Annotated in this window: 44 protein-coding genes and 3 tRNA genes (1 of these 47 running past the window's edge); 26 read left to right on the top strand and 21 right to left on the bottom strand. The window is 44.6% G+C overall.

The window, feature by feature from the left end; genetic code table 11:
• Nucleotides 1-86, top strand: a tRNA-Leu gene (locus BUR09_RS10235).
• 131 nt (nt 87-217) lie between these two features.
• Here the strand turns inward: BUR09_RS10235 and BUR09_RS10230 are convergent.
• The gene (locus BUR09_RS10230; protein WP_074216836.1) at nt 218-967 is read right to left on the bottom strand and encodes a sulfite exporter TauE/SafE family protein; all 750 of its coding nucleotides are present in this window, start codon (nt 965-967) and stop codon (nt 218-220) included.
• A gap of 546 nt (nt 968-1,513) precedes the next feature.
• Between BUR09_RS10230 and BUR09_RS10225 the strand changes: the two genes are divergently transcribed.
• The 3 genes from BUR09_RS10225 (at nt 1,514) to BUR09_RS10215 (ending at nt 7,827) form a co-directional block, all read left to right on the top strand.
• Nucleotides 1,514-3,643, top strand: coding sequence for a SulP family inorganic anion transporter (locus BUR09_RS10225; protein WP_074216835.1), 2,130 nt, complete (start codon nt 1,514-1,516; stop codon nt 3,641-3,643).
• A gap of 390 nt (nt 3,644-4,033) precedes the next feature.
• Complete coding sequence (locus BUR09_RS10220) at nt 4,034-5,638, top strand: SulP family inorganic anion transporter (protein WP_074216834.1); 1,605 nt, start codon at nt 4,034-4,036, stop codon at nt 5,636-5,638.
• A 239-nt stretch (nt 5,639-5,877) separates the two neighbouring features.
• Nucleotides 5,878-7,827 (top strand): LTA synthase family protein, encoded by a 1,950-nt coding sequence (locus tag BUR09_RS10215; RefSeq protein ID WP_074216833.1) that lies wholly within the window; start codon nt 5,878-5,880, stop codon nt 7,825-7,827.
• 120 nt (nt 7,828-7,947) lie between these two features.
• Here the strand turns inward: BUR09_RS10215 and BUR09_RS10210 are convergent, their stop codons facing one another.
• Nucleotides 7,948-9,537: a glycerol-3-phosphate dehydrogenase/oxidase gene (locus BUR09_RS10210; protein WP_245796726.1), complete on the bottom strand. Its 1,590-nt coding sequence runs from the start codon at nt 9,535-9,537 to the stop codon at nt 7,948-7,950.
• Nucleotides 9,538-9,913: 376 nt separating this feature from the next.
• Nucleotides 9,914-10,417 carry a hypothetical protein gene (locus tag BUR09_RS10205; protein ID WP_074216831.1) on the bottom strand — a complete coding sequence of 168 codons (504 nt, stop codon included), beginning with the start codon at nt 10,415-10,417 and terminating at the stop codon, nt 9,914-9,916.
• A 247-nt stretch (nt 10,418-10,664) separates the two neighbouring features.
• Here BUR09_RS10205 and BUR09_RS10200 point away from each other — a divergent pair.
• The 10 genes from BUR09_RS10200 to BUR09_RS10155 all read left to right on the top strand — a co-directional run bounded on the left by BUR09_RS10200 (nt 10,665) and on the right by BUR09_RS10155 (nt 21,953).
• Nucleotides 10,665-10,750: transfer RNA gene (locus BUR09_RS10200), tRNA-Leu, on the top strand.
• A gap of 589 nt (nt 10,751-11,339) precedes the next feature.
• On the top strand, nt 11,340-11,738 hold the full coding sequence (locus tag BUR09_RS10195) for a methyl-accepting chemotaxis protein (RefSeq protein ID WP_074216830.1): 399 nt from the start codon (nt 11,340-11,342) through the stop codon (nt 11,736-11,738).
• 1,844 nt (nt 11,739-13,582) lie between these two features.
• Complete coding sequence (locus BUR09_RS10190; protein WP_074216829.1) at nt 13,583-17,368, top strand: proton-conducting transporter transmembrane domain-containing protein; 3,786 nt, start codon at nt 13,583-13,585, stop codon at nt 17,366-17,368.
• A 2-nt stretch (nt 17,369-17,370) separates the two neighbouring features.
• On the top strand, nt 17,371-18,330 hold the full coding sequence (locus tag BUR09_RS10185) for a respiratory chain complex I subunit 1 family protein (RefSeq protein ID WP_074216828.1): 960 nt from the start codon (nt 17,371-17,373) through the stop codon (nt 18,328-18,330).
• Nucleotides 18,331-18,341: 11 nt separating this feature from the next.
• A complete protein-coding gene (locus BUR09_RS10180) occupies nt 18,342-18,779 on the top strand; it encodes an NADH-quinone oxidoreductase subunit B family protein (RefSeq protein ID WP_074216827.1) in 438 nt (145 codons plus the stop codon).
• A gap of 7 nt (nt 18,780-18,786) precedes the next feature.
• Nucleotides 18,787-19,311: a 4Fe-4S dicluster domain-containing protein gene (locus BUR09_RS10175; RefSeq protein WP_074216826.1), complete on the top strand. Its 525-nt coding sequence runs from the start codon at nt 18,787-18,789 to the stop codon at nt 19,309-19,311.
• Nucleotides 19,304-19,822, top strand: a complete 519-nt coding sequence (locus BUR09_RS10170) for an NADH-quinone oxidoreductase subunit C (RefSeq protein WP_074216825.1) — start codon at nt 19,304-19,306, stop codon at nt 19,820-19,822. Before BUR09_RS10175 ends, BUR09_RS10170 begins: the two co-directional genes overlap by 8 nt.
• Nucleotides 19,823-19,832: 10 nt before the next feature.
• Complete coding sequence (locus BUR09_RS10165; protein ID WP_074216824.1) at nt 19,833-20,918, top strand: hydrogenase large subunit; 1,086 nt, start codon at nt 19,833-19,835, stop codon at nt 20,916-20,918.
• A gap of 110 nt (nt 20,919-21,028) precedes the next feature.
• Nucleotides 21,029-21,394: a hydrogenase maturation nickel metallochaperone HypA gene (gene hypA, locus BUR09_RS10160; protein ID WP_074216823.1), complete on the top strand. Its 366-nt coding sequence runs from the start codon at nt 21,029-21,031 to the stop codon at nt 21,392-21,394.
• The gene (locus BUR09_RS10155) at nt 21,384-21,953 is read left to right on the top strand and encodes a 4Fe-4S dicluster domain-containing protein (RefSeq protein ID WP_074216822.1); all 570 of its coding nucleotides are present in this window, start codon (nt 21,384-21,386) and stop codon (nt 21,951-21,953) included. The genes hypA and BUR09_RS10155 overlap by 11 nt, the downstream gene beginning before the upstream one ends.
• A 236-nt stretch (nt 21,954-22,189) precedes the next feature.
• On the opposite strand, the gene BUR09_RS10150 is transcribed toward BUR09_RS10155, so the two are convergent.
• Nucleotides 22,190-22,954, bottom strand: a complete 765-nt coding sequence (locus tag BUR09_RS10150; RefSeq protein WP_074216821.1) for a C-GCAxxG-C-C family (seleno)protein — start codon at nt 22,952-22,954, stop codon at nt 22,190-22,192.
• A gap of 2,416 nt (nt 22,955-25,370) precedes the next feature.
• The gene (locus BUR09_RS10145; RefSeq protein ID WP_074216820.1) at nt 25,371-25,973 is read right to left on the bottom strand and encodes a GDSL-type esterase/lipase family protein; all 603 of its coding nucleotides are present in this window, start codon (nt 25,971-25,973) and stop codon (nt 25,371-25,373) included.
• A gap of 606 nt (nt 25,974-26,579) precedes the next feature.
• Between BUR09_RS10145 and BUR09_RS10140 the strand changes: the two genes are divergently transcribed.
• A complete protein-coding gene (locus BUR09_RS10140; protein WP_074216819.1) occupies nt 26,580-26,957 on the top strand; it encodes a ferredoxin-thioredoxin reductase catalytic domain-containing protein in 378 nt (125 codons plus the stop codon).
• A gap of 304 nt (nt 26,958-27,261) precedes the next feature.
• On the opposite strand, the gene BUR09_RS10135 is transcribed toward BUR09_RS10140, so the two are convergent.
• The 4 genes from BUR09_RS10135 to BUR09_RS10120 all read right to left on the bottom strand — a co-directional run bounded on the left by BUR09_RS10135 (nt 27,262) and on the right by BUR09_RS10120 (nt 33,443).
• On the bottom strand, nt 27,262-28,677 hold the full coding sequence (locus tag BUR09_RS10135; protein ID WP_074216818.1) for a sigma-54-dependent transcriptional regulator: 1,416 nt from the start codon (nt 28,675-28,677) through the stop codon (nt 27,262-27,264).
• Between the two features lie 2 nt (nt 28,678-28,679).
• Nucleotides 28,680-31,103 (bottom strand): ATP-binding protein, encoded by a 2,424-nt coding sequence (locus tag BUR09_RS10130; RefSeq protein ID WP_074216817.1) that lies wholly within the window; start codon nt 31,101-31,103, stop codon nt 28,680-28,682.
• Between the two features lie 235 nt (nt 31,104-31,338).
• Nucleotides 31,339-31,605 carry a hypothetical protein gene (locus BUR09_RS10125; protein WP_074216816.1) on the bottom strand — a complete coding sequence of 89 codons (267 nt, stop codon included), beginning with the start codon at nt 31,603-31,605 and terminating at the stop codon, nt 31,339-31,341.
• A gap of 101 nt (nt 31,606-31,706) precedes the next feature.
• Nucleotides 31,707-33,443, bottom strand: a complete 1,737-nt coding sequence (locus BUR09_RS10120; protein ID WP_074216815.1) for a YeiH family protein — start codon at nt 33,441-33,443, stop codon at nt 31,707-31,709.
• 466 nt (nt 33,444-33,909) lie between these two features.
• Here BUR09_RS10120 and BUR09_RS10115 point away from each other — a divergent pair, with 466 nt between their 5' ends.
• Entirely contained in the window at nt 33,910-34,755 is an 846-nt protein-coding gene (locus BUR09_RS10115) for a hypothetical protein (RefSeq protein ID WP_074216814.1), read from the top strand.
• A 37-nt stretch (nt 34,756-34,792) separates the two neighbouring features.
• Here BUR09_RS10115 and BUR09_RS10110 read toward each other — a convergent pair whose 3' ends face one another.
• Nucleotides 34,793-35,710, bottom strand: a complete 918-nt coding sequence (locus BUR09_RS10110; protein WP_074216813.1) for a mechanosensitive ion channel family protein — start codon at nt 35,708-35,710, stop codon at nt 34,793-34,795.
• A gap of 105 nt (nt 35,711-35,815) precedes the next feature.
• Here BUR09_RS10110 and BUR09_RS10105 point away from each other — a divergent pair, with 105 nt between their 5' ends.
• The 3 genes from BUR09_RS10105 (at nt 35,816) to BUR09_RS10095 (ending at nt 39,783) form a co-directional block, all read left to right on the top strand.
• On the top strand, nt 35,816-37,165 hold the full coding sequence (locus BUR09_RS10105) for a sigma-54-dependent transcriptional regulator (protein WP_074216812.1): 1,350 nt from the start codon (nt 35,816-35,818) through the stop codon (nt 37,163-37,165).
• Nucleotides 37,166-37,717: 552 nt separating this feature from the next.
• Nucleotides 37,718-39,145 carry an aminopeptidase P family protein gene (locus tag BUR09_RS10100; protein WP_074216811.1) on the top strand — a complete coding sequence of 476 codons (1,428 nt, stop codon included), beginning with the start codon at nt 37,718-37,720 and terminating at the stop codon, nt 39,143-39,145.
• Nucleotides 39,146-39,243: 98 nt separating this feature from the next.
• Nucleotides 39,244-39,783: a ferritin-like domain-containing protein gene (locus BUR09_RS10095; protein WP_074216810.1), complete on the top strand. Its 540-nt coding sequence runs from the start codon at nt 39,244-39,246 to the stop codon at nt 39,781-39,783.
• 223 nt (nt 39,784-40,006) lie between these two features.
• On the opposite strand, the gene folE2 is transcribed toward BUR09_RS10095, so the two are convergent.
• Genes folE2 through BUR09_RS10080 form a run of 3 tightly spaced genes read right to left on the bottom strand, consistent with a single transcriptional unit; the run spans nt 40,007 to nt 41,888 of the window.
• Nucleotides 40,007-40,774 (bottom strand): GTP cyclohydrolase FolE2, encoded by a 768-nt coding sequence (gene folE2, locus BUR09_RS10090; RefSeq protein WP_074217049.1) that lies wholly within the window; start codon nt 40,772-40,774, stop codon nt 40,007-40,009.
• Between the two features lie 4 nt (nt 40,775-40,778).
• Nucleotides 40,779-41,198: a nickel-responsive transcriptional regulator NikR gene (gene nikR, locus BUR09_RS10085; protein WP_074216809.1), complete on the bottom strand. Its 420-nt coding sequence runs from the start codon at nt 41,196-41,198 to the stop codon at nt 40,779-40,781.
• A 24-nt stretch (nt 41,199-41,222) separates the two neighbouring features.
• Nucleotides 41,223-41,888 (bottom strand): class I SAM-dependent methyltransferase, encoded by a 666-nt coding sequence (locus tag BUR09_RS10080; protein ID WP_074216808.1) that lies wholly within the window; start codon nt 41,886-41,888, stop codon nt 41,223-41,225.
• A 244-nt stretch (nt 41,889-42,132) separates the two neighbouring features.
• Here BUR09_RS10080 and BUR09_RS10075 point away from each other — a divergent pair, with 244 nt between their 5' ends.
• Together BUR09_RS10075 and BUR09_RS10070 are read left to right on the top strand one after the other, a co-directional pair.
• A complete protein-coding gene (locus BUR09_RS10075) occupies nt 42,133-42,669 on the top strand; it encodes a biotin transporter BioY (RefSeq protein ID WP_074216807.1) in 537 nt (178 codons plus the stop codon).
• Nucleotides 42,666-43,400, top strand: a complete 735-nt coding sequence (locus BUR09_RS10070; protein WP_074216806.1) for an energy-coupling factor ABC transporter ATP-binding protein — start codon at nt 42,666-42,668, stop codon at nt 43,398-43,400. The genes BUR09_RS10075 and BUR09_RS10070 overlap by 4 nt, the downstream gene beginning before the upstream one ends.
• Before the next feature lie 143 nt (nt 43,401-43,543).
• Here the strand turns inward: BUR09_RS10070 and BUR09_RS10065 are convergent, their stop codons facing one another.
• From BUR09_RS10065 to BUR09_RS10050, 4 genes are all read right to left on the bottom strand, one after another.
• Nucleotides 43,544-44,725, bottom strand: a complete 1,182-nt coding sequence (locus BUR09_RS10065) for an iron-containing alcohol dehydrogenase (protein ID WP_074216805.1) — start codon at nt 44,723-44,725, stop codon at nt 43,544-43,546.
• A 292-nt stretch (nt 44,726-45,017) separates the two neighbouring features.
• Nucleotides 45,018-46,406 carry an aminopeptidase gene (locus tag BUR09_RS10060; protein WP_074216804.1) on the bottom strand — a complete coding sequence of 463 codons (1,389 nt, stop codon included), beginning with the start codon at nt 46,404-46,406 and terminating at the stop codon, nt 45,018-45,020.
• A 32-nt stretch (nt 46,407-46,438) separates the two neighbouring features.
• On the bottom strand, nt 46,439-47,845 hold the full coding sequence (selA, locus tag BUR09_RS10055) for an L-seryl-tRNA(Sec) selenium transferase (RefSeq protein ID WP_139296806.1): 1,407 nt from the start codon (nt 47,843-47,845) through the stop codon (nt 46,439-46,441).
• Nucleotides 47,846-47,855: 10 nt separating this feature from the next.
• Complete coding sequence (locus BUR09_RS10050; protein WP_074216802.1) at nt 47,856-49,121, bottom strand: bifunctional folylpolyglutamate synthase/dihydrofolate synthase; 1,266 nt, start codon at nt 49,119-49,121, stop codon at nt 47,856-47,858.
• A gap of 298 nt (nt 49,122-49,419) precedes the next feature.
• Between BUR09_RS10050 and BUR09_RS10045 the strand changes: the two genes are divergently transcribed.
• Both BUR09_RS10045 and BUR09_RS10040 read left to right on the top strand, forming a co-directional pair.
• Nucleotides 49,420-49,496: transfer RNA gene (locus BUR09_RS10045), tRNA-Arg, on the top strand.
• A gap of 620 nt (nt 49,497-50,116) precedes the next feature.
• On the top strand, nt 50,117-51,754 hold the full coding sequence (locus tag BUR09_RS10040; RefSeq protein WP_175566018.1) for a putative bifunctional diguanylate cyclase/phosphodiesterase: 1,638 nt from the start codon (nt 50,117-50,119) through the stop codon (nt 51,752-51,754).
• Between the two features lie 466 nt (nt 51,755-52,220).
• Here the strand turns inward: BUR09_RS10040 and BUR09_RS16860 are convergent, their stop codons facing one another.
• Complete coding sequence (locus BUR09_RS16860; protein WP_175566017.1) at nt 52,221-52,367, bottom strand: hypothetical protein; 147 nt, start codon at nt 52,365-52,367, stop codon at nt 52,221-52,223.
• Between the two features lie 348 nt (nt 52,368-52,715).
• Here BUR09_RS16860 and BUR09_RS10035 point away from each other — a divergent pair, with 348 nt between their 5' ends.
• Nucleotides 52,716-53,525, top strand: coding sequence for an alpha/beta fold hydrolase (locus BUR09_RS10035; RefSeq protein ID WP_074216800.1), 810 nt, complete (start codon nt 52,716-52,718; stop codon nt 53,523-53,525).
• Between the two features lie 166 nt (nt 53,526-53,691).
• Complete coding sequence (locus BUR09_RS10030) at nt 53,692-54,396, top strand: hypothetical protein (protein ID WP_074216799.1); 705 nt, start codon at nt 53,692-53,694, stop codon at nt 54,394-54,396.
• A gap of 228 nt (nt 54,397-54,624) precedes the next feature.
• Here the strand turns inward: BUR09_RS10030 and BUR09_RS10025 are convergent, their stop codons facing one another.
• Nucleotides 54,625-55,425 carry an EFR1 family ferrodoxin gene (locus BUR09_RS10025; protein WP_074216798.1) on the bottom strand — a complete coding sequence of 267 codons (801 nt, stop codon included), beginning with the start codon at nt 55,423-55,425 and terminating at the stop codon, nt 54,625-54,627.
• Nucleotides 55,426-55,611: 186 nt separating this feature from the next.
• On the opposite strand from BUR09_RS10025, the gene BUR09_RS10020 reads away from it, so the two are divergent.
• The gene (locus tag BUR09_RS10020) at nt 55,612-56,202 is read left to right on the top strand and encodes a TetR/AcrR family transcriptional regulator (RefSeq protein WP_074216797.1); all 591 of its coding nucleotides are present in this window, start codon (nt 55,612-55,614) and stop codon (nt 56,200-56,202) included.
• 64 nt (nt 56,203-56,266) lie between these two features.
• On the opposite strand, the gene BUR09_RS10015 is transcribed toward BUR09_RS10020, so the two are convergent.
• Both BUR09_RS10015 and BUR09_RS10010 read right to left on the bottom strand, forming a co-directional pair.
• Nucleotides 56,267-56,866: an Hsp20/alpha crystallin family protein gene (locus BUR09_RS10015; protein WP_245796725.1), complete on the bottom strand. Its 600-nt coding sequence runs from the start codon at nt 56,864-56,866 to the stop codon at nt 56,267-56,269.
• Nucleotides 56,867-57,116: 250 nt separating this feature from the next.
• Nucleotides 57,117-57,671, bottom strand: the final stretch of a protein-coding gene (locus BUR09_RS10010) for a sigma-54 dependent transcriptional regulator (protein WP_175566016.1). It continues 1,230 nt past the right edge of the window; 555 of the gene's 1,785 nt are visible here — the last part of the coding sequence; its start codon lies off the right edge, out of view — the gene reads right to left on this strand; it ends in the stop codon at nt 57,117-57,119.

The following is a 57,671-nucleotide window of genomic DNA, read 5'->3' as shown; positions in this document are numbered from 1 at the left end:
GCCCAGGTGGTGGAATTGGTAGACACGCTATCTTGAGGGGGTAGTGGGCCACGCCCGTGGGAGTTCGAGTCTCCCCCTGGGCACCATGCACTTATAAAAGATCATACTACAGTATGATCTTTTTTTTTGCCTTTTCCCCATCTTTCACAACACAAAAAAGCCCGCAACAAATTACGAGCTTATATAACAAACTACCTCAAAAAAATATCCAACCAAATCAGACAAAAAAGACCATGAGGGATTTGATAATCCCCACAATCGAAAGCCCCATCAATAACAATACGGCTATCTTTTTAAATGCTGCCGGTGAGGCAACAGAAAACAGCCTCTCTCCAACCGCAACACCAATCAACAACACCGGTACAGAATACGCTACGTTTATTAATGTTTGCGAAGAAATAATACCGTGTCCACCAGCAACAACAAGCGTATACACATCTGTACAGAAAAATGCCGCAATCAATGTTGCCCGCGTTGCAACAACCGCAGTTTCTGTTGAAAGCATGTAGGTAACAACAGGCAGTCCACCCAACGCAGCAGCACCATTGCAGACTCCGGAAATAACACCTACCACACCGTCAATACGAACAGTTCGTGTTCCACGATACTTTACTCCGCGCCATATCAGAACAGCAAAGAACAAAACGATACAAGAAATAGCAAGACGGATGATATCTGGAGACAATAGTAAAAGCGAACGTACCCCTAACGGAGTTCCAATAGCAGTTCCCACGCATAGAACCGTAAGCAATTTGCAATCAACACTCTTCCATGCGGATGGCAACATACGCACACTTGCAACAACCTCAAGAAACAATGCAAGCATTACTGTTTGAGCCGGCGCAACAACAAGACTTAGTCCAGTTACAATTATCGCCGAAAAGCCAAAACCGGTTAATCCACGGACAACCGAGGCCAACAACAACACTCCGAAAGCGTAGCTCCATTGAGCGACTGATAAATCCATAAAGCCCTCCAAGCCGCCAGTAGCAGCGTAGACCCTCACCGTCAACCAGAGCGCTCGAAGAACAATTAAAAAAACAATCATTCAAGATGGTAACAACACCCTTCATCACAAAACTTACTAACTTTTAAAGCAACTTTAATGTCAAAACCTCAACCACAGACATCTGCCAAACTAACCCACTATAAACACTTGATTAACCACACAACCCATCTCTTCGTTATTTTCTTCACAAAATATTTTTATGTAAAATATAACAAAAATTCATATCACATTGTTTTAAAAGAGTTTTTCCAAAAAACACCTTTAAATAAGCGTTAGCGACTGATAACTAAGCACTTTTCATCACTGTTTGATGGTGCTATTCCTTAGTTGCGCGCTTGAGTAATTATTCACAATCGAATCCAAAAACATGTGATCATCATGCTTTCTCGACCCTTGATTGCCTGCTGCACTATTCTAGCATGGTACCTGTATTGTGAACCTCAGCGCCCTCTTTGTTCGTCAAGAAAAATGAATAATGCAGTTTGCTGAAGGAAAGTTTTTGGAATGCTAGCCAATCTTTTCCCATTTATGAACTGGATTAAGGACTATGATTCGGAGGCACTCCGATCTGATACTATCGCGGGGCTAACGGTAGCTCTGGTTCTTATTCCGCAGTCTATGGCATACGCACAGCTTGCGGGGCTCCCTGCGTACTACGGGCTTTATGCATCGTTTCTTACTCCTTTAATCGCTGCTCTTTTCGGCTCCAGCCGCCAGCTGGCTACTGGCCCTGTTGCCGTTGTGTCACTAATGACAGCAGCATCTCTTGAACCACTTGCCACTATGGGTAGTGAAGGCTATATCGCCTATGCTATTCTTCTTGCTTTTATGGTAGGTGCGTTCCAATTTTTACTCGGCATACTCAGACTCGGTCTTGTTGTTAACTTCCTCTCTCATCCGGTTATTAGCGGCTTCACTAACGCTGCTGCTATCATCATCGCCACCTCTCAGGTGTCCAAATTAGCAGGCGTTTCTGTTGACAAAGCAAGCCATCATTACGAAACCCTTATCAGAGTAGCGGAAAGTGCATTCAACTACACACACCTCCCTACACTAGGTATGGGACTGCTCGCGTTTGCTATCATGATCGGATGTAAGCGGTATCTACCCAAGATTCCAAATGTGCTGGCGGCAGTACTCATTACTACCTGCCTGTCATGGGCAATTGGATTCAACCACGACGTAAATATACCTGTGGCCTCCATTGCTTCACCGCGAGTGCAAAACACCATCACCGAGTTCAACAGCACTCTGCTTGCTGCTGATGAACTAGCTATGCAGCGTACAAAACTCAGTAAAGAACTTTCAGAAGCCAACGCGATTGGGGAGTCGCTACGCGCCCTGAACATTCAACATGGGTTAAACACTATTGAATTACAACTTTCAGGTGTTAAAGCTTATAGTCACGACCTTCGTAGCTCACTTCGAGAAATGCTTTTCAACGGTGTTGAATTATCAGATGGAACAATGGCGTTTTATCTGCAAAACGAGACACCAGCCGCCATGCATACCGACGGCAGGACATGGCGCTTGCGTGTTGGCAACACGCGGATTAATCCAACGGCTATTACCATGATGGGTGGTGGTGCAGTTGTAGGAACAATTCCATCTGGTCTTCCTACCCTTAAAGCACCATCCTTTGACTTATCTGTCGTACTTCACCTTATCCCGTTCGCCGTCATCATTTCACTGCTTGGCTTTATGGAGGCTATCTCCATCGCAAAAGCCATGGCAGCAAAAACAGGGCAGCGAATTAATCCGGATCAGGAACTTATCGGGCAGGGACTTGCCAATATGATCGGAGCATTCGGCAAAAGCTATCCGGTCTCCGGCTCGTTCTCCCGTTCGGCAGTCAATCTTCAAGCAGGTGCCGTAACCGGCATGTCGAGTGTGTTTACCTCCATTATGGTTATACTCACACTCCAGTTCTGTACGCCACTGCTCTATCATTTGCCGCAGGCAGTTTTAGCGGCAATCATCATGATGGCAGTATTCGGGCTTATTGACGTCTCCAGCTTTGTGCATGCATGGAAAATCAAGTGGTACGATGGAGCAATCTCCGTCATTTCCTTCATCACAACGCTCGCCTACGCTCCACATCTGGACAAAGGCATCATGCTCGGCGTTGCGCTTTCGTTAGCTATGTTCCTATACAAAAGCATGCGCCCGAATGTTTCTTTTCTTTCCCGTCCCCAGGATCAGCCACAACGGGATGCAACCATCACGGAGCTCGAAAACTGTAAGGACACATCCGTAATACAGTTTGAAGGCCCGCTCTTTTTCGCCAACGCAAGTTTCTTAGAGGATATCGTTACGGAAAAGATCGCGAAGTATGATTCACTGAAACACATCATTCTCGCTGCTGGCGGCATCAACGATGTAGACTGTTCTGGAGCGGAAGCATTGGAGCTTGTTATTGAAAAAGTTCATGCAAACAACATTGAATTTTCAATATGCTCTGCAAACCAAACGGTTCTTACCGTACTGCAGAAAGCTCATCTGTTAGAAAAGATCGGTACAGACAACATCTACGCCACAGCCGAAGAAGCCCTGCGCACAGAGCGTAGTGTTTTAGGTGCAGAGAATGCGGGTACAGACAGCCCGCTCCATGCTGCATGTCTTCGTGCTAGCTAGGCGTTCCCGGAGACAGGCTCAACCGTTTGAACTAAAGCGCTTTTTATGTTCAAGCTGTTGAGCCTGTTCACGAGTTAAAAATTACCTACACACTTCTTCAAAATTATTGATTGTAATTTCAACACATTCAATTGACTTCTCGATCAAACTTCCCTAATTCACCTTTCCCGCCACAATTTGAGCGCACGCTCAATACTTAGGCAGCTATTTTTTTGTATTGATACATCCCCGTTCAGTCGCATTTCAGACAAGGCGCAATGTCTTGTCTTTTTTATTGGATACAGAACGGACTGCTCACCTATCCATATTTTTTCAACTAGATTACGGCTACGTTCCGATACTGTTCATCTTCAGCTATCGACAACCAGCCTCATATAAAAGGAAGTTTTGATGGACGCTAACCACTCTATGGTACCAAGCTCTCAAGGAAGCATTCAGGCAGATATCTTTTCCGGACTCACCGTTGCGTTAGCGCTGGTTCCGGAAGCTGTTGCTTTTTCTTTTGTAGCAGGCGTGTCACCAATTATCGGTTTATACGGTGCCTTCATGATGTGCCTTATCACCTCTATCCTCGGTGGTAGACCGGGAATGATCTCAGGTGCGACTGGTGCAATGGCTGTTGTTATGGTTCACCTTGTGGCAGAAGGTAACGCCCTTGGAACACCTGGTTCAAATGCAGGCTTGCAGTATCTTTTCTTCACACTTCTGCTCGTTGGTGTTCTTCAGACTCTTGCCGGAGCATTTAGACTCGGCAAACTCATCCGCATGGTACCGCGTTCAGTTATGATGGGCTTTGTAAACGGCCTCGCCATCGTAATTTTCTTATCCCAGCTCAAAATGTTCAAAGTAGGTGGCGACCTTCTGCAAGGGGATGCCATGCTCACCATGTGCGGACTTGTTGCCCTCACTATGGCTATTCTCCTTACTGTACCTCGTATCTGCCCCAAAGCACCGGGTGCACTTATCGCTATTCTTTCCGTATCTATGTTAGTTATCTTTGCTGACATTGATACCCAGACAGTACTTTCTTTCATCCAATCAAACGGTGGTACTGGCATCAAAGCTGGACTGCCAACATTTGCAATCCCTCAAGTTCCACTTACACTAGAAACTTTCATGTTCATTGCACCGTACGCATGCATTCTTGCAGCAATCGGTCTTATTGAATCACTCATGACTCTGAACCTTATTGACGAACTGACCAACACCCATGGTCGCGGTAACAAAGAATGTGTCGCGCAGGGCATCGCCAACATCACTAACGGATTGTTTGGCGGCATGGGCGGCTGTGCTATGATCGGTCAAAGCATCATTAATATCACCTCCGGCGGTCGCGGACGTCTTTCCGGCATCACCGCCGCATGCGCACTACTTTTCTTTATTCTCTTCACTTCCCAGTACATTGAAATTGTACCGATTGCTGCACTCGTAGGGGTTATGTTTATTGTTGTAATCAAAACCTTTGCATGGAGTACCTTTAAAATCATGAACAAGGTACCAAAATGGGACGTGATAGTAATTATCACTGTTACCTTTCTTACAGTGAAATACGACCTCGCCATTGCAGTGCTTTGCGGCGTTATAATTTCAGCACTTATCTTTGCATGGGAAAACGCTCTGCGAATCCGTGCACGTAAGTTCGTAGATGAGCGCGGCATCAAGCACTACCAAATTTACGGTCCGCTATTCTTCGGTTCCACAACACTCTTTATGAGCAAGTTTGACGTCAAAAATGATCCACAGGAAGTTGTCATCGACTTTGAAGAATCACGAATTATGGACCAATCCGCCATCGAAATCATCAACAAGCTCGCAGCCCAATATCAACGTGCAGGCAAGACTGTATACTTCTGGCACTTGAGCAAAGACTGTGTCCGCTTGATCGAAAAAGCTGAAGAAATATGTATCGTAAACGTTCTTGAAGATCCGGACTACTTCGTAGCAATAGACCGATACCATGAACACCAGAAATCTATTGCGCCGGAAGCCGCGTAGGTATTCCCATTAGATTAAAAAAGAGTTCACTAATTATTTAGTGAACTCTTTTTTTTACATCAGATACTTAGCGTGTTATCTGCATAAAACCCCTAAACACAATACACCTTCCCCCAGCTAAACTCCTTAACCTCGCGTTGACCTTTTCCTTGTTATACTAACATGACCAGATAAATGCATAATGAATATGCATGTAACTACATCAAACTGTTAGAGCTTATTTTATAAGGAAAAATCAGATGGACACACAACCAACAACGGGCTCTCACAGATATCGCGCCGTTTTGTTAGCCTTTATTATTTCAATATCCCTTTGGACGCTGGTGCGACTGGGATTACTCATTTATTCTTGGAATGAGGCAGCCCCATCTATTTTAGAAATCATTAAGATATTCTCTGTCGGATTTCTTTTCGATCTTTGCTTCTTCTCATTCGCTACAATTCTTCCCTGCTTGTACATCACCTTTGCGCCCAAACTCATTTGGCACTCCAAGCCTAATAAATACGTTATGTACGGGGCATTCTTTCTCACGATCTTTATTATGATTTTTGGAGCTACAGCAGAGTTTTTCTTCTGGGATGAATTCAGTGTACGCTTCAACTTCATCTCAGTTGACTACCTTATTTACCGCAAAGAAGTTGTCGACAACATCATTGAATCATATCCTGTTTTTATCATCATTCCTGCACTTGCTGTTATCTCCGGCGCACTGACGTATTACTTCCGTTCTTTAATCAACAGTGCGCTCGAAGCTCGCAACTCATTTATATCCAACTTGATTCCTTTTGCCGGAGTCATACTTATTGCAACTACAGGCGGTCTGTTCCTGACCAGTGGATTACGTGATTTTTCTGACAACACCTACCAAAAGGAACTGGCAGCAAACGGCCCTTATCAGTTCGTTTCTGCATTTAAAAACAACGAACTGGACTTCTATCAGTTCTACCCGTCTATAGATGAAGAAACTTCTACCAGCTTAATTCGAAACGATCTCTCTAACACCACAAACCACTTTGTATCAGAAAACAAGCATAGCATATTCAGATCAATCAAAGACGCTGAAAAAGAAAAACAATACAACGTGATTCTCGTTACGATTGAAAGCCTAACTCCTAACTACCTTTCCCGCTACGGAATGAAAGAAGACATTACTCCAAACCTGAATGCTCTAGTTTCAAAAGCGCAGTTCTACACCCAACTCTACGCTACTGGAACTCGTACTACCCGTGGACTAGAGGCTTTGGCACTTTCCATTCCACCGACACCGGGACGTTCCATTGTGAAACGTATCGGTAACGAGAAAGGCTACCTTTCGCTTGGACGTATTTTTAAATCCAAAGGATACGACAGCTACTATATATATGGTGGTCGGGGATATTTTGATAATATGAACGAGTTCTTCTCCGGAAACGGCTACACAATCGTAGACCAGTCCTCTGTACCAAAAGAAGAAATCGGCTTCGAAAATGCTTGGGGCATGGCTGATGAATACTTGTACGATCAGGTAATCAAAACTGCTGACAAATCTGTAAGTGCGAACACGCCTTTCTTCCTTCATGTAATGACCACATCAAACCACCGTCCATACACTTATCCGGACAACCGTGTATCTATCCCTTCAGGTTACGGAAGATCAGGAGCTGTTCAATACAGCGACTGGGCTATTGGCGACTTCCTGAAAAAAGCGCAGAAAAAAACATGGTTCGACAACACTATTTTCATCTTTGTTGCGGATCATCAGGCAAGCAGTGCAGGCCGCGAAAACCTGCCCGTTCGACGCTACAGAATCCCGATGTGGATATACGCACCTAAAATTATTGAACCTAAGCTGGTAGATACGCTTGCAAGCCAGATTGATGTTGCACCAACAATCCTCGGCCTGCTCAACTGGTCATACCCTTCTTTCTTCTATGGCAAAGACATTGCCCGAATGGCCCCGGACGAAGGCCGAGCTTTTATTGGAAACTACCAATTCCTCGGATTATTTGATGGAAAGCGCATGGCGATTCTGGGACCTAAAAAAAGCATTGAGGTTCAGACCATTAAAGATGAAACAGCTATCAGCAGCGTGAAAGGCTCTATCAAAGACCCGCTCGTGCAAAAAGCCATATCGTACTACCAGAATGCTGCATGGGTTTATAAAAACAAATTAAACAACGACTCATTACTCAAAACCATCGACAACTAACCTATCGTATTATCATTGTAGGAACTCTGCCTATCTCTGTAGCCAACGATAATTTGTTGATTACGACCCCATAAAAAAAGCCCCGCTTACAAGTAGAAGCGGGGCTTCATCCGTTATTATTTAAAGCTCACAACAACTGCCTACAACATATTGTGATGCAATCTTATCAAACTCAGCAAGCTCTGTATCAACCCATTTTTCAGCCTCATCTCCAGTAAGCCCAAGTTCAGCTGCCATAAGTCGTGCTACTTCCGGTGCAGCCTCCATCGTTGCCGCGGCATCAAGGAGAAGCGCACGCGTGCGCAACGCAAGCACGCCATACAGAGTCTGAGCCATTTCTGAACGCACAGCCCATATAACTTCCACCTTACGGTATGGAAGACGAGGATGCAGGAATTCCACAAGAGTCTCATCTTCATCCATCATATCATATAAGTACTGCACATCACTCCCGTAAACACGGAATGGATCGTCTTTTTCAAAGTCGCGTGTCCAACCATGCAACGGCATATTGCTTGTACGACATTTCACTTCAGGAAGATGCGCAGTTTTTGCACAAACATCGACGACATCTTCAGACATTTTTCGGTATGTTGTCCATTTACCACCTGCAATTGTCACCAGTTCAGAATCAGACACCGTAAGGTGATGATCACGGGACAAAGCAGACGTTCCATCCGCACCGCCTTCTTTGATCAACGGGCGTATACCGTTGAACACACTTCGCACATCTTTACGCTGCGGCTTGCGAGCAAGGTACCGGCCTACATGTTCAAGAAGGAAGTCTACTTCTTCAGATGTAGCTTTTGGCTCCATCTCAGGGCCGGAAACCTCAGTATCCGTAGTGCCGACAATCAGCTTATCGTGCCACGGCAGAATAAATACAACGCGACCATCATCTGTTTTAGGAATAAGGATACCAGTTTCACCCGGACAGAAAGATTTATCGAGCATCAAATGGATACCCTGACTTGGTTGCAAAATCGGTTTTACAGCCGGACTATCCATCTGTCGTAATATATCTGTAAAGATTCCCGTTGCGTTTACAACGGAACGGGCACGGATTGTATATTCTTTGCCAGTAAGTTTATCGGCAGCAACGACACCACGAACCTTACCGTTTTCTTTTACAAGTGATATAACCTGCATATGGTTTGCAGGACAACCGCCCAGCTCATGCATAGTCAATGCAAGCGTCATTGCATAACGAGAGTCGTCAAACTGTCCATCATGGTACCGGACACCTGCCCTTACGCCCACAGGGTTCAACCCCGGCACATGTTGAAAGGCGCTGTTACGCACCATCGGGTAGGAACGTCCAAAACTGAACGGACCTGAAAGAAGGTCATACAGAACAAGTCCAATTCCATAATAGAATGTTTCCCACCTGCTGTATGTCGGAACAATGAGAGACCGGTCATCCACAAGGTGCGGTGCATTGCGACGCATCCGTCCACGTTCATGCAGAGCATCATATACTAACGAGAAGTTCATCTGCTCAAGATACCTTACGCCGCCGTGCGCCAATTTAGTACTGCGGCTGGAGGTGGCCTGACAAAAGTCCGCCGCCTCAAGTAAAACTGTTGAATATCCTCGTGACGCTGCATCAACACCAGTACCAAGACCGGTTGCACCACCCCCGACAATAAGAATATCCCATATATCCTGACTTTCAATTCTTTCTAATGATTCTGAACGTTGCACATGCATCTCCTAGTAATTTTGTTTCTACCTAACGGGCGACGGTAGAAACACCCCGTAAGATATTTCGCTGAAGCACCTCAGGCGTACTTTTGTGTGCAGCAAGTTAGATAACCCCAGTAATTTTCATACTACCTTTCCAGTTGCTCTACTTAATTTATTTTTTGTCAAAGCTAATATAGTGGGCAACTGACCGGATGTTTTCCAACTAAGCAACTTCATACTGTCCCTAAACTAGTTGCCGATCATTTATCCAAACGGCTACTCTCCCCCATCCCAATTCAATACTAAGTCCCTCAAGAACATTTAGACTCTACTCAATCCCAAAGAAAAAACACCCCGCCACAGCAGGGTGTTCAAAGCAAAAAAAGTGTGGAACTAAAGCCTATCTCTTTGAGCACCTATTATTCATCATTATCGGTTTCCTCATCGGCGTCAGCATGCCTTTTTTCATCATCATAGGATACAACAGGCCATTTTTCATCATCACAGGCACCATAGCTATCATGCAATTATCCAATACAACCGGCATCATCAAACATTCCATCAACATACCGTCTACTACGTATTGATCAGAGATGGTTCTTACCATCGGCATCAGCTTACCGTCTTCCATGATCATCGGCATCTTCATCATACAGCCTTGCATAACCATCATCGGCATACAAAGACCTTTCATTTTTAAACAATTGTCCATCTTCATAGACATCATCTGGCCTGCTTTCATCCTTATTGGTTCCATAGAGCAGTTCGACGACACCTTCATGATGGCCATGCCTTCTGTCATTATCGGTTGCGCCATCATCATATCCTGCTGCATTGCAAAAACTGATGATGAAGCAATACAAGTAATTGCAATCGCTACCATCAAAACTCGCACCAACTTCATGAAATATCTCCTGATTGTTATGTGTGTCTCTTCCCCATCTGTTTCGTGTAAGGACACGAAACACAGATAATTCTACCCTAATCCAAGGGGATTTCTTCCATGATATTTTGAGCGAGATTATACTTTCTTAAAAAAAATAAAAAAAAAGCTTGCCAAACACCCTCAATCCACATAAACACATTTCCGCGCTGAGGAAGAACAGCTTAGCGCAACCTCAGAGCGACGCACTAGCGAAGCTCATATAAGTGCCCAGGTGGTGGAATTGGTAGACACGCTATCTTGAGGGGGTAGTGGGCCACGCCCGTGGGAGTTCGAGTCTCCCCCTGGGCACCATGCACTTACAAAAGATCATACGAAAGTATGATCTTTTTTTTTGCCCTTTTTTCTTTTTCAAGAACGCCTAACATAGAAAGCAATACCTTCACGGGACGTTAACCAGCCTGCAACATAGATGACCTATCAACCTCACCACACTAATAACGCAAACAACATGACTGAAAAAATACGGCTTCGCACCACCTCACCCTTTTTCCCATCTGTACCGATCTTCTCCCTCTACTCTCTATGGCACATACAGCATGCACACCGCAGCAGCCAGCCTCGAAGAAAGCTCGTTTACACAACTCCGCACATCATCATAGATAAAAAAAGAGAATTGCAGTTACCAACACCCAGTTCACAACTCTATTTAAGGCCACACAATAACCTGAGTTTTTTATAAGCAAACCTGCAGCCGCCCTGCTTGAAAACAGCAAAACCCCCTCAACATAGCCCGCGTGAACAGCAGGCTGTCGTGAACATGGAACAAGTATACAACACCATCAAGTACCACACCTATAGTCCGTATAAATTACGTTCCGCTGTACGACATAGACAAACAACTCATCGCCCCCCCCAGTAGATGGAACAGACTACGTCAGTCATGCAGAGTGCAGAACCTTTCAAGCGAACCAAAAGAAAGCACGCAAGAGGCTTGAGTACAGACCGCCGACATCAAAACCTTATCGGGGGAATAAGCGAAATCGCAGATCAGACAGACCTGCTGGCACTGACCACAGCAATTGAAGCTGCACGGGCGGGAGATTCGAGACGAGGTTTTACTATTGTCGCTGACAAAGTACGTAGGCTTGCAGAACGCACAATGAACGCGACACCAACTGTGAACAGAAGCATTGACGCTTTCCGCAGCCAGACAACAGGCAATATCACCAACACAAACGCTGCAGTGGAAGCAGTTGCAGAAAGCATAAAACTTACTGCCGCTTCATCCACACGCTTAAAGGCATCACGTCTCTGTCCACATCAATGGGGGAACACATAGAGCTAACGCACAATTCTCCAGAATTCACCTGACCAGCAGCTAACCATTCTGGGAAGCGTACCGGCTATTAATGAAGTTGCCACAGAGACAGGCGCAACCACAGAAGAATCCGAAAAAATAGTGAAAGTATTGGCAGTAACCCCCAGTGAGTTCAGTAAACTTAACAAGACACTGCGCGACTTAACGACCATCTACATCAAACAGAGACCTTTAAGCACACTGATCAAGACAGCGCTCTCCCCACTACCTCTCAAACAAAAAGCCTGATCACGCACATCTATGATCAGGCTTTCCTGCCGGCCCACAGGCCAGCCTCATACATTACATAAATCCATTGGTGACATTTTCGAGTATATGATTAATTTGGCGTTAACCATATGAAATATTATGCGGTGTGCCTTGCATATTTGTTCGAAAACGTAGATTTTTTCTTTCATGTGAAAAGTATCACATACCATCTTGGAATAGCAACCTTTTTCCCACAATTTTAGTGGGATACCACTCTTAAAATTGTTATTTATTATATTTTTTATTTACATTTCAAATAGATAATCCCACACACAGACCACACACACCAACCAAGAATAATACAATCTACTGAAATCAAGAGCTATTAATTACAATCTTAAGATTGTGACATTTATCACTATGCATCAAAATTCATATACTTTACAATTACAACCTTTTCATCATTTGTACCCAGTCGCTATAAACAAACCTTACCAAGATAGGCTTCTTTCTCTTTTTATTTTTAAGATCAAACAAATTTAATGGCAAATTGTACATTTTTTTTTTGCATCTTTATTCATATATTTTTTTTATTGCATCACTTTTTCAATGCAATTTTCAAAAGAAAAACGCTTTTTCTTCGTACTACAGTTATTTTTATCTCATAGAACTCTTTTTACTATGTACCACATTCCACAATAAAAAAATTTTATACACAACTGCTGCTCTGAGAAATTTTTTTACATTCTTTTTTTCTCACCTCAGCCATCAGACATTATTAGCTTTTTCCATTTCCCCTTCTTAAGCATAAGTAGACACTAACAAGATAAAACCCTTGTTTTTAGCTACTTACAGCGTAAATCCGTGCAAAAAAGAAATATTGTGCGATCACTCAAAAAAAGCTATAGACTCACTGCGTGATCAAACAAGGGAATACATCAATCCACTAATCCATGAGACCAAACCCCCTTAAGTAAATGGGTACAAACATCGTTTCACAAAAGCACTCCAACATGGCAATCAGAGCTTTTGCATATAAAACGATAGATTACAGCAAGTTAACCAGACAAGTGCTACACCACTCTTTTTAAAAGCGTACCAAATTGCTCAGAAAAAGAGCTTAAAAGCCACTAAATTGTTTATTTGATTACTCATTCAGTTGTAAAGAAGTGTAAAAGAACTATATTGCCAATTAGATTTGTGTTTATGAAATCTCTCACAATCGCATCCTATGGGCTCAATTTTCTTTTCCTTCTTCGAAGGTAGTCACCAAACAAAAGAACTGACGAGCTGTCAGCTACTTCATCACACGATTTCAATTGTCGGGAGTGCCGACCTGTACAATCTGAAAAAGTGTCATGCATCCGACTGCTTCATCCAGGCATAAAGGGCAACATGCCGATGAACAGTTCGATATACAGGAAGTGCTGCGCCGTGTTGCGACGGCGAACTGGATTCGGATTGAAAGAAACAACAACACTACCAGAGCATAGCTTGTGCTATGAACAGGGAAATGGGGTTCCCTTGTGTTGTATTGGAAGTATACCGTGGATGTACCTGCCATAGGTGCGTCCGGGCAATCGGTATGGTCTTCTTTCATAAGGAGCAAGAATTGCATGTTACTTGAAGTTACCACTTCTCACTTCTCAGTCTACATTGGGTGTTTAATTCTTCTGCTTGCTCAGTTTTGGGCATGTAAGCAGTCCAACAAATTAACAACTGTTCTCCTTTTTTCCAGCATTGCGGAAATCGGGGCTGTCCTTGCCGGTTTTGGGACAGGAACAATCTCCGGTAATGCAGGCGCTGCATTACATCTTTTCTACCAGATCTCTATCAGGGCTCTGGCTGTCTTTGCACTTTTCGGGCTTGCAAAGCAGTTTGGCTCTCTCGACCTTACCAACCTGCGAGGTGCGTTCAAACGTTCACCGCTGTTCGCAGGCTTGTTCGGGTTTGCCATGTTTTCAGCAATTGGATTTACTCCATTCAAAGGTGCGGTAAGCAAACTGGCGCTGACATACGGACTTGTCAGTGCAGAAATGTACCTCCCAGTAATCATGATGCTCGTCGGCAACTGTATTGCACTGTGGTACACCATCAAAATTGTTCAAGGCATCTGCTTCGAAGCACCGGAAGACGCAGATAGCAAACCAGCTATCCCAACCATCCTTGGTGGTATCACCATCCTATTGGGCGCTGTTGTTGCTATTACACACGTTTTTCCGGAGCAGCTTATCCATGCAGTCGTTGCAACCTTCGGAGCTGAGGCAGCTATTCCTCAGTTCGAAGTGCACTGGCCGCTTGCAGCAACTCTTCCATATGTTGGTGCCTTCCTGCTGTTTATTCCGTCTAAATACGTTCCAGAAGCAATTAAGCGTTTCGACTGGCGTTTCGTACTCGCAACTACACTTTCCGTAGTAGCATTTGTACTTACCGCTTCTGCTGATGTACCGGCTCTCTCCAAGCTCTTTGCCTGCATTATGGCTGGCATCGGCCTTGTTGTTACCGTGTACTCCGGCGGCTACATTCATAAGGAAAACGCAACCCGCTACTGGTTCTTCCTGCTTCTTATGCAGGGCTCCCTCATCGGTCTCACCCTTACACAGCATCTTGGCGCTCTGTACGGCTTCTGGGAACTGATGACCTTCAGTTCTTACTTCCTCGTTATCCACGAAGAAACTGAAGACGCGTTTAAAGCAGGCTTTAAATACTTCTTTATGTGTGCAGCCGGTGCATATGCACTACTGTTCGGTATCTTCCTTCTCCACAGCGCAACCGGTAGTTTTGAATTTGCTACCCTTGCTCAGGCAACAGGAAACATCAGCCCTGCTCTTGCAGGCATGGCTACCTTACTCTGTTTCTTCGGCTTTGCTGTTAAGGCTGGTCTCGTACCATTCCACAGCTGGCTGCCTGCTGCCCACCCTGTGGCACCTTCCTCCATTTCCGGCCCGCTCTCCGGTATTCTTACCAAGACCGGTATCTACGGCATGCTTATGGTATGCTTTGCCCTGTTCGGAGCCGGATACTTTAACCAGGAAGGCGCGTTTGATACCACAACACTGATCACCGTACTCGGCGCAACAACCTTTTTATTTGCAGAAGTCATGGGACTTATGCAGAAAAATGTTAAGCGCATGCTCGCATACTCCACCATGGCGCAAGTCGGTGAGATTGCAATGGTGCTCAGTCTTGGCACATACCTTTCCCTTACAGGTTCCATGGCACACGTCGTGAACCATGCAATCATGAAAAACTTACTGTTCCTTGGCGTCGGTATGCTTATCCTGCGCTCTGGAACATACACCATCAGCAAGCTCAAAGGTATGGGACGCGCAATGCCGCTTACCGGTCTTTGCATGTTTGTCGGTATCATGGGTATTATTGGACTTCCGCCATTCGGAGGTTTCGTAAGTAAATTCTTCATGGTTTATGCAGCAATCGAAGCAGGCCAGCCGCTGTTAGCAGCTACGATCCTTGCAGGCGGACTGATGGCTGTTGTATACTACACTCGTCTTGCCCGTATCCTCTTCTTTGAAAAATACGAAGGCGAGCCTGTTGCAGAAGCTCCGCTTACCTGCCTTATCCCTATGGGCGTACTTGCCACAGCATCTCTCATGCTTGGTGTGTTCCCACAGCTTAACCTGGCAATTGTAGCTCCTGTTATGCAATCTCTGCTTGCAGCAGGCAAAGTTGCTGTTCAGCCTTTGCCAGACTTAGCGATAGGCTGGCCTCTCTACGCAGCTATCCCAATGGTCGGCGCAGTTGTTCCATACATCATGCGTGACAATCTGGAAAAATCTGCATGGGGTTCAGTTGCAGTTCTGGTTCTTGCTTTTATCGGCCTTGGTTTCTCATGGGGCTCTCTGGACGCGCTTAGCATCAGCTACAGCCTCCTTATTATCCTCATGGGTATTCTCAACGTTGTATACTCTGCAAACTACATGGACCACAGCCACACCCAGTGGCGTTTCTTCACCCTGTTCCTGCTGATGATCGGCGGTCTTCTAGGTGTAGCAACCAGCTCCAACATCTTCACATTCTTCCTCTTCTGGGAGATCATGTCCAGTTGGCCGCTGTACTCCATCATTATTCATGAAGAATCCAAGAGTGCTCTTAAAGAAGGCTTCAAGTACTTCTTATTTAACATTCTTGGCGCATCCTTCATGTTCTTCGGCGTAGCAATGCTCACTGCAAAATCCGGCGTGTTCGGATTCGGTGAACTAGCACAGGCGCTGAGCACTCTGCCAGGCTCCACTGGCATGTACGCAATGGCATTCATCGCTCTTGGCTTTGCCATGAAAGCTGCAATGCTTCCGCTGCGAATCGATATCTGGATGCACCCTGCAACCGCACCGACTCCGGTTTCCGGTTACATTTCCTCCGTACTGCTGAAAACAGGTCCTTTCGGCCTCATGAAGCTCTTCTTCATCATCGGCGGTGCAGGATTCTTTGCAGGCAAATCCGGTTACTGGGCGCAGCCGGCAATCATGTACACTCTCTCATGGGTTGCAGGCATCACTATCTTCTACGCTGCTCTTAAAGCAGTAATGCAGACATCTATTAAACGCGTGCTTATTTACTCCACCGTTTCTCAGATGGCTTACGTTCTGCTTGGTATCTGTATGGCTACCTCGCTGACCGTATCCGGCGGTTTGATGCACTTTGTTAACCACATGTTCTTTAAAAACCTCCTGTTCCTCGCAGCAGGCGCAATCATGTACCGCACCCATGCTGACACGCTCGACGAGCTTTCCGGCATTGGTCGCAAGATGCCGTTTACACTTACTGTATTCGCAATCGCAGCATTCTCTGCTGTAGGTGTTCCGCCACTTAGCGGCTTTACCTCCAAGTGGATGCTCTACCACGGTCTTATGGCTGAAGGCGAAGTACTGCTTGCACTGCTCGCACTCTCAGGCTCCGTGCTTACCCTTGCATACATGATCAAGTTCCTGCACTCCGCATTCTTCGGCAAGCTGAATCCGGCTCTCGAAAATGTTACCGAGGTAGGAAAACTTATGCGTATGCCAATGGCAATTCTCGCTGGCGCGTCCGTATTCTTCGGCGTGTTCCCGGGTATGCTTCTGGCACCAGTTAACTCCATCATCGAATCTACCGGATTCGCACCGCTCGACATCAACCTCGGCGGCATCGCTACCGGTTCCGGCGCATGGGACGCAATTTCCTGTGCTCTCGTGATGGCAATTTCCTACGGTGTGGCTCGTTTGATCCTCTCTCTCATGAGCAAAACAGAGCGTGTCTGTCATACCCACAGCTGTGGTGTAAATGACATCAGCCCTGAAAAATCTCATGTAAGCGGCTCAAACTTCTACGAACCTGCACTGACCGTTCTGGAACAGTGGCTGAACCTTCCAGCTGAGTTCCTTTCCGGTAGAAGGAATAAATAGTCATGTTAGATATGCTTTCACATAGCTTTCACTTACTCATATTCCCTGGCGGACTCTTTGCTCTGCTTCTGGGACTTCTGCTGAAAGGTTTTGACCGTAAGATCTGCGCGCGCCTCCAGCGCCGCGTAGGTCCTCCGATCCTCCAGCCTTTCTACGACATCATTAAATTGAGCCAGAAAGAGACAATCATCCCTGACACCGCAAACAAAGCAATCTTCAAGTTTGCTCCTGTGTTCGGCTTCATGGGTATGATGGTAGCAGCCATGCTTATCCCAGTTCCGGGTGTATGGAACGGTGCTACCGGTCTTGGTGACATGCTGATGCTCCTGTACCTGCTGCCGATTCCTGCAATTGCATTCATGCTTGCAGGTTCCGCTTCCAGCTCCCCGTACGGTGCAATCGGTACTTCCCGTGAAATGGTACTCATGTTTGCATATGAAATTCCTCTGCTTGTTGTGCTTCTTACTGTTGCACTCAAAGCAGGTGGTGCAGACGGTTCTGAGTTCTCCCTTGCACAGGTTGTAGCGTACCAGCATGAAAACGGCTCCTTCGGCTTTAACCTGAGCATGCTTCCTGCTTTCATCGCATTCCTCTGCTTTATTCCGGGCACAATGGGCGCAGTTCCATTTGACCTTCCGGAAGCTGAGCCGGAATTGCTTGAAGGCCCACTGCTTGAGTACTCCGGTCCGTTACTCGCTATGTTCAACCTCATGAGCGCGCTCAAGCTGGTTGTTGTTATGGGTCTCGGCGTTGCACTCTTCTTCCCGGGCACAATCCCGGGTGGCGCTCTGGCAAACCTCGCATGGTTCATCTTCAAATGTTTCATGCTCATGCTTGTGTCCGTTACCATTGTTCGCACTGCGACCGGACGTCTGCGTACTGACCAGACCTTCAAGTTCTACCTCAAGTACCCGTCAGTGCTTGCATACGTGAGTCTTGGACTGACCCTTCTGCTCAAATAAGGAAAGCTGATATGTCTATTATTGATGCTATTAAAAGCAAGGCTGTCCGTTCTCCGTGGTTGTACCGTATTAACGCGGGCTCCTGTAACGGTTGTGACGTTGAACTTGCTACTACCGCGCTTATTCCACGCTACGACGTTGAACGCCTCGGCTGCAAATACTGCGGCAGCCCGAAGCATGCTGATATTGTTCTTATCACCGGCCCTGTAACCTCCATGGTTAAAGAAAAGGTGCTGCGTGTATACGAAGAGATTCCAGATCCAAAGGTAACCGTTGCTGTAGGCATTTGCCCTGTTTCCGGCGGCGTGTTCCGTGGCAGCTATTCTGTACCGATTATGCTGGACGAGATTATTCCTGTTGATGTGAACGTACCGGGTTGTCCTCCTCGCCCTCAGGCTATTCTTGAAGGTGTAGCTATGGCATTGGATATTTGGAAAACACGGATCTAAGGGGGTAATGGTGCTTAGTATCTTCAAAGTTCTTTGGAACAACCTGAAACAAGGCCCGTCCACTGATCCGTTTCCGTTCGGTGAGACCTTCACCCCGGCTCGCCTTCGCGGCAAGGTCACTGTCGACCCTGAATCCTGTGTAGGCTGCGGTGTCTGTGCAACTGTTTGCGCAGGAAACGCAATCAAGCAGGTAGAGCGCGAAGACGGCTCCGGTAAGGACTTTTATGTATGGCATAACACCTGCACTTTCTGCGGACTTTGCCAGCACTACTGTCCTACTGATGCAATCCGTCTGACCAACAACTGGTCTACAGCGCACCGCAACGAAGACAAATACAAGATGAAAGAACACGAGTTCATCGCATACGCACGTTGTTCCGAATGTAATCAGCCAATGCCGCATATGCCGCATGCAATGCTTGATCACATTTACGGTACAGCAACTAAAGAACTCGAGAACATCTACAGTCTTTGTCCTGAGTGCAGAAGACAGAAAGCTGCTCAGCAGTTTGGAGCTCAAATCCATGATTAATGCAATGAAACAGCGAGTGATCAAACTCGTAGAAGCTATGCCTAAAGGTGCAGAACTTAGCTGGACAACCGACCTTAAAGAGAACGAATTCGCTTGGATTACTCTTAAAGATGTTGAAGACCTTCCGTTACTTGCAGAACAAATCCTGCCTGAAGGTCGTCTGGTAACCGTTTCTGCATGCAACGCTAAAGCAGAAGACGCAAAGTCCTTCCACGAAGTGTGTTACCACTTTGTTATGAAAGGCCTTACCGTTACTGTCACCGTACTGCCTACTGGTGTTGAGCCGACTGTGCCTTCTATTACTCAGTGGCATAAGTCTGCTGACTGGACTGAACGCGAAATGGCTGAAAGCTACGGCATTACTGTAGCTAACCACCCTAACCCGCGTCCGCTGTTCCTGCACGAGGCTGTACAGTCTGAAGCAATGGAACGCCTTGTTCCTCTTTCCACCATGACCAACAGCGCGTCTACCAACGCACTGTGGGAAAAAATTATGGGTGAAAAAGGATAGGAGAACTACCATGTCTAAGACTTATACTATTCCGGTTGGTCCTCTCCACGTTGCGCTCGAAGAGCCAATGTACTTTCAGGTGGACGTAAAAGGTGAGGTTGTACAATCCATCGAAATGTTCGCAGGAAACGCTCACCGTGGTATGGAAAGCCTTGCGCTTGAACGTAACTTTTTCCAGAACATTGTGCTCACAGAGCGCGTATGTTCTCTCTGTTCCAACAACCACCCACTGACATACTGTATGGCGCTGGAAAACATCGCGAAAATTCAGGTTCCTGAACGCGGTCAGTACCTTCGCGTTATTGCAGACGAAGTAAAACGTATTGCTTCTCACATGTTCAACGTGGGTATCGGCCTGCACGTTATTGGTTTCAACACACTCTTCATGCACGCCATGGAAGTTCGTGAAACTATGCAGGATCTCAAAGAGTCCATCTGGGGTAACCGCATGGACATCTCCGCCAACACCATCGGCGGTGCCAAGTACGATCTTGACGACGAGCTCGAAGTATACCTTCGCAAGACTCTCGAAGAACTTAAAAAGCCTGTGGGTGAGTTCCGCCACATGTACGCAACTCACCCACAGGTAAAAGCACGTACCCAGGGCGTAGGCATTCTTCCTCCGGAAGCTGCCATTGAATACGGTCTTGGTGGCCCTGTAGCACGTGGTTCCGGCATCGATAACGATGTTCGTAAGGAAACCCCGTATGCGGCATACGACCAGCTGAAGTTCAACGTAGTTCTCGGCGATGGCTGCGACGTACGCTCCCGTGCACTTGTTCGTCTTGACGAGATCTTCGAATCCATCAGCCTTATCGAACAGTGCCTCGACCAGATGCCTAAAGGCCCAATCTGCTGCGATCCGCTTCCGGATATTCCAGCAGGTCAGGCTGTGGCTCGTTCCGAAGCACCACGCGGCGAACTTATCTACTACATGCGTACCAACGGTACCATGTACCCTGAACGCCTTAAGTGGCGCGTACCTACCTACGTAAACTGGGAAGGTCTGCGCGTAATGCTGGATAAAGCGAAAGTTGCGGATATCGCACTTATCGTAAACAGCATCGACCCTTGCCTGTCTTGTACAGAACGCTAGGTGTCTGATTTAGGTGTATTCTGTTTGCCTCTGAAGGGCGTACCTCCGCACGTTATGAGCGGAACGCCCCATTGGCAGCCAGAATTAGTAGAATAAGAGGAAGAAATCTGATGCATGAATTAGCTATTACCCAAAGTATGATCACCATCGTCAACGAGACCGTTAAGGATAAAGACGTAATCGTGCGCGAAATCCGCATAGAAATTGGTGAACATACCTGCATAGAAAAGCACACCCTCAAAGGATGCTTTGAAGTCTGCACAGAAAACACTCCTCTTAAAGGTGTAAAACTGACATTCATTGATGTTCCGGCAAGCTGGAAATGCAAAGAGTGTCACTACACGTTCGAAAAACGCGTCGCGGACGCATGTCCGCGATGTTCAAATACAAATCTCACAATGGTTACCGGTCGGGAATTACAAGTAAAAAGTCTCGAAGTGGAACCTGTTAATAAGGATGATTCTTATGGAAATTAAAGAGTACGCATTGGTTGTTGACGCAGAGAAATGTAAAGGCTGTAAAAAATGTGAAATCGCTTGTGTCGAAGCGCACACCAACCTCACCCGTAAAGAAATCATTAAGAACAAAGCTACTAACTTAAGCCGCATCAAAGTATGTAAAATTGAGAAAGCTAAAGTTCCTGTACAGTGCCACCAGTGCCACAACGCACCTTGTGCACGTGTTTGTCCTACAGCAGCTCTCGTTCGTGAGCCAGGTATGGTTCGTGTTCGCCAGCAGCTCTGCGTTGGTTGTAAAATGTGCGTAATGGTTTGTCCGTTCGGCGCTGTTAGCGTTGACCACAACGAACCTATCATCGGCGATACAGCACCTACCTCCCGCAAAGTTGCTATCAAATGCGACCAGTGCTCCGAGTGGCGTGCTAAAAATGGCGAAGAACTCACTGCATGTGCCAAAGCATGTAAGTTTGGCGCTATCAAGTTCGTAGAAATCCACGAATACCAGGCTCAGAAAGCAGAAGAAGCTGCACGCGGTTGTCTCGAAACAAGTGCAGAAGAAGCTCAGCCTCTCAACTAGCATCGCTAGTCCCTAGACCAATAAAAAGGGTTGTCCTTCATATGAAGGACAACCCTTTTTTTATCGAAAGGAAATTCTGTATATGCTGTGAAGCCAAAAAAACACGGGCTCCTAGCCTACGTGGGATACAACGAAGCTTGTTCCAAAACAATAGGTATCAGAGGGTATAGCTAGCTACTAAAGCAAACACTTACCCCACCAGAAATAAAAAATTACGAAGGCTTAATCTCGCAAAACTAGCTAGCTTTTACAGAGCGGAATTCAGGCTGCTTTACAAGAATGACGGATGCAGCATCACCCTCTGAAGAAGGTTCACTGACTTCACACGCCATTTCTACATTCTTATCCACGGTCGAAACAAAGGTTCCATCGATTTTTGCGTTAAAAATCTCAACAGCCTTACGAGCGACATCTGCAGTAAGGCGTGCGCAACGCTCAGAACATTCTTTGGACTTTATAGGGAATCCTGATGCGTACGCCCAGCGCGCTTTGGAAGTTGTGCATAAAACAGAGCCACTAATGCTACTTGGAATATCCACATCAAGCTTACAGTTCGTTTTAGGACGGTAAACAGGCAGCTCAGTTATGTCATGCCAATGAAAGAGTTCACGTACAAGTTCATTGTGCTCTTTCTTCTCGTAAAACATGCCGTAGGCAAACGCTGCACCGATCAACGCACCACAAGTGGATTTCCAGCCACCGATACCGGAACGTCCAGCCTTCATGGAGTGAAACGGAAAATCTTTGTAAGGCGCACCGTGTTTTTCAGCCATCTGACCGATGATGCTATAGAACGCAGCATAACAGCAGCCGTATCCCCCGATACAACCATCGTAAGCCATGCGCTCAGCTTTTGCAGAATCAACAGGCTGTGGCTGCCATGCAGGGCTGTCCGGAAATGTGGTTTCCAGTGTGACCTTCTTTTTTTTACGGTCAGCAGGTGTAGGAGCGCCCATTTGCGCTAAAACTTCCTGCACTGTGTTTTCTGATGAAAGTGTCATCATCTCTCCTACCTGATTTATTGAGTACCATCTTTGAGACCAATTGGTGCCTGCCAAAAGCGTTCAAAGTCAAGCGCTACCCGTAAAATTTTATCATCAGGCAAAAAAAAAGTGCCTTTCGGCACTTTTTACTTTCTGCAACGCTTGCAGCCAGTACACATGGTTCCGCAACCTACTTCTGCGAAAGTTACGTCTACCAAAGCATCCTCAAATTTTTTCCAAGCACTCATAATGTATTTCATGGCTATGTCCTCCGTTGGAAACGTATCTATGCCTGACTATGGTCGAAGTAAAATTCAAACTTTTTAGCTTCTCCATGAATTTTTTTTATGTAACCCTTTTTATCCTTGGTATTAAAGGGTTAGCGGGTAGGCAAACCTAAAAACATTCAAAAATAAATTTTATTTTGCTACTTGCATGCAGTTTTCACTCTGTATTTATTATTTCCTACTTTAGCAGTTCAGAATTGGGCAGAAAAAAACCTGTAGAAATAACTCTACAGGAGACAAAGATGCATTATCTATTTTTGAAGATTCAGAACAAATGAAAAAGATAAATAGTGAAAACTTTCACGCTCTGTGTTTTTTGTCTAGATAAAAAAAGAAAAGCGCCCTAAGGCGCTTTTTCTACTTTCCGCAACGTTTGCAGCCAGTACAAATTCTTCCACAACCTACTTCTGCAAAGGTTGCGTCTACTAAAGCATTCTCAAATCGTTTCCATGCACTTTTGATGTATTTCATTTTGTTTCCCTCCGTTGACCTACTTCTATGCCTCGGCAATCAGAAAGTAAAATTCAAAGAATTCATTCATTCCATAATATTTTTTTATGATATCCTTTTAGCCCTTGGTATCAAAGAGTTAGCGAGAAAAGGCATCTAAAAAACAGGAAGAACACACACTGTTTTTCTTAAAAGTATAACTTCACCAAAAAAAATGTAGCGTCTTTATCAAATAAAAAATCCCGCAGATGAATCTACAGGACACTTCTTGCGAAGACTTTCTGTCTTCTTTTTGCTGACTAGATAAAATGAAATCTTCGGCGAAATAAACTTACCCCACAAACGCAGAAAAGCACCCTAAGGTGCTTTTTCTACTTTCCGCAACGTTTGTTGCAGCAAGTACAAACGGTTCCGCAACCTACTTCAGCAAATGTTGCGTCTACCAAAGCATTTTCAAATTTTTTCCAAACATTCATTACGTATTTCATCTCGTTTCCCTCCGTTGAGACATATCTATGCCTTGCCACCTACAAAGTAAAATTCAAAGAATTAACCTTTTTCATGAAAAAATTTTATATACAAATATTATTCTTCATTCTCAGACAGTTAGCAGGAAAGAAATCGTTTTCCATACTGCTTATCATTCATTTTTTTATCAAAATTAATGCTTGTTCTCCGAAAAACACTCCGATTTACCCCATACCGCGTATAAAAAAATCCCTCAGACGAATCTACAGGACACTTCTTGCGAAGATTTTCTGTCTTCTTTTGCTGACTAGATAGAATGAAAACTTCGGCGAAATAAACTTACCCCATTAACGCAGAAAAGCGCCCTGAGGCGCTTTTTCTACTTTCCACAACGTTTGTTGCAGCAAGTACAAATGGTTCCGCAACCTACTTCAGCAAATGTTGCGTCTACCAGAGCATTTTCAAATTTTTTCCAAACATTCATTACGTATTTCATCTTGTTTCCCTCCGTTGAGAGATATCTATGTCTTGCCACCTGCAAAGTAAAATTCAAAGAATTAACCTTCTTCATGAAAAAATTTTATATACAAAAATTACTCTTCATTTTCAGATAATTAGCAGGGAAGAAATCGTTCTTCACACTGCTTATCATCCATTTTTTATCGAAATTAATGCTTGTTCCCCGAAAAAACACTCCGACTTGGCCCCATACCGCGCATAAAAAAATCCCGCAGACGAATCTACAGGACACTTCATGCGAAGACTTTCTGTCTTCTTTTGCTGACTAGATAGAATGAAAACTTCGGCGAAATAAACTTACCCCATTAACGCAGAAAAGCGCCCTGAGGCGCTTTTTCTACTTTCCACAACGTTTGTTGCAGCAAGTACAAATGGTTCCGCAACCTACTTCAGCGAATGTTGCGTCTACCAGAGCATTTTCAAATTTCTTCCAAACATTCATTACGTATTTCATCTCGTTTCCCTCCGTTGAGAAATATCTATGCCTTGCCACCTGCAAAGTAAAATTCAAAGAATTAACCTTCTTCATGAAAAAATTTTAAGTAAAAACTTTATTCAATAAAATCAGGACAAAAAAACAAATGGGATCTAAAATTCATTTCATAACTTAAACAAAAAAAGGCTGTGCACCAATTGCACAGCCTCTCTATACATTACATACGGGCTTGCCTAACGACAATACGAAGCACCCGTTGAACGTTCAAAGTTCATTAACTGTTATTCATCCACAGCAAAATATGCTCATTCTGATGAAGGAGATCAGCAATGATCGCATGTCCCTCTTCACTTGGATGAACTCCATCTGACAAATTATTCAAGTATGGTTCATGCTGTGCAAGTTTGGAATAAATATCTACATAGGCAATATCATAGTCTGCACACATATCGAGATACGCTGCGGAAAGCTCGCCAATCCGCTCTCGATGCTCAATATTCACAACAGGAAACGGGCTTACCATGACAACGTTTTTCTTACCGTATGTTTCCACTGCATCCACAAGAATGGCACGAGCATTTTCTACGGATTCTTCAGTGGAAATATTTTGCTGACCTGACGGGGTAGTAGCCATATCCACAACCCCAAAGGTGAATAATAACCGCGGCTTGCTCTCAGGAATGAGTCTTGCTTCTACTTCAGACTTCCACCGCTTAGAAATTGCTGCACTTGAGTGCTTTCGTGCGCCTAAATTATAAAACGTAGCAGGAGGTACTGGAACACCAGATACCAAGCTTAACTGTCCAATCCACCCACGTAATGACGGATCGTTCACACCGAGAGTTAAAGAGTCGCCAAAAAAGAAAAATGTTTTCATACTCTCTCCTGTTCCAATCCTAACTCAAAATTAACGTAGTATTCAAACCCTCTGTCTGGCAGTACGTACAGTGCAGAGTTTTCCCCTTCATATACTGCTACTGCTGATAAATACGAATATTGCTCACGCACAATATGAAAAAATGAGCATGGCAGCACAGCAGTGGGGATTATCCAATACTGTACTTAACGCTATTCTCAAGCAATTGTCTAGCCACTCAATATCAATATCATTTTTTTGTTACGTTCTGTCGGTATCTTACAGCTCTTCTTCTCCACTTTATTGATACACATCTTTCAAACCAAGAGCGCCGCTCTGCAATACATTAGTACTGCATTCTTATGTTAAAAATGCGTCACTGAATGCATCAGCACTTTGGATCACAAATTGTGACCATGAAATTCATACTAGTGAGGAAGGATTTACACTTATAATTAGCCTAGCGGATACAATAAAAATCAAGAAACGATTCTTTACAGTATATTATGAAATATTCTTGGAATTCAAACAGGTTCCTGAACTTTTCTACCCTTGACAGCACACGGCAAAATACTTACCAAATTTATCGGGATACCACACCCCCAAATACTTTTTCAGGACACCAACATGAGCCAAGCAACAGACGAAAATATCAATCGCGTTAACAACTACGTTACAAAATATTGCAGAAAAACAGGGCTTACCACTCACTCAATGCCTGAAGTTACAGAGGCAGTTGTAACTGGCCTTGCGCACAATATTGAAACATTAGGTAAACCTCTCTGTCCATGCCGCTTTTACCCAGACAAAGCAGAAGAAATTAAAAGCCGTACATGGCTTTGTCCATGTACCGACATGAAAAATTACAAATACTGCCACTGCATGTTATTTGTAAACGAAGACGGCATGCCAGTAACTGAGCACCTTCCAGAAGATCATGAAGGTCTCACAACTTACGGTGTAACAAAAGACCCTGCACCAGAAAAATACAAAGCGCCGAAGTAAGATTTTCTTATATTTGAATTCAAAAGTCCCCGATAGGCATGCAACTATCGGGGACTTTTTATTACTGATTAGCTTGCTATTCTAACTCATGCTTATTCATACTATGCAAGTTCAACATAGATGAAAACTCGTTCCGCAACACCTTCCTTTCAAGCTACCAGCATGACGCACAGTGTCGCTGCCTCAAAAAAAGAGGCTCCCACCACAATGATAGGAGCCTGCATACCATATGATTAGCGGCAGACAATACTGCCGTAAAAGCTCTAATATTTTGCATCAAGCTTGTCTGTGTTGCAAGCAACTTTTATCTAAAACTTGCCGCATCCATGTTAAGACGCCCTAGGATTTTCTGAAGTGCAACACGGGATAAACCAGACATCCGAGCAGCTTCCGAGATATTTCCTTTTGTGCTTTTAAGTAGTTCAGACACATATGCTTGCGTAAAGTCGTCGATAACCTTGTTCTTTGCTTCCTTGTACTGAGTTATACCGGACGAATCACTTTCTACAGTTGTAGCGGTCGTCAAAGTACCACTATCCACAAGTCGTACCACACTCATATCCACGGTCTCTCCAGAGCAAAATACGGTCAACCGGCGAACATAGTTTTGCAACTCGCGCACGTTCCCCTGCCACTGTTTTGTAGAAAGGAATGTAAGCACATCCGGCGCAATGCTTTTTTCCGGCAACCCCATTTCCTTACAAGACTGACGTAAAAAATGATGCGTCAGCAAAGGAATATCTGTCACACGCTCCCTAAGTGGTGGGATAGTCACAGTGAGAACATTCAAACGGTAATACAAATCTTCACGGAACGCTTTATCCTGAATCCGTTTTTCCAGTTCCTGATTTGTAGAAGCAACCACACGAACATTTACTTGCTCATTGTAGTTTGCACCTACAGGACGCACCTCGCCCTCCTGCAAGACTCGAAGTAATTTCGTCTGCACTTGAAAGGAGATATCGCCAATCTCATCCAAATGCAGTGTCCCGCCGTCTGTTGTGGCAAAAAGCCCTTTATGATCTTTATCAGCGCCTGTAAACGCACCCTTCACATGTCCGAACAACTCACTTTCAAGCAATTGTTCTGGAATTGCAGGACAGTTAACGCTTAAGAAATTTTTATCAGCACGGGTACTCAATTGATGAATCATTCGTGCAACCATCTCTTTACCAGTTCCGGATTCACCACGAACCAATACGGTGTAATCAGAATGCGCAACAGCCTGAATGGATAGCTTAAGCTGCTGCATGGCAGGAGACTCACCAATAAGCTCACCCGAAGCTCCAAAAGAGCGCACCTGCTCTTTCAGCTGCCTATTCTCATTCATCAAGGTTGCACGTTCCTGACTTTTTTCCACAACTCTGAATAGTTCAGCAGGTTCAACAGGTTTAGTCAAAAAGTCATACGCTCCATGCTTAACCGCCTGAACAGCTGTTTCAATGGTGCCATGAGCAGTAAGCATAACCATTGAAAGATCTGGACGCTGCTCCAGGGCAAGGGGGAGCAGATCCATGCCGGTCATCCCCGGCATAAGCATGTCAGTCAGCATAATATCCACATGCGTTGATTTCAAAACCTCAAGCGCGTCTTTGCCAGTATGGGCAAGCACCACCTCAAGGGCAGGAAACTTACGTCCAATAAGACGCTGTAACCCACGTGCAAAATCCTGCTCGTCATCCACGAGCAAAATAGTTTGTTTTACTCCAGCTTGTTCCACGACTATTCTCCAAGCTCACATGATGTTGCAACCGGAAGCTGCACAACAAATTTCGCCCCGCCAAATTCAACACTTGATGTGGCTTCAACCTTTCCGCCAAGATCAGTAACCATGCCATACACAATGGCAAGGCCCAACCCTGTACCGGAACCCGGACCCTTTGTTGTAAAGAATGGATCAAAAATTCTATGCATATTCTCCGGTGAAACCCCTTCACCGTTATCTTCAACGCTCAGCACAACTGCACCATCCTGCTGAACTACACTCAGATGAATATGGCCGTTATGTTCTTCAACAGCATCGAGTGCATTCAAGACAAGGTTAGAGAGAACCTGCTCCAACTCCTGCTCACCCATTGCGGCAAATAAATGCTCAGCCAAAACGGACGACGTAAGTCCGACGTTCTTTGTTGCTGCCTGAACAGAGAACACTTCTGTAATACTTTGAACAACATGAGCCACATCTGAAATACCTTTACGGCTCACTTTAGGACGGGCAAAATCGAGCAAATCACGCAATACACGCTGCGCATGGCGTGTGTGACGCAGGATAATATCAATATCCTGATTTTGCTGAGCATCCTCAGCATCACCCTTCAACAGCTCTGCGTAACAAAGAATAACGCCAAGCGGGTTATTGATCTCATGCGCCAGTCCAGCCGCGAGTTTACCAATCGTTGCCAGTTTCTCATGTTGCTGCATCTGCGCGAGCATACGTTTTTCTCGAGTAGTTTCACGCACATGCACAACGACTCGATCAGGCAAATTGTTTCCCTGAATTACAGGATAAATTCCCATGGAAAAAGTACGAGTATCATCAATAACTACTTCATCAACGAACGGAACCTTACGGGAAAGAGCAAGCTGCATAGAACAGCCGTCTGATGCATTGTAATCTGAAAGCATGGAAAGAATATTGCCGCTGGTATCACGACCGGCGCTTAATTCTGCCGAGAGGGCACATGCAGCCTTATTCGCAGTAAGCACGTTACAGGATGCATCCATCAGTACGAGAGGGTCTGTAATACCTTCTACGATAGTCTGCAGTGTCTGCATCTGACGCATCATATTATCAAGCGCCACAAGGTTCTCCCCTGCTGCACCGAGCTGTCGACCTAGAGCACGCATTAATCCGTGATCCTGCAATCTGACATACCGAGCGTCACTCCAGTACAGAATCAACACCCCCTCGGCGTTGCCTGCACTGGATTCTACTGAAATAATGATACGGTTATCTTCAAATTTGATTCCGCTTTCTGTGATGATATCAAGCCAATCTTCAGGGAGTGTCTGCGCCTCTGCGCCGCGCGGCCAAGAATAGCTATTATTGGAAGCAAACGTACAGATATATGTAACTGTTGTAGCTCGGAAACGATTACCAATTTCCGGCATGGCAAGGTTCAGCAATTCGCCGCGAGAACGACTTTTCTGCATGAGGGAAAGCATGGTGATAAACAACGCAACATCAGAACGACGTTCTAAAGCCTCGTGTGTCAGTTCCTGCGTACGTTCATCTACCATTGTGCGCAGGTTTTCCGCATATTCTTTAAGCTGAGCACGAGCAGAGAACAGGTGGTTATTTAACTCAAGAAGTCCTGATTCTAACTCCTCAATTTCATCCTGCTCTGCGATAGTATCAAGTAGGTCTGCACCGCCAGTCTCTTCAAGGTTCTTGCGGAACACCTTGGAAATTCGTTTAATATTGTCCACAACAAGCACTTTAAACAGCACGTTTGTGGTGGAGAAAAAGACAATCGCGCCAACTACGAAGAATGCAAAATAGCCGATAATCGTCTTTTGCAGTTGGCCGAGACTTGCCATTACATTAATGCCCACCAAATCTACGCCACCGATGGAATCAACTTCTTTGTTAAAACCACGCTCACCGTATTGTCGGACAACTTCGACAGGAGCATCGTTAATATCACCGTGACAACGCATGCAACTTTCAACATACGCAACCGGACGCGCCATAACGTAATAGCGCTGTCCTGCAATTTCTTTGTAGCCCTTCCAGAGCCCCTCTGAAGGGTGTTTACTGAAATAATCCACAAAACCGCGCTCCAACGTGTTTGCTTCAAATTCCGGATTACGGGAATCAATAGCTACACGGCGATATAAATATCCCTCTTCTCCCTTAAACCGCTCCATAACACTTCGAGAAATGTACGAAGAACTCATGGCCTCAATAATAAAGGTTTCAGGGATCATCTCGTACATTTTGGGACGCAGCACCTTCCGCACATAGTTCTGCACCGCATCCACCTGCGTGAACGTCAGGGTCGCTTTCGCCTCAACTTCATCTTCCAGTACGGTACGCATATGGATGTAGAAGCCGATAGCAAAAATTATCCCGAGCACAAGCGAGGCTACAGCAAGCCCACCAAGGAACTGCTTCTGCAAAGAATACGGTTTACGAAAAAGCATAGAAAAGTGTGTCTCCAGAAAATTTGACACTGAATATTGAGCAGCACAGCATCATGTTGTCCCTGCATACCATGGTATGCAGTTAAAGCCGGAAAAGGTACCGTAGCGCAGAAAGTATAGAGCTACAACTCCCGTGAAGCCCCTTTCCCAACTATGCATCTAACCCGTTAAAAATACATAAAGACCCCGTAGAGTGTGCACTACGGGGTCTCAGACAAAAAACAAGCCAAGGGATCTATTTCACTGCCGCATCCATCGAGCGGGGCATATGCTCGAATGTTGAACGGGCACCTAGATCTGCTTCGCCACAAACTTCAATATCAGTGTAGTAAAATTCACCTGTTTCAATCCCGCTATCGTCAATAAATTTTGCCATAGTAGCAAAGTCTTCTGAGCTTGCAGTAATAGCAGGACAAATAACATAGGTGAAAGACCAAAAGATTGCGATGCCGGCTAGAAGTTTGGTCCACCTATAAGCTGCGCTTGTCTTATTAATTGTCATAATCCCATTCCTTATGCGGTGTAGCTGCACCGGAGAGGGTGAAAATTTTTTTTTTGCGTAATAGCGGGAGAGGCCATTGGCCTCCCCCACTGTATAGGCATTTAGATTTTTGCGGTAATTTCTGGGAATACCACGTAGAACATGATGTATGCCATGGTGAGAGTCAACACGAGGTTGAGGGACTGACCACAAACGTACAGGATGAGTGGCTTACCGCCTTTAAAGTAACCTGCAAGCTCGCGGAAGTTGGTAGCAAGACCAATTGCTGCGAAGCTGAGGCAGAAGAACCAACCGCGGAAGATTTTAGAGAAGCCGCGGATTACACCATGGTCAACCATCGCAAAACCTGCGTCGGAACCAAGAGAGGTGTAGATGGTTGAGAAGATTACAGAAGCGATAACGAAGCCAATAACGAATTTAGGGAAGCGGTGCCAGATTTCCATCCAGCCAACTTTTTTACCTGCTTCAGCTTCAACTTTGGTGCACCAGTAAACCGCTACGCAGAATGCAGTCACACCAATAAGTACGTTCTGAATCATTTTAATTGTAGCAGCAACGAACATTGCTTTCTCAGAAAGGAATGCGCCAGCAGCAGCTACAGCACCAGTTGCGTCAATGGTACCACCCATCCATGCACCACCGAGAACGTGTGGCATTGCAGTTGCTTTAATAACTGCAGGCATCACGATCATCATGATGGAAGTAAACACGAGGGAAAGACCAATTGAAAGAGTAAGTTCTTCTTTTTTCGCACGACAAGCAGCAGCGGTAGCAATAGCAGCAGAAGTACCACATACAGACATGTCAGCGGAAATTACCATGTTAAGAGTTTTAGAAGGCATCTTAATTACTTTCTGACCAAAGATGAATGTTGTGATCAGAACTACCGGGGTAACAACCCACGCTACAAAGATACCAGGAACACCAATCGCGATTACTTTACTGAAGAGAACTTCAGCACCGAGAAGTACGAGACCGGTTTTAATGTAGTATTCAACCTCAAGAGCAGGTTTGATCCACTTAGGAGTACCGACGGTGTTAGCAATAAGCATACCGATAGCAATAGCCCATGCAGCGTAGCCGATACCATAATGCTTCATAGTGGACTGATACCCCATAAGGTATGCAATAACACCTACAGCAAACACTGCGAAGAAACCTTTAAGGAATCCGCCAGCATCTTTACCCATGACTTTGATACCCACGGAGAACATAACTGCCATTGCAAGGCAGAGGCCAAGCAAGGATGGGAACAAGTTGTAAGGCTTATGTTTAATTTTCTTTTTAGCTTTTTGGGAAGCCTGACGATCTTTACGCCATGTAGCAATTTTAGAAATTGCTTCATCGTTAAGAGCAGCGTTTTTGAAAGATGCCTGTGCAGCGGCTTCCTGTGCAACAAGAGCAACCATTTTGGAAGCTTTGGTTTTAGCTGCTGCTGCTTCGTACTTAGGCTTGTACTTAGCGTTCAATGCATCTGCAGTAGCTTTATCCATGTAGAAAGCGTCAAGCGGGTTGTTGCTCCACTTTTTAGGCTTGCTGGTCCAGGACTTGATTGCTTTACCAATAGGAGAGCCAGTAGCTTTCAGCTTACCTTTGCTGTCCTGAGCTTCGTAATACGCAACAGTCTTAAATGGTGCGTAATCAGCCTGCTCCTGCATAATAGCATTTGCAGCTGAGATTTTCTGATTAAGATCTTTTGGTGGATTACTGAAGTAGATAAAACTACCAATAATCAAAATAAGAGCACCAAGCCAAATCGCCCAATAGTCTTCCTTAAGCCACAAGTCGGAGAAACTGGACTTCCCCTCATCAACCACGATATTTTTTTCTTCAGCCATTATGCATATCCTCCTTTGCAAATTGGCACTTCCGTCATCAGTACACCCCACGAAGAACCCCGCAGGTTTTACTGGCAACTAGCAAGGAGGATGCCATTTTTTCGACAAACAATAAGAACAATAAAATCAACATATTGAGAATATGTAAATTTTCCTGAACCTTCCTGTAAGAAAAATAGATGCTTACCTAAGTTTGCATACCCAAAGTACAAACCAGCACAGCCTGAGAACTTAACACAATAAAAACAAGCTATTATACAAAGTGCTAACAATACTTTGCAGCACAGTCGTGATCAGTATTTATTTAGTATGCAAGGTATGCAACAGAAACAAAACTCTTGTATTTCAAGGAGTAAAAACACCATAAGCGTTATCTCTAGACAGGCAATCACTTTACCACTATCAACAAACAAGTACTCACTTACTATTATCCCCATTTCAACGTCCTACTATCAGGTTACCAGCTATGACTTCCAAACGAAAACTTCTGCTTATTACTGTCATCCTTCTTGGCTCTGCAATGCTCATTGACTCATTTCTACTTATCGACCACAACAAAAAGCTCGCGGTAGAGATGCTCGAAGATGTCAATAAACGCGCCATCTCCGTCAACTGTGAAAAAGTAGACGCAGGAGTATTATCAATCAAATACAGTGGGCTTTCTATTCAGCCAAAAGGCAGCAACAATCCTCATGAAACCATCACAATAGACAGTATGACTATTGCGAAGCTTCCGTCACTCACAATGCTCATTTCGCGTGATATGAAACAGGGGAAAACCAGTATCAATTGCAACGGGGTTACTGTTCCCCTTAACCAATCTATGTCCAAGGAATATGGAGCGGGTGCACTGAAACTGAACTTTGCCGCGAGCTCTGACATTAATGACAGAGATGTTATGACAGCTGCAACAATAGACATCCCGGAAGTAGGAAGCATCACATCGGATATTTCACTTGATGTAGACCCGAAGCTGTATGAACTAAACGACAAAATCGATCAACGTACCCTCATCCGTTTCATCGCCCTTAAGGGATTCAAGTTTACACTGAAAAACAATGGCGGGGTTCAAGAACTACTAACCGCCGCACACATTCAAAAAGCCACAATTACTAAAGCAGAACGAGACATACATAAAATTTCTGCCGTAGATTATCAGGCAGATTTAAACAGCTTCATAGATGGCTCTAAAAAGTTATCTCTAGACTTTAGTTTCCCTGACAACAAAAGCGTCCCTTTGAATCAACTCTTCCTTGCAATGCTCTTTAGAAGCCCTGACGATCCGTCGAAAATCAAAATCACATCTTTCTAATAATAAAAAGAGCCGCCGTAATAGGCAGCTCTTTTTATTATTCACCCTTCACTAAAGGTTGTCCCTCATTATCCTGAGAAAGGCTAAACTCAACCTTGGAAGCATGGATGTTATTTTTGCGGAATGTCTTGATTATTTTTGACCGCACTTCGTGACCAAGTTCCCATGCAGCAGGCGGGTTATTCGCCCAAGCTACAACCCAGCATTTAAAACTTCGTTCTTCCATCCCTATTACCCAAAAACGGGGATCTTCATAATCAGCAAAATGATTGCAATTCACCACTTCACGCTTAACAAGTCGCTCTATTCGATCCAAATCGCAATCATATGAGACCATAAATTCAATATATACCCACTGATACAAGTCCGTTTTTGTATAGTTAATTATCTTTTGGGACAGCATCAAGCTGTTAGGAAAAATCACACGCTTCCAGTTCCAAAGCTTAAGAACGGTATGGATTGTGGTAATATCTTCAATGGTCCCGTAGTGGCCGTCAACAATCACCGTATCGTTCACACGAAACGGCTGTGAAAACGAAATAACCATCCCTGCAATGGTATTTTCGATAAGTGGGCGAGCCATAATACCCACAACAACACCGACAGATGCTGCGAAGACAGATATATAAGTCGCAGGAATGCTTCCAATATACGGAAAAATAAGCGCAAGTACCCATATGATAATAAGAGCAAACAAGGAAATGCGACGGATAATCGAGAACCGACTCTCAATTGACTCCAACGCTTTTTTACGTGCCCGTCTGTTGGGGCGATCCACAGGAGAATCTGTGGTTTTGGCTTGAAAATGACTTAGAGAGGAAATTCGCTGCTGTCGCTGTGACTCAGTCTTATCAATCTTATCTTTAGCCCATAAAATGGTCAGCACTCCAAGAAGTGCTGTTAGAAATGTCGCTACCGGGAGTTCCTGTAAGTATAAGAGTATCTCTTTAATCATATAGTCATACTAGCCTCACAGGACAGCGCACGCAACTTCTTTCCATGAAGGGGGAAAGACATTGCCATTGACCTCATAGCGTCTCTCCACTATTTCTTATTAGATATGCGACGCAATATTTTAGTAGTAGATAAAGACAACGGTTCCCTCGCAGCTCTTCCGAAACTTCTGAAGGCTGCGGGCTATGAGGTGATTCATGTTCACAACCACCATGAAACACGATCAACCCTTGCCCAAGAGCACTTTGCAGTAGTGATTGCCGGTCTGGAAGAGCATCACGCGCAAAAGCAAAGCCTGCTTAAATCCATCAAAGCATCCACACCGGAAACAGAGGTCATTTTGGTCTCCCGTGCTGCACGGGTTGATGCTGCCGTGCGCGCTATGCAAATGGGTGCCTTCCACTTTTTATCTCTACCGGAAAATCCAGCTGACCTTCTTGTTATTATTGAGAAGGCAATGGAAAAAAGCCTCCTGCAATCAGAAGTAAAAGAACTTCGTAAGATTCTTAAAAAACAGCAGACAATGCCGACCCTCATCGGCCAAAGCGCTGCCATGCAGGAGCTTAAAAAAGAAATTGCCCGCATTGCGCCTCTCGACTGTACCGTCCTGATTCAAGGAGAAACAGGTACCGGTAAAGAGATGGTCGCCAAAATGATCCACAAGCTCAGCTCGCGCGCGCATAAACGCTTCTATGCCATCAACGCCGGCGTATTCAGTGCAGAATTACTTGCCAACGAACTTTTCGGACACGAAAAAGGTGCTTTTACAGGTGCCCAGTCCACCAAAGAAGGGATTTTTGAAGCCGCAAACAAAGGTACGCTCCTTCTTGATGAAATTGGTGAGATGCCTGTAAACATGCAGGTTCAGCTCCTTCGTGTTCTTCAGGAGCGTACAATCACTCGCGTCGGTGGAACGTCTGACATCTCTATTGATGTGCGCGTAATTGCAGCTACCCACCGTAATCTGGAAAAACTGGTAGAGAAGGACCAATTCAGGCAGGATCTTTTCTACCGCCTCAACGTCTTCACTCTCCGCTTGCCAGCCCTACGCGAACGCCCTGACGACATTCCTCTGTTCTGCAACTTCTTTATGGAGAAGTACTCAAAAACATTCGGGAAAGAAGTCACAGGTCTTTCAGAAGATGCCATGCTTGCATTAATGCGTCATTCTTACCCGGGTAACGTACGTGAGCTTGAGAACATCATCGAACGCGCCGTTGTTCTCTGCGACAGTGGAACAATCCACCTCAATCATCTCCCTCAGGAATTTTCCACTGGTAGCAAAAAAACACGCAAAGCTCACACAAGCAATGCACACAGAACTCTTGCAGATGTCGAACAGGAACATATTACAAATGTGCTTAACAGCGTGGAAGGCAACAAGGCCAGTGCTGCCAAAATCCTCGGTATCGACAGAGCGACTCTGTGGCGCAAATTAAAAAAGTATTCTTTGTAAAATCAATCAATTAATTACCGGCTTTCTACCTGTTGCACTTTGCAACACGTTGCATTGTGCAACAATTCTCTGCATTCCCCTAAATGACAGCGGTTTTCAATTGCCAGTTTTCAAAGCGTTGCACTATGCAACGCTTTTATTTTTTAACAATTTCAACATCAAGATTTTTTATTTCATATATTTCAATGCATTATGCAAAAACATCTTTTTGGCACGGCATTTGGATATACATAATCGAACAGTAACTAGGCTCATTTGGACCTCCTCCAATTTGTCTATCCAGAAACGTAACTTCGTCGGCAACCGAATTACGTTGATCCACACATAGTGCTCCTCTCACTAGGTTTCAGTGTCGCACGGAGGACCCACCTCCTCTTCCACCACCATCCATCATTCGACACTGGAACAGAAAAGGCTTCATGACGTCAGCGCGTCATGAAGCCTTTTTTGATTTCCAAATACCATATAAGCGTATATAATCTTGGAACCACAACATATTCCACATCCTGCACAGCTTTGCCATTAGCGTGCATAAGAAAAACTGGAGGCTTCATGTTTTCTGCTGCTACATATGCTGAGCGACGAAAGGCCCTGTGCGCTCGTCTTACAGAGCGTGGCGAAAAGGGATTATTACTGTTTCCGGGGCATGCTTCTTCCCCAATGAACTACACGGATAACGCTTACCCCTTCCGTCAGGATTCTTCCTTCCTCTATTTTTTCGGACACGATCATGAGGGACTAACCGGCGTCATTAATCTTGATGCAGGAGAATCATGGTACTTTGACCAAGGCTTCTCAATGGATGACATCATTTGGTCTGGAGCAACAGCTACACCTGAAGAACTGGCTGCCCGCTGCGGTGCAGAAAAGTATGGTGAAGAAAAAACACTTGTCCAAATGATCGCCGACGCAAAAAAAACTCAGCGTCCAATACATATTTTACCAGTCTACCGCGCAGACTCCCGCATGCGTCTCGTGCAACTACTGGACTGCGGGGTTATGGAAGTAGACACATTTGTTTCTACCCCGTTCATTAAAGAAGTAGTTGCATTGCGTTCCATAAAATCCATTGAAGAAGTAATGGAGATCGAACAGGCGCTGGAGACCTCCTACGCCATGTATGCTAACGCGCTTTCCGCTACGCGTCCCGGTGCTTCTGAACGACAGATTGCTTCCATTCTGCACTCAACACTGGCGCTTGCCGGTTCCACAGCTTCGTTCACCCCAATTTGTACTGGACGTGGTCAGATTCTTCACAACCATGAATACAGCCATATTCTCCACTCCGGCGACATGTTACTTATTGATTCCGGTGCAGAGTCTGAAAACCACTATGCATCTGACATCACACGCACATTCCCAGTATCCGGAACATTCACTGATCAGCAACGTGCTGTGTACACTATCGTGCTTGCTGCGCAGGAAGCAGCCATTTCCAAATGTGCACCGGATGTACCGTTTATTGACTGCCATATGACTGCTGCAAAAATTATCGCATCAGGCTTGCGCGACCTTGGTGTTCTTAAAGGCAATGTTGATGATATCGTAGATGCTGGTGCCCATGCACTATTCTTCCCGCATGGCCTCGGCCATATGCTTGGACTAGATGTACACGACATGGAAGGACTCGGTGAAGACTTCGTTGGCTACGACAGCACAATTACCCGTTCCGAAAAATTCGGGCTGCGCGGCCTGCGTCTTGCCCGTAAGCTTCAACGCGGTTTTGTTGTTACTGTTGAACCAGGTTGCTACTTTATTTCGGCTCTCATGGAGCAATGGGAAGCGGAAGGCACATGCAAAGAGTTCATCAACTTTGATACCGCAAAACAGTTTAGCGAGTTCGGTGGGATTCGTATCGAAGATAATGTCTACATCTCCCGTGACGGACACAGAGTACTTGGACAGCAGATTCCAAAAACAATCGCAGGAATTGAAGGCCGTATGCACGCCAGTTCACAACGATTGTTCCAATGCAATTAGCCAGTAATCCTCTATCATAGTCGCCTTCCCAGATTCTACGATACAGTCTTTTCCAACTAACAAAAGGAATCATCAATGCCTTTGTAGGAGAATACTGCATGAATAAATCTGACAAAGATGCCCGTCGGCAAAATGTTATTGAAGTATTGAACAAAGCGCGCAGCATGGAACTGCACGCCATTACTCAGTACATGAATCAGCACTACGGGCTGGACGACATGGATTACGGAGAACTTGCAAAACAGGTAAAACTGATTGCTCTTGATGAAATGCGTCACGCAGAAATGTTTGCAGAACGCATTAAGGAACTGGGCGGAGAACCGACAGCAGAACAATGTTGCCCCGTGGAACGCAAACAGCCCGTGAAGCGTATCTTCCCGTTCGATGCAAATCAAGAAGATGACACAATTGACCAATACAACCAGTTTCTCATCGTCTGCCGCGAAAACGGCGACAGCGTGAGTCAGAAAATATTCGAGACCGTCATCGAAGAAGAACAATTGCATTACAACTACTTCGATGCGATTGCAGGGCATATTGAAAAACTCGGCGATGTATACCTAAGCAAAATCGCCGGAACGCCAGCGTCAACAGGTCTCGCAAGCCAAGGCTTTGCGGTCACTGGTGGTGGGGAATAATTTTTTTGCCTCCGGCGCCCAGAGAACCTTTCTGTAGAAAGGATCCTCTGGACTCTCCAAAGACTTTTATCTGCGAGATAAGCAACGTTGCTTACTCAATTTCGCGGCTTATACCCCATGATCTTTCTTCAATAAAAAAGGGGCTGTCCTAGAAAATCTAGAACAGCCCTTTTGAATTCAAATAAATTAAGTTAAGCCGCCGAAGGCAAAAAACTAACTGCGATTAGCGACTTTCGATCACAGCGTAGGCACTGTGATTGTGGATTGATTCAAAGCTTTCGACTTCAACTCTGTACCAATCAATCTTCTCATGTTCACTAAGCTGCTTTGCAACGGCACGTACTACGTCTTCTACAAAGGTAGGGTTCGCAAAAGCGTACTCAGTTACATACTTTTCATCTTCACGCTTGAGCAGAGAATAAACTGGAGATGATCCGGCGTTATTAGCAATTTCGATAAATTCTTCAATCCATGCAAAACCACTCATGTTAATCTGAAGACGAATTTCAGCGCGCTGGCTGTGTGCACCTTCATCTGAAATAGCTTTAGAACATGGGCATACTGTCATAACCGGCACGCAGACTTCGAGCATGCAGCTCATTTCTTCATCTTCGAGTGCACCTGTAAGCGTAACTTCGTAGTTCATACGGCTCTTACGCTTGGTTGCCGGTGACGGCAGAGTCATAAAATATGGGAACGTAAAGGAAATAAAAGCATTGCGTGCGCTAAGACGTTCCTGAATCTGCGCAAGCAGGTCTCTGAGGCTATGGTAATCCAGTTCCTCACCGAAGGTTTCAAGGGACTCCACAAAGCGACTCATATGTGTGCCTTTGAATGCCGCCGGTAAATCAACCCCTACTTCCACTTGAGCTACGGTATGTTGTGCACCGTTCTCCCGATCACGCACCAGAAGAGGAACTCGTAAATTTTTCACTCCTACACTATCGATAGGAATTGCCACCTCAGATGAACTCATCTGTATATCTTGCAGTTTCTTAGGCAATGTCTTGTCCTGTTGTAGTTAAGTTTAATTTACCATGCTTAACCCCTTTCGTAGAGGTAAGCTTTTGAGCTAGTGCACGAATATTAGCTCCATTCCCTTTAAGAACAAGAACTTCTAAGCAATTGTCATGATCCAGATGCACGTGCAGGGAAGTAATGATCATATCATGAGCATCATGCTGGATCTCTGTTAAACGCTGCGCCAGATCGCTCTTATGATGATCATACACAAGCGTCAGCGTTCCTGCTAATTCTTTATCGTCCTGCTCCCATTCCTGCTGCACGAGAGTATTACGAATTAAGTCACGAATAGCCTCAGAGCGAGTCTGGTAACAGCGCTCTTCACATAAATCATCAAATTTTTCTAACAGTTCGGAATCAAGGGATACGCCGAAGCGGATTGTACGTCCCATATCTCCTCCAGATTTCCCGAAATTCTAGCGGGACAGTTCCCAAAGATTAACAGTAACTTTTGATGGTTGCTCGTATATAGCCGATGTTTTTTCAGTCAGCAGTTTGCGGGATTTCCATCCTCTTTTATCAAGCTGTGCTCTAAACTCTTTGTACACATTTCTATTGGGTTCTGCCACCCATGCACGACCATCAGGCACGAGGCAATGATCCAAAAAGTCGAGGACTGGTTCAACAAAACGCACTTCATACATAATGTCGCCACCCCACATCAAATCTACAGACTGTGGACGTACTGCTGGAAAACGCCAGTCCATAAGAGTCCACACAGGCTGAGTAACGTTGTTAAGATCGGCATTTTTTTTAGCAAAACGCAGAGCCTCAAACTCGTAATCCATTGCAATTACATTCGCACCGAGCCATGATGCAATAATTGCAGTGAGTCCAAGACCGCAACCGATATCCAAACAACGCTTGCCTGCAATCTGATCTTTATGCGCAAACAAATGCTCACCAAGTACCAGACTCGAAGGCCATAGTTCTGTCCAGTACGGCAAGCGCTCGTCATCGTCGAGATCATCATCCACCATGGCTTCCCATAGTGTTTCAAGATCAGCAGCTCTATCCAACGTCCAAGTACGTCCGCAAAGCGGCACTTCCAGACGCGGTGTATATTCAGAAAGTTGATTCATTAATCGAAACTACCATTGAGTTTTGCAGAAAAACGTTCAATAGCGCACCTTGTTTCATCCGTCTACAAAAGACAGCTGCTCCAAAATGCAGATATATGCAATTCAAACCAACATAGTCACACTTGTGACCTTTCCTTATCCTCGTTACTATACATTCAGGACCTTACAGGTCTCCGGCAGGTATATGCCTAAACCAGAAAAAGGCACACCCTGTTTTTCCATGCAACTAATAGTAAGGATATATATGCAATCTTCACCACTTACAGGACTCCACAAACAAGTCTGGACTGCGTTACTTGCAGCACTGATTGCTGTAGGAGCACTTATTCAACTTCCAATCGGACCGGTACCGGTAACCTTACAAACATTTTTCATTGTACTGGCAGGATACATCCTCGGCCCTGTCAGCGGTGCAGCAGCTATGCTACTCTACATCCTTGCAGGAGCCATCGGACTTCCGATTTTTGCCGGTGGTAAAGCTGGCTTCGCCGTTTTGTTTGGCCCTACGGGTGGGTACCTTCTCGGCTTTGTGGGCACAGCCTACCTTGCCGGCTTTGGAAAGCATAGCAAAAACAACTTAATGCCTCTCTTCTGGGGACTTCTGGGGCTGGCTTTTGTCTATCTTGTTGGCTTCCTACGCTTAAAATTTGTCCTCGATATTTCTTTTGCCAAAGCTGCCGCAATCGGCATTGCGCCATTCATCTGGGGTGACCTTATTAAAGTAGCTGCCGCCGCCACCGCGTTTCGCTTCTTACGCAAACAGGGACTGCTGCCAGAATGATCACCGCAGAAAATCTTTCCTTCACATACCGTGGAAATACTTCCCCTGCTCTGAACAACCTCTCCTTTTCCATTCCTAAAGGAGAACTTGTTTGCCTGTGCGGAACAAACGGAAGTGGCAAATCAACACTCTTCTCACTGCTGTCCGGTTTACAAACACCATCTTCCGGCACGTTGGAAGTTGGTTTCATCATCGCCAAGGGAAACGAGCAGCAACTTCGGGCGCAGAGCGCTTTAGTTTTGCAGGATGCAGATCTACAAATCATCGGCTCAACTGTAGCAGAAGACATGATGCTTGCGTTTCCTGCAAACGATGCGGATGCAGAAGCTACCTGTCGCGCAATGGCAGAGCGATTCTCACTCCTCGACCATTGGGACTCGCCTGTACATGCATTATCTTACGGACAAAAAAGAAAACTCTGCCTCGCAGTATCCCTGCTTTCAACGCCATCCCTTTTGCTACTAGATGAACCATTCTCCGGTCTGGATTATCCAGCCATGCTTGAAATGCGTTCCATTATGAAAGCAAACAAAAAACTAGGACTCACCCAGATTGTGTCGGTGCATGATCTTGAGCCTGTTATCGATCTGGCAGATTCAATGATCGTGCTGCATCATGGTGAACTTAAGGGAACAGGCGTACCGGAAGGACTCTTAAGTTCGCTGTTGGAATACGGAATACGACCACCATATTCATGGCTGCGTGAACACACGATTTCTCCTTGGGGGTAACAAGGCATTTTTCTGTTGCCCCCTCTGCACTCCCCCAACTGAAAAACAATTAGGGCTACTGTCCATTTGGTACAGTAGCCCTAATCATTTATTTATACTCACGACTGCGGCAAAAATAGTTTTTTGCTCAACGTACCTCGCCGTTAGAATGATTCTTCGAAAATAGCCGCAACTTCTTCTTCGGACATTTTCACAGGAGTACAAGCAAAGAGTACGTCCATAGTTTCCATAGCGTTCTTTGCCAGCTTTACACAGTCTTCTTTCTTCACACCATACGTTGTCAAAGAAAGTTCCCCCATGCCAATGTTATTGATAAGCTTATCGAGAGCATCAACAAATGCATATGGGCGCCTATCTTCTGGCAGACTATCAACATCAACATCCATAAAATATGCAAGATCAACCATGCGCTCCGGCATATGCGGAGTAAGATGCTTGAAGTACGCTCTGGAAAGCATAATCAAGCCAGCACCATGTGGAATTTGAGGATAGTACGCAGACAATGCGTGTTCCATGGAATGCAATGACATACATGATGACAAAGACTGACAGACGCCTGCGGCAGTGGATGCCCATGACACCATGGTTCTAGCTTCAATGTTCTGCCCTTCTTTCACAATTTCAGGCAGAAAAGTATTAATTAACTGCACTGCCTGCTGAGAAAGCAGATCACTGGTTGGCTGGCGCTGTACTGAAAGATAGGTTTCCACAGAGTGGAAAAACGCATCCATGCCAGTAAAAGCTGTAACCTTTGGCGGAACAGTAAGCGTAAACCAAGGATCGACAAAAGAAATAGTCGGGTACGTTGAATCATTCCCCCAACCAATTTTCTCATTGGTTTCACTATTAGTAATAACGGTCCATGGATCAGCTTCTGTACCTGTTCCTGCTGTGGTCGGAATGGCTACAATTGGCAAAGCAGGATTCGCTGGAGTTTTTCTACCACCCGTGCCTGACTGCATGTAATCCCAGTAGTTGCCCTCGTTGGTTGCCATTAATGCAATGGACTTCGCAGAATCGATAGAACTACCACCACCAAGACCAATAACAAAGTCACATTCATGCTGTCGGGCTAATGCAGCACCTTCAGTAACATGATCAAGGATCGGGTTTTCCTGAATCTTGTTGTAGACAACACTCTCTACGCCATTGTGGTTCAGCATGTTCTGCACAAAGGTCAGATAGCTGTGACGAATCATCGAACCGCCGGAGCTGATGACAATGAATGCTTTCTTACCCGGCACATTAGCCGGATTAGCAAGCTCTTTTAATTTACCACTACCGAAAATTACCTTTGTCGGCATGTGAAACATAAAATCGATCATATCCTAACTCCTTGCAGCTTTGAGCGTGTTTGCAACTATCTTTTAACAGCAATTAGTACTGCTTCAACTCTGACAAATTCACACAGCACCAACAACAAAGCAACCTCCTGTAACAATTACATCAAAAAACAATAACAAAAGGTTGCCCACTGGTACATATAAGAAGTACCTCCCCTAATCATACCTAATTTAGGTCAAGGGGACAGTATCCCCTTGCGGCTGCAAGGCAGCGCCTTGCCCGCCGGAGGCAAAACAAAAAAGCGATGGAACCATGTTCCATCGCTTAGTGATATTATTTAGCTTCAAGGAAAGCTGAAAATGCTTTCAAGGTCGCGTACAAGTCCGCCTTGCTTGCCAGCTCGAACGGACTGTGCATTGCCAGAAGGCCAGGACCAAAGTCGACGATGTTCATACCGTACATTGCAAGGTACATTGCAACAGTACCGCCACCACCATGATCAACCTTACCGAGTTCTGCCATCTGCCATGGCACACCAGCGGAATTCATTACACCACGCAGCCAGCCGAGGTACTCAGGATGTGCATCGTTAGCTTCGTACTTACCACGATGACCGGTGAACTTGCAAAAACACGGGCCGTAGCCAAGTGTTGCAGAGTTCAACTTCTCATGCACTTCCTGATAATCAGGATCCATTGCACCGTGTACATCAGAAGAAAGTGCACGAGTTGCCAACATTACCTGACGGAAGCGTGCGTTTGGATCCCATGCTTCAATGAGGTCTTCAATGCAATATTCAAAGAAACGAGACTTGGCACCAGTTGAACCTTCAGAGCCGATCTCTTCTTTATCCCATAAAACGAGTACCTGAGCGTAATCAGACGCATCGGCTTCAAGCAAAGCTTCAAGCGCTGTGAAACAGCAAATGCGGTCATCCTGACCGTAACCACCGATGATTGATTCATCCAGACCAACCATGCGTGCAGGACCAGCCGGAACAGCCTGTAATTCGGATGAGTACAGGTCTTCTTCATTAATACCGTACTTCTCGTGCAGGATATCGAGAACACGCTGCTTAATTTTTTCTTTAGGTGCATCATTGCTTTCTTCATCCTCCACTTCTACTGGACGATGAGCAAGGATGATATTCAGCTTCTCTGCTTCAAAAGCATCTGCGAGAACCTTTTTAGACTGATCCTGCGCAAGATGCGGAAGAAGGTCTGCAATGGTGAACACTGGATCAGATGCATCTTCACCGATATTCACAATAACCTTTTTACCATCTTCTTTTACAACCACACCGTGCAGAGCGAGAGGACGGGAAAGCCACTGGTACTTACGGATACCGCCATAGTAGTGGGTTTTGGCCTGTGCCACACCGCAGGTTTCGTACAACGGATGCTGTTTGAAATCGATACGCGGAGTATCTGCATGAGCACCGATAAGGTGTACGCCTTCAGCTAAAGACTTTGCACCCTTACGGGCAACAAACAAGGTCTTATCGTGGAGGATCGTGTAATATTTTCCAGAAGAAATATCAGTTGAGAACCCTGCTTCTTCAAGGCGCTGTACAGCATAGGCAATGGTTTCGCGCTCAGTTTTGCAGGTAGTAAGAAATTCAATGTAACGCGCAGCAAGAGAATCCATTGCTGCAAGATCACTGTCACTGGAGTAAACTTCCCAGCAACTTTTTGGCTCACAGGATAAGTTATTAGAGCTCATTCATATCTCCAATGCACTTAGCAGTGCTTAATTTATCGGGAAACAACTTGTAAGGCTTGTTGCAAAGCATCAATGACCAAAGTGAACTCTTTATCGGTCAAGGTACGGGGGTCTAGACAAAAAGCCTGCTGCTCAATTCGTCCTACAAGCGGAGGATTGCTATCAAGCAATGCTTTTTTAAGCATGGTTTCTGAAACAGCAGACGGTGTAATTGCAACAAGTGCTGTCGGTAAATCTCGTTCAGGGAAAGAACCACCGCCAACGCGGGAATTGCCATCCACTACTTTTACAGAAATCTGTTCACCACAGGCTTTTTTAATACGGTTTGCAAGGCGACGTGCACGCTGTTTCAACTGAGACTGCTCTGCAAACATCATAGAAAGAGTTGGAATTTCTATACGGGCAAGCTCCGGCTCACGGTATAAACGCAAGGTAGCCTCCAGCGCAGCAAGGGTCATTTTATCAATACGTAATGCACGGTTCATCGGGTTACGTTTGATCATGTCGATGTACTTCTTTTTACCGACAATAATCCCCGCCTGAGGGCCCCCAAGCACTTTGTCACCGGAGAAGGTAACAACATCAGCACCAGCACCCACTACCTGCTGCACAGTCGGTTCTTCGCCAATCCGCAGAGTAGAGAAATCAGTAAAACTGCCGCTACCGAGGTCTTCTATCACTGGCAGATCATGCTTCTTGCCAAGAGCAACCATTTCTTCCAGAGTCACCTCTTTATGGAAGCCAACAATCCGGTAGTTCGATGTATGCACACGCAGCAGCGCACCGGTTTCTTCTGTAATCGCCTGCTCGTAATCTCTAAGATGAGTACGGTTTGTGGCTCCCACTTCACGCAGGGTTGCACCGCTTTTTTCCATAACTTCAGGGATTCGGAAACTACCGCCGATTTCCACAAGCTGACCACGGGAAACAGGAACCTCTTTGTCCTTACACAGGGTATCCAGAACAATAAGCACTGCCGCAGCGTTATTATTCACAACAAGGCCAGCTTCTGCACCGCAAACTTTACAAAGCAGCTCTTCCACATGGCTATAGCGGCTACCACGCTCACCCGTAGCAAGATCAAATTCAAGGTTGGAGTAATACGCGCAAGCTTCAGTAACGGCTTCAACAGCAGACTCTGCAAGCAAAGAACGCCCGAGGTTGGTATGTACAACAACACCAGTGCCGTTAAGCACACGTCTAAAATGAGGACGTGACTGTGCGCGGATATACGCTTTCATACGCGGCAGAATGATACCCAGAGCAAGCTGTTCCTGCTCAGTGATAACACCTGCGCGAATCTCTTCGCGGCAAACATCAAGAAAGCCGTTCACGTGCTCGCGTACAATCGAGCGAGGAATATGGGAAAACTCACCCGACTCGGTAAGGGCATCAAGGACTTTATCAACAGATGGTAATGCGCGGAAAAGAATAGACAAGCGAAGCTCCTTAGCGCTGTAAAAATTCTGGGTGCAGAGCAAAAAATTCAGCAAGCAAGTACAATGAGCCACACAGCAACACAGATTTATCCCCTGCAATTTCTTTACTGCGGGTCAACGCATCCTGCAAAGAGTCACAGACTTCTGCCCGTTCATCAAAATGAGTTGCAAGCCGTGCTGCCGGTTCTGCCCTATCCATTTCTGTAAACTGAGGAAGCAGAATAGAGCCTTCTGTAAGCGCCTGAACCTTTGGAACAAGCGTCTGGATATCTTTATTGTTCATACAGCCAAAGATAATGGCGGCCGGTTTAACTCCGGTTTCCTGTAATGCAGCTGTAAGAACATCAAATGCCGGTTCGTTATGCGCGCCATCGAGGTACAAATCAGGAAGTGAATCCGTTGCTGACACATGCTGGAAGCGACCTGCTATCCATGCATCTGCAACACCAATTTCTTTCACATCATCCCAATCCATAATATCAGCAGGTTGCCATCCATAGATATCAACAAGCTGCTTGAACGCTGCAAGGGCAAGCATAGCGTTATCTTTCTGATGCGCACCAACCAGTCCAAAACGTTCAGTCTTTGGCAAAGTCACAGTGCCTTCAGCAGCAACAAGTTTTGCGCCTACTTTCTGCGCTTCTTCTTTTAGCACCGCCAAAGCCTCTTTGGACTGGATATGGGTAACTGCAGGCATACCCTTACGCATCGCACCAGCTTTATCGCGGGCAATCTCTTCAATAGAAGCACCCAGTACATCTACATGATCAAGTCCAATTGGTGTATACACCACAAGATCTCGCTCAATGGCAGTAGTAGCATCGTGTGCTCCACCCAATCCGGCTTCAAAAATAGCAAGGTCGACTTCGTAGTCAGAGAACATGAAGACAGCCATTACGGTAAGCAGCTCAAAATAAGTAAGATCCTGCCCTCCGCACTCCATAACATCGTTTGCCACATCACACCATTCTTCTTCATCCAGCATTTCGCCATTGATAAGAATTCGTTCACGTGGAGTAACAAAGTGTGGAGAGGTATACAGCCCAACATTCAATCCTGTAGCCTGCCCGAATGCAGACAGGAAGGAGCTGGTGCTACCTTTTCCGTTTGTGCCGACAACTTGAACCGCCGGATAATCAGGTCGTTTCAGTTCCGCTTCATGTAAAACCGCATCAATTCTGCTATGCGCCAGATCCATATGGAACAGGCCAAGCTTCATTAAATGCGCTTCAAAGTCATCATACGTTGCAAAAAAATTTCGTTCGGTTTCGCTCATGCAGTCGCCCTAGAATATGATTGCTTACAGGTCAATGCTTTTACAGCATCCATTTATGCTCAAAACTACAGATTATGGATGCCATAATTTGTACCTCGAGCATTTTGCAGCAACTTTCAAGACTCTGCAAAGCAAATTTGCACTGTAATTATCATCCACTAGCACTAATTTTACGTTTAGGATTTCATCCTGCATTGCATCGACATAAAATTGCACTTTTTTTCCTCAAAAATGCAATAAATTACATAAGAGGGCTTGACCATCCATCCAGCTTCGGATAAACAACAGCCCTCAACGCGCGCCAGTAGCTCAGTTGGATAGAGCAACGGCCTTCTAAGCCGTTGGCCGAGGGTTCGAATCCTTCCTGGCGCGCCACTTTTGCAAGTAAACCCGATAAGTTAAACACTTATCGGGTTTTTTGTTTTTCTGTGAAATGGCTTTGGGGGCAACTATCTATCAACTCAGTGCACTTTTAACTGCACAGTAAGCCAGACACCACCAACATATCCCAACAACTTAAACTAAAAACACTTTTTTCTTCAAAAACGCGTACAACTATAAACCAAACCTCCCAGTTCCTCCCCAAAACACAAAAGGCAATCTATAAATTCCCTCAAAAATGGGGGGAGCCAAAAGTGTAACATGTCTCAACGCACTACTCATTACCTTTAGTTTTGCACCCAAGGTAATGAGCCACACCCTTATAAAAGGAACTGTTGATAAAAAGCATTTCCATGCTAAATGTAGTCTGATCCTACAACAAACATGTGGCCATCAAGTTAGGCCACATGTTCATTGTGATACTCAAGATCATCTATGATCTATCTTTTGAATCTTTCTACTTATTTTCAATTTTTTATTTAAACAAATTAAATAGTTTTATGACATACAGCCATTTAGCTTGCGCATTTAGTATGATGTAGCGTGCCTATTATCACTAACCTATTGAGTAAATAGAGCTATGCCTAATGGAGCGATATAGGATGCTATGGTCTATGGAAAGAGAATCTAAAAAAAGAGTGGGGCAAATGCATAAAAGCATAGTTCGCTTGCTGCCTATCGTATTACTGGCCACCATCTTTTTTACCCTACTCCTCACCCATATTGATGCCTTAGATTTATTATACTCTTACACTCGTGCCCATGAAGAAATGCAGCTTGACGAAATCATTTTGGGCATAATCACCTTTATACCTATTAGTCTCATTGCTAGCTTGTATACAACACGCAAGTTCCTCTACGAGCTAGTACAAAAAGAGAAAGAACTTGAATATAGTGCCAACCATGACAGTATGACTAGGTTAGCCAACCGCAACAACCTGCTCCAATTACTGGATTCATTGCTGGTGAAAGCCAAACGACATGAAAGCCGTGTCGCAGTTCTCTTTATCGATTTGGATGATTTCAAATTAATTAATGACACATTGGGGCATGATGCTGGTGATGCTCTCCTATACCAAGTTGCGAAAAGATTAAGTGAGAATCTTCGGGAGTCCGATATACTAGCAAGACATGGTGGAGATGAATTTATCCTGTTGATATCCGGTATTGAGGAGAATAATTCAGCAAGTAAGGACAAAGATTCCTTCTGTAAGAAAGTAACTCTGGTTACTCAACGTATTCTTACAACAATACAAAAACCATTTTCAATCGAAAACCAGAACATCTACATTAATGCCAGTATAGGTGTCAGCATTTACCCTGATGATGGTGATGACAAATCAACTTTATTGATGCAAGCAGATACCGCCATGTACCGAGCCAAGGAGCATGGGCGTGGTACCTATCAATACTTCTCACAAGACCTTACTGCTAAGCAGAATAAATTAATGCTCATCTCAAATGATTTGCGTAGGGCAATTGATAACAAAGAATTTGTTCTCCATTACCAACCAATAGTAGAACTGAATAGCGGCAGAATGATAGGCGTAGAGGCGCTGATTCGATGGGTAAAAGATGGCAAGGTTATCTCACCAAATGACTTTATCCCAGTAGCCGAATCTATCGGGTTGATAAACCCTATTGGCGATTGGGTATTGGAAGAATGCTCCAGACAATTGCACAGTTGGAAGCAAGAGAATATCCCACTATACATTGCAGCTAATATTTCTGGTAGGCAACTATGGCAAAAAGATATCTTGGAAAAAATAATAAATACAACCAAATTGATAGGAGTTAGTAAGGAACAACTGGAAATTGAAATCACTGAGGGTACAGTGATTAAAGATAGCTTCCGGATAGCGACTGTATTTGATGGCCTTCAATCAAGTGGTATAAAAATCAGCCTTGATGACTTTGGAACTGGATACTCATCATTATCTCGGCTAAGGCAAATGCCCATAAGCAAACTCAAAATCGATAGATCGTTCGTTAACGGTATTCCTCTGAATACTGATGACATAGCTATTGTGAAGGCTATTATTCAGATGAGTGATACTCTTAGTATTGATTCTCTTGCAGAAGGAATCGAAACGGAAGAACAGTGGAGATATCTTCGTGACATAGGATGTCAGTATGGACAGGGGTATTACTTCAGCCAGCCTGTTCCTGCTAAAAAAATCGAAGAGTTATGGCATGACAACTATCTATCTTCTGATAAGCATTTAAATCCCCCTGCAGCCTTGACGACATAAGCTCCCAGCCACCAAGAGCAAAAACTTTTTTTATGGTCTACTGATTAACCCGCACTACAGTCTCACCAATATTCTTCAGAAGCTCCTCATAGCTCACCTGAACGGCAAGCGTATAGGCACTTCATTCCATGCACTTCCAGCATGCCCTTCGTAAGTTTCCCTTGAAAAGACATAAGTCAAAAATAACGTTTTCTGGCATAAAGTAGTTGGGCTATCTCTACTAAGAAGCACCCTTCTACTTTAAAAATAACCAGTCATGGGTTCAAGACATCGGGTTCCATAACGGTTGACTAACTCTTCCGATTACTTTGCGAGCCAACGGTGAGATTGCCTACAACCTAATACTCATATCCCTACGAAATCAAAAAACATTACCCCCTGCGCACTACTCAAAAATCAAACACTTACGAACAAAATCGTAAGTGCTTTTTTCTAATCTCTACAACGTTCCACACACAAAACTATCTTAAGCAGTACACCTCGTTCCCCTAGCCTTGCTAATCATATTTCCTACAATTTCAAGCCCCCCTCGCCTTGAATACTCTTTTTTAAAATCATCTGCAGCATCTAACCATTCCGCAATAACTTCTTTAAAAAATCCTGTAAAAGCCATTTATATCCTGCATCTCCTAACAAAGGTCTCATCATGACTGGGGCCTGTAGCAGTAGATTTTTTTTTTTGCATAATATAAGAAAGTTGTATTAAAAAAAATTTCTATTCTTTTTGGGATAATTAATTTCTAGACAATGCACCATTTCACATGTGTATTGAGCAACGAATTACTCACATTCACACTGACACAAGTTACACAAGTGACCCCAGAGGAAAACATCAATATATTCTTTGTACTGACATTTACAGTGCAGAACAAATTATTATAAATTTAAAAGCTACCTTAACTAAAAGCTTAAGGTAACTTAAATCAAAATTGATTCCTCATAAAACTATTTAAGGAAATGTATGCCAAAACTACAACTACACAATCGTAATATGCATTATGAAGATCACGGTAACGGATTTCCCTTGTTGTTAGGACACAGCTATTTGTTTGATGCTGAAATGTGGCGTCCACAAATTGAGGCATTAAGCAAATATTATAGAGTAATTGTGCCAGACTTATGGGGGCATGGTAATTCCGAGGACTTACCAGAAGGCCACCAGACATTGACCGATCTGGCTCAAGACTACCTGGCACTGATGGACCATCTTAAAATTACGCATTTTGCGGTTATTGGTCTCTCTGTTGGTGGTATGTGGGGCACCGAACTGGCCGCGATAGCCAAGGAGCGTTGCACTGCTTTGGTGTTAATGGACACATTTGTTGGGCGAGAGCCTGAGGTAACGCACCAACGCTATTTTGCTATGATGGATGCCATCGAACAAGCAGGCACTATCCCATTGCCATTATTAGAACAAATTGTACCGCTCTTTTTCAGACGTACACCAGATCCCGCACTGACGACAGCGTTGAGCCAACACTTAGCAGCTCTGTCAGCGCAAAATTTAAGGAACAGCATTGTGCCACTAGGACGCATGATCTTTGGTCGTCCAGATCGTTGCAACCTACTGGAACAGATGAATATTCCAGCGCTTGTAGTGACTGGGGAACAAGATATGCCTCGTCCACCTCAGGAAGGACACTTAATGGCCGAAAAACTTAATTGTAACCAGACGATCGTGGCTGATGCAGGACATATTTGCACATTAGAGCAACCACAACGTGTAAATACACTTTTGCTGGAGTTCCTTGCTCAAACATTGCCAGCATAATACTTTCTCGACCCTAACTACCACAAAGGCTAAGGCTTCCAATCTGCATCCAAAGACATTTGTATCGTATTATGAAAAATGAACAGAGGGTCCTTTTGCGCTCCTCAGGTATAAACTCGTCACTAATGCAATCTTCGAATACAGCCACCTGTCCATCTAGGAAAAAATGCAAAAAATTCTTTTTAACTTACTGCTCGTTCTATGTCTGACTGGCTGCATGGGGTCCAAAACCCCTTTGTATGGAGTTCACCCGAAAGCCAAGACTGCCGAATTAACTTACACAGGAATTGGCATAGCCTCTGACTTCGAACTCAAAAACATTGCCACAGGCACATATAAAAGCATCGGACACCAAAGTGGCGTTGTATACCACACAGGGGCACAGAACATTACCCTCACTATTAATGCCGCCCAAAAGTGGAAAATTACAGCCACAAGCAGAAGACAAGGTTTTGCACTTCCTGATGCCGGAATTCGACTGCACAACCCTTATGTTGGAGTAGTAAAGTGTAACGGGAAGATAATTGGTAATATTGGTATCAGCATGCCTAAGGTAGATACCAAAAGAGAGATATTTAAACAGGCAGGACTTAATAGCCTTGTAAACGCCAATCTTACACTGAGTGGTGGTGCAAAAATTCTCAACAAGCGCTACCAGCTTAAATCTGTTTACAAAGATGAAAAAGGGGAAAAGCACGATTCACCGCTTGGCTACAAGGTAATGAGCGGGAAAAAAACTCTTGGAGTTGTAAAAGTTGGAGAAAACATGTTTGGCGGAGCTACAATGACTGTATGGATCACCCCAGGTCTTTCGCCAGTTGTTGAACAAAGCGTTGTAACCATCCTGCTTCTCTCTGGGTACGCAATCTAAGTCTAAAACATCAAGCTTCCCCCTTAGCGCAAACAGTTAGGTTCGCCCGTTCAAGCTCATACATTTATGAGCGATTTGGCTTTAATTATGAATCTGAATGCATAATGCAAAATCTCTGAAATAATAAAACTTAAGGACTTACGAAAATCGTAAGTCCTTTTTCCACTCTTTAGCCTCCACAAGCTACTCACCGAGCTATTCCACTCTCTCAAGTTGCTTGCAGTCAGACTATAGATACACTTCCGGCTGCTTCGGTTCTTGAAAAAGCTTATTTAACCTGATTGAAGCATCCTTAACTGGACTTGGCTTTATTGCTCTAGCACTTTGAGGACAATTCTTAATACAGGCACAACACGTGATACATTTTTCTTGATCAATCAACGTATAGTCTTGCGAAGCTATAGCCCCTACAGGACATATTTCTGCGCAAACACCACATTGAATGCATAAATCATTCACAGCAATAAAATCTACATTCCACAACGTTGTCACACCGCCATACGGTCGCACTCCCGGCACCTCTATGTCAGACAGTTGAGAGGAGAATGAAACTGCCTCCAACTTCTTACTGATACTGCGTCCAAAATCTTCTGCATGCGCCAAATCATCCTTATTGGGACGCCCTTCGGCAATCGGAGTTTCTGCATTTGAAAATGAATGCTCACCAATGTAAGCACCGCATCCAACAGGAATACACCCGCATGTTTCTACAATATCTTTCAATTCCAACAACGCATCATCATAAACACGGTTGCCATAGACAACTACACAAACCACAGGAGTCTTACTGGATTTAATAGTCTTAAGCCATTCTACTACGAGTGCAGGAACTCTTCCCATGTAGACAGGAACCGCCACCACAAGCAGTTCATTCTCTGTAGTCTGCAATGACTGTTCTCTTCCGCTCGGTGTGGTTATATCGATCAAATCCACAGAACTAGGATTAATACCTTTCACAATCCCTTGAGCAACTGTTTTCGTTGTTCCAGTTGGGGAAAAATATACTATTTTTGCAGAATCTATTTCCATTTCATTCCCTTCGACAATTGCTCATTAAATTGCTGCAACGTCTTTACGCTTTTCGGTCGTTTTTTTTCGGCACTAACACCTTGTAAAGACAATTTATTTTTCTTTACGTGACGTAACGTAATTAAACTTGCCAACATATGTCAAGCATGGCAAAATATTTTTTGCAAGAATAACTATAGGATGCGTATGGAAAATACAAAAATTGGACGCCCTAGGTGTGAAAAAGCACAGCAGGCCGTAATGAAAGCAACTCACGAGCTGTTAAACGAAAAAGGCGGTTCCGGACTTACTATCGAGGGCATAGCTAAGCGAGCTAAGGTTGGCAAACCCACTATTTATCGCTGGTGGCCGTCATTGGCAGATATAGTGCTAGATGTCGTCTTGCGTCAGGCTGGTACCGATATTCCAGTCATTAAATTTGAATCGTTAGAAAAAACACTTCATGAATTTTTAAGACAATCCATGAAAGCAACCGTTGACTGGGGCGGTGCTCATTTGCGTTTCTTAATAGCGCATGCCCAAAAGGATGAAGACTTTCGCAAACGGTTCAGGAATAATTTTTCGTTAACACGACGCTCAGTCTTACTATCTATTTTCCAGCAAGCGGTAGAACGTGGAGAAATTAGCCCTGAACAAAATCTGGAGATTTTAACAGACCTTATTTTTGGCTCCATGTGGTATCGTCTGCTCATAGGTCATGCCCCAATGGACATGTCTTTTGCTGAAGAACTAACTGAAATTACTATTCAAATAACAAAAAACAAAAGTACATCATAAATTTACTCATAAAAAAAAGACTCCGTTTTGTATCGGAGTCTTTTTTTCTATTCATCAATAATTCTTACTTTGAGGAAGAGCTTTCAATAGCGATCTTTTTTGCACTACTTTCAAGACTTTTGGCTCTCGGCATAGTGATACACAAAACTCCATGTTCCAACTTTGCCTTAATATTATCTTTATCAGCGTCTTCAGGAATATTGAGAACCCTTCTAAATGATCCATAGGAACGCTCCACGCGATAATATCCCTTATCTTCCTTCTTCTCTTCAAACTTCTTTTCCGCGGAGAGAATCAGCAAGTCATTCTTGAGTTCTATGGACAAGTCCTCTTCCTCAATCCCGGGAAGATCAGCTTCAATGACATACTCTTTTTCAGTTCCGTATACGTCGATTTTAGGTTTTATCATAACGTGCTCCAACCTCTTGTCAGCCACATCAACCATGTGACGAGGTGGAAGAAAACCGAAATCAGAAAACATTGAATCCAACATACGATCAAACTCGGCATGGAATTGGTCAAACGGAGGAGCATAACCTCTTAGTCTCCGCTCCGCATGCTTAGCTGGAAGGATTTTCTCTTGTTCACTTTCCCTCTTGAACCAATTCCAGGGATTCAGCCTAGAAACGACCATAGAACCTTCTTTAGACTTAGAAGCAGTCATAGCATCCTCCTTGGACATTTTTTAGTTTTTGTCTATTTTTCAGGATAGACCGGTTTACAATGAAGTCAAGAAACAGACTTAACTTATATAGCATAGTAACTATGCTACTATTTTGCAGTCTGTTCCGAGCTATCAGCTTCATTCAACCTACAATCTCATTAACTATCCACAAAATAAAACCCCTCCCACAACAGAGGATTCTGTGGAGGAGGGGTTTAGTTCTTAAGCGAAGCAATGCATCTGATGAAAACTAATCCTTATCAATATCGTACTGTTTCATTTTACGAAATAAGGTTCGTCTATCCACCTGCAAAGTGCGGGCTGTATGAGAACGATGCCAGTCATTTGCTTTAAGAATATCTACGATATACTGACGTTCAAAACGGGACATAGCAGTTTCTAGCGGTTCCTGAAGCACTTGCATGCCCGATCTATCACTACCTGTAATAATGCGTTCCCCGCCAAGTGTCAGAGTTCCAAGGTTCAGATACTGATGCAATGCGTTCTGCATTTCTCTGATATTACCCGGCCAATCATATGCCATGAATGCATTAAGTACTTCTGTTGTGATCTGCGGACGACTATCCAACTCAGGCAACACCCTGAGGAAATGATCAATAAGCAACGGGATATCTTCTTTACGCTCACGTAATGGTGGAATGTAAATAGGCACAACATGAATACGATAGTAGAAGTCACTACGCATCTGTCCCTGCTGAACCAACTCCATCAAGTCCCTGTTTGTTGCCGCAACAATACGTGGACGAGCATGTACAAGTTCTGTACCGCCAACAGGAGTAAAGCC

Source organism: Halodesulfovibrio marinisediminis DSM 17456 (genome assembly GCF_900129975.1).
GTDB classification, from domain to species: domain Bacteria; phylum Desulfobacterota; class Desulfovibrionia; order Desulfovibrionales; family Desulfovibrionaceae; genus Halodesulfovibrio; species Halodesulfovibrio marinisediminis.
This window is presented reverse-complemented; position numbering and strand designations above follow the sequence as displayed.

Excerpts from the sequence above, each read along its gene's own strand:
- BUR09_RS10215 (WP_074216833.1), top strand. The coding sequence starts at position 5,878 with ATGGACACACAACCAACAACGGGCTCTCACAGATATCGCGCCGTTTTG.
- BUR09_RS10140 (WP_074216819.1), top strand. The coding sequence starts at position 26,580 with ATGAGCCAAGCAACAGACGAAAATATCAATCGCGTTAACAACTACGTT.
- BUR09_RS10165 (WP_074216824.1), top strand. The coding sequence starts at position 19,833 with ATGTCTAAGACTTATACTATTCCGGTTGGTCCTCTCCACGTTGCGCTC.
- BUR09_RS10225 (WP_074216835.1), top strand. The coding sequence starts at position 1,514 with ATGCTAGCCAATCTTTTCCCATTTATGAACTGGATTAAGGACTATGAT.
- BUR09_RS10095 (WP_074216810.1), top strand. The coding sequence starts at position 39,244 with ATGAATAAATCTGACAAAGATGCCCGTCGGCAAAATGTTATTGAAGTA.
- BUR09_RS16860 (WP_175566017.1), bottom strand. The coding sequence starts at position 52,367 with ATGGCTTTTACAGGATTTTTTAAAGAAGTTATTGCGGAATGGTTAGAT.
- BUR09_RS10220 (WP_074216834.1), top strand. The coding sequence starts at position 4,034 with ATGGACGCTAACCACTCTATGGTACCAAGCTCTCAAGGAAGCATTCAG.
- BUR09_RS10070 (WP_074216806.1), top strand. The coding sequence starts at position 42,666 with ATGATCACCGCAGAAAATCTTTCCTTCACATACCGTGGAAATACTTCC.
- BUR09_RS10185 (WP_074216828.1), top strand. The coding sequence starts at position 17,371 with ATGTTAGATATGCTTTCACATAGCTTTCACTTACTCATATTCCCTGGC.
- BUR09_RS10065 (WP_074216805.1), bottom strand. The coding sequence starts at position 44,725 with ATGATCGATTTTATGTTTCACATGCCGACAAAGGTAATTTTCGGTAGT.
- BUR09_RS10080 (WP_074216808.1), bottom strand. The coding sequence starts at position 41,888 with ATGAATCAACTTTCTGAATATACACCGCGTCTGGAAGTGCCGCTTTGC.
- BUR09_RS10015 (WP_245796725.1), bottom strand. The coding sequence starts at position 56,866 with ATGACTGCTTCTAAGTCTAAAGAAGGTTCTATGGTCGTTTCTAGGCTG.
- BUR09_RS10060 (WP_074216804.1), bottom strand. The coding sequence starts at position 46,406 with ATGAGCTCTAATAACTTATCCTGTGAGCCAAAAAGTTGCTGGGAAGTT.
- BUR09_RS10025 (WP_074216798.1), bottom strand. The coding sequence starts at position 55,425 with ATGGAAATAGATTCTGCAAAAATAGTATATTTTTCCCCAACTGGAACA.
- BUR09_RS10100 (WP_074216811.1), top strand. The coding sequence starts at position 37,718 with ATGTTTTCTGCTGCTACATATGCTGAGCGACGAAAGGCCCTGTGCGCT.
- BUR09_RS10120 (WP_074216815.1), bottom strand. The coding sequence starts at position 33,443 with ATGGCTGAAGAAAAAAATATCGTGGTTGATGAGGGGAAGTCCAGTTTC.
- BUR09_RS10030 (WP_074216799.1), top strand. The coding sequence starts at position 53,692 with ATGCAAAAAATTCTTTTTAACTTACTGCTCGTTCTATGTCTGACTGGC.
- BUR09_RS10205 (WP_074216831.1), bottom strand. The coding sequence starts at position 10,417 with ATGAAGTTGGTGCGAGTTTTGATGGTAGCGATTGCAATTACTTGTATT.
- BUR09_RS10040 (WP_175566018.1), top strand. The coding sequence starts at position 50,117 with ATGGAAAGAGAATCTAAAAAAAGAGTGGGGCAAATGCATAAAAGCATA.
- BUR09_RS10190 (WP_074216829.1), top strand. The coding sequence starts at position 13,583 with ATGTTACTTGAAGTTACCACTTCTCACTTCTCAGTCTACATTGGGTGT.
- BUR09_RS10020 (WP_074216797.1), top strand. The coding sequence starts at position 55,612 with ATGGAAAATACAAAAATTGGACGCCCTAGGTGTGAAAAAGCACAGCAG.
- BUR09_RS10210 (WP_245796726.1), bottom strand. The coding sequence starts at position 9,537 with ATGCATGTGCAACGTTCAGAATCATTAGAAAGAATTGAAAGTCAGGAT.
- BUR09_RS10050 (WP_074216802.1), bottom strand. The coding sequence starts at position 49,121 with ATGAGCGAAACCGAACGAAATTTTTTTGCAACGTATGATGACTTTGAA.
- BUR09_RS10180 (WP_074216827.1), top strand. The coding sequence starts at position 18,342 with ATGTCTATTATTGATGCTATTAAAAGCAAGGCTGTCCGTTCTCCGTGG.
- BUR09_RS10125 (WP_074216816.1), bottom strand. The coding sequence starts at position 31,605 with ATGACAATTAATAAGACAAGCGCAGCTTATAGGTGGACCAAACTTCTA.
- hypA (WP_074216823.1), top strand. The coding sequence starts at position 21,029 with ATGCATGAATTAGCTATTACCCAAAGTATGATCACCATCGTCAACGAG.
- BUR09_RS10155 (WP_074216822.1), top strand. The coding sequence starts at position 21,384 with ATGGAAATTAAAGAGTACGCATTGGTTGTTGACGCAGAGAAATGTAAA.
- BUR09_RS10110 (WP_074216813.1), bottom strand. The coding sequence starts at position 35,710 with ATGATTAAAGAGATACTCTTATACTTACAGGAACTCCCGGTAGCGACA.
- BUR09_RS10150 (WP_074216821.1), bottom strand. The coding sequence starts at position 22,954 with ATGACACTTTCATCAGAAAACACAGTGCAGGAAGTTTTAGCGCAAATG.
- BUR09_RS10195 (WP_074216830.1), top strand. The coding sequence starts at position 11,340 with ATGCAGAGTGCAGAACCTTTCAAGCGAACCAAAAGAAAGCACGCAAGA.
- BUR09_RS10230 (WP_074216836.1), bottom strand. The coding sequence starts at position 967 with ATGGATTTATCAGTCGCTCAATGGAGCTACGCTTTCGGAGTGTTGTTG.
- BUR09_RS10175 (WP_074216826.1), top strand. The coding sequence starts at position 18,787 with ATGGTGCTTAGTATCTTCAAAGTTCTTTGGAACAACCTGAAACAAGGC.
- BUR09_RS10115 (WP_074216814.1), top strand. The coding sequence starts at position 33,910 with ATGACTTCCAAACGAAAACTTCTGCTTATTACTGTCATCCTTCTTGGC.
- BUR09_RS10170 (WP_074216825.1), top strand. The coding sequence starts at position 19,304 with ATGATTAATGCAATGAAACAGCGAGTGATCAAACTCGTAGAAGCTATG.
- BUR09_RS10035 (WP_074216800.1), top strand. The coding sequence starts at position 52,716 with ATGCCAAAACTACAACTACACAATCGTAATATGCATTATGAAGATCAC.
- BUR09_RS10145 (WP_074216820.1), bottom strand. The coding sequence starts at position 25,973 with ATGAAAACATTTTTCTTTTTTGGCGACTCTTTAACTCTCGGTGTGAAC.
- BUR09_RS10075 (WP_074216807.1), top strand. The coding sequence starts at position 42,133 with ATGCAATCTTCACCACTTACAGGACTCCACAAACAAGTCTGGACTGCG.
- nikR (WP_074216809.1), bottom strand. The coding sequence starts at position 41,198 with ATGGGACGTACAATCCGCTTCGGCGTATCCCTTGATTCCGAACTGTTA.
- BUR09_RS10105 (WP_074216812.1), top strand. The coding sequence starts at position 35,816 with ATGCGACGCAATATTTTAGTAGTAGATAAAGACAACGGTTCCCTCGCA.
- BUR09_RS10130 (WP_074216817.1), bottom strand. The coding sequence starts at position 31,103 with ATGCTTTTTCGTAAACCGTATTCTTTGCAGAAGCAGTTCCTTGGTGGG.